The sequence below is a fragment of the Mesorhizobium sp. M1217 genome, assembly GCF_040318275.1.
Taxonomy (GTDB): domain Bacteria; phylum Pseudomonadota; class Alphaproteobacteria; order Rhizobiales; family Rhizobiaceae; genus Mesorhizobium.
Genome location: NZ_JAMYMA010000020.1, coordinates 56,052 through 113,722, shown reverse-complemented (window position 1 = coordinate 113,722; position 57,671 = coordinate 56,052). Strand labels below are relative to the sequence as shown.

The following is a 57,671-nucleotide window of genomic DNA, read 5'->3' as shown; positions in this document are numbered from 1 at the left end:
CCGTTGGAATCCATCATACCAGACGTCTGGGTCATGCCCTCGCCGGAAGGCGGATGGAAGATCGAACTTGATCCGGCCACACTGCCCAAGGTGCTGATCAACCGAGCCTACTATGCCGAAGTCTCGCGTCACACCGTCCAAAATTCGAAAGATCAAGCATTTCTCAACGAATGCTTGGAGACAGCGAACTGGCTGATACGCAGCCTCGATCAGCGCGCCAACACGATTCTTAAGGTTGCGACTGAAATCGTGCGCCAGCAGGATGCCTTTTTGGAACATGGCGTCGCCCACCTGCGGCCTCTCAATCTCAGAACCGTCGCTGACGCGATCGGCGTGCACGAGTCGACGGTAAGCCGGGTGACCTCGAACAAGTACATGCTTACCCCGCGCGGAGTCTTTGAACTGAAGTATTTTTTCACCGTCGCGATCGCGTCCTGCCAAGGCGGCGATGCGCACTCCGCCGAAGCTGTCCGCCATCGGATCAAAGCGATGATTGCCGCAGAATCTCTCGGCGACGTGCTTTCCGACGATGACATCGCTGTCCGGCTGAAGGAAACCGGCATCGATGTTGCGCGCCGCACCGTCACAAAATATCGCGAAGCAATGAACATCCCCTCCTCCGTGCAACGCCGCCGCGAAATGCGCTTGTGTCTTTAATGTGGGTCAACGCAGCCAACCTCATGTTGCAGTGCATCCAAAGTGGAGACTTCGTTCATGACCCGATCCGCGGCAGGCGTCATGACGCTGTTCTGCACGACCCAGAAAAGCCCGACCCACCGTCTGATCCCGCATGGGGTGCGGTCATTTCGCTTTCCTTGGGCACCTTCGGGCTGGTGACGGCAGAGTTTCTGCCTGTCAGCCTCCTCACGCCCCTCGCGCATGATCTCGGTGTCACCGAGGGTGCGGCTGGACAGGCGATGACGGCGACCGCTATCGTCGGGGCGATCTCGGCGCCGACGGTTGCCATCATCACAAAGCGCCTGGACCGCAGGATCGTCATGTGGGCGATGACGCTGCTGCTGATCCTGTCGGACGTTGTGGCGGCCGGCGCGTGGTCGCTGGCGGTACTCCTGACGGCACGCGTCGTGCTCGGCATAGCGCTCGGAGGCTTCTGGTCCATGTCGGCAGCACTGGCGATGCGGCTCGTTCCAAGCCACCTCCTGCCGCGCGCCATATCGATCATCCTCACCGGCGTTTCCGTCGCTTCCGTTTGCGCAGCTCCAATCGGCGCTTATGTCGGCGATATCTGGGGATGGCGAAGCGCCTTCATGATCGCCGCAGTCGTCGGCGCCGCTACACTGCTGGTGCAACTCATAACCATTCCGAGGCTGCCTCCGGTTGGAGTGGCTAGCTTCCGCAGCCTGCTGGATGTGGCCAAGATTCCGATGATCAAGGTCGCGCTTTTGGTCGTCCTGCTGGTCGCTTCCGGCCACTTCGCCGGCTTCACCTATATCCGCGCCTTCCTCGAGAAGGTTCCCGCGCTGGATGTCAAGACGATCTCGCTTGTGTTGCTTGCTTTTGGCATCGGCGGATTCTTCGGCAATTTGGCCGGCGGGCTGCTGGCCGAGTACAGTCTCAAGGCAGTCGCGGCCCTTGCACCGCTGCTCATAGCGATAGCCGCTGTTTCGCTGCTGACGGCGGGAGCATCGGCCTCGGCCTCGGCGGTTGCGGTTGCCGCGTGGGGCTTTGCCTTCGGCGCAGTGCCGGTGGGATTGCAGACGTGGATGGTATGGCGCGCCGCTCCCGAGCAGGCCGAAAGCGCCGGTGTGCTGATGGTCGTAGCGTTCCAAGTGGCAATCGCAGCCGGCGCGATTTTCGGCGGACTATTGGTGGACAATGCCGGGATTACCAGTGCCATTGCCTACAGTGCTGTTGCCACGTTCGCCGCCGCCCTCATAGTGTTCCTGCTCGGCCCGAAGCGCGAAACCTAGACCGCCTGGCAGAAGAGGCCTCAGCAGCGCAGCGGGACGAGAGATGCGATGCACGGCTTCGCCGCCAAACATGCGAACCTCGCCGGCACCGGCCGCGCGTACCTTTCGGCCGCAGACTATCGTTCGGCAGCTTGATGATGGTGACCACATAGCCCAGGAGCTATATATGGCTTGGGAAGTCGTTTTTGGCGATGAGTTCGATGGGGAGTTCGAGGCGTTGCACCAGACAGTCCAAGATGAGCTATTGGCCTCGGCTAAGCTGCTCGGTGTGTTCGGGCCCCAGCTGGGGCGACCGCATGCGGATACCTTGAATGACTCGTCGTTCGCGAACATGAAAGAACTTCGCTTCGACGCTGATGATGGTGTCTGGCGGGTTGCGTTCGCATTCGACCGGAAGCGGAAGGCGATCCTGCTCGTCGCCGGCGATAAGTCGGGCGTGAGGAGAAGCGCTTCTATAAAAGTCTGATCGCCAAGGCGGACAAGCGCTATCAAGGGGATCTCGACCGTTTGGCGGCGGCGAAGAAGGAGAAGAAGTGATGGCACGCAAGCTTGACGACCTAATCGCTGCGCTCCCCGAGGATCGTCGGGAGCGGGTCGACGCGCGTTTCGAAGAGTTAAGGGGAGAAGTCGAGAGTCTCGGCGATTTGCGGCGTGCCGCTGGAAAGGCCCAGGCCGAAATCGCTTCGGTCCTCAAGATCAAGCAGCCTTCGGTCTCGAAGATCGAGAAACAAGCCGACATGTACTTGTCTACTCTTAAAAGCTACGTCGAGGCGATCGGGGGGCAACTCGAACTCGTCGTTCGCCTTCCCTCGCGCGCGCCCCTCCGTATAGAGCGGCTCGGCGACGTCGTGGCTCCCAAAGCCGTCTCAGTGCGTAGCGTTAAAAGAGCGGCAGGTGGACGTAATCGCACAAAGGCCGCACGCGCCGGCTGACCTCACTCTGTTCGGCTAAAGACTACCGATGGGGCGAGATGGTCTCGTCGATGCAAGGAGTAGGTATGAGCAACGTCCTAGTTAAGCCAGCTCGCGGCAAGGTAACGGACGCCGACATAGGTGTGAGCTGCGGATGCCGGCGACTTTGGCTGCTTCCTGGACTGCGCGGTGCAATTGCCTCGATGAGATCGGCGCGGTGAAGCTGCGCCCCGGGGAACAGTCAGCCATGGGGGAGCATCACCCCGCGCCACCTGCCTTCGCGCCACCACAGCCGCGGCAGTTCCAGAAGTTGCGGCGAGAGCATGGCGTGCGGTCCCTGCGTCCCTCGCCCTGTTCGACGCGGATCAGCATGCGTGTCGAGTCGATGTCGTCGATCTTGAGGTGCGCAACTTGGACACGCGCAGGCCCGCGCCATAGGTGACGCCGAGCGCGGCCTTGTACTTGATGCCGGGTGCTGCTTCGAGCAGCCGCGCCGCTTCCTCCACGCTCAGCACCTCGGGCAGCTTGCGCTGATACCTCATGATCACCAGCGCACGCGCCAGATCCCGACGCTTCAGCGTCACGAGGAACAAGAACCGCAGTGCCGAGACCGCGCCATTGACCGTCGCAGGGCCGACGCCGCTCTCATGCTGATGCAGCTGGAATCGACGGATGTCCTCAGCCGTCGCCGTGTCGAGCGAGCGGCCAAGGAACTCAGCGAAGCGCCGGACGTGACGAACGTAGTCCTGCTGGGTATGGGAGCCCAGGCCACGCATGAGCATGTCGTGCTGCATGCGCTGGCGAAGCGGAGAGATTGGTGCATCGGTCGACAGGGTAGCCATGGCGAGTTCCTCTCGTTGAAGGGACCTCCATGGTCAGATCGACACCTCTACCCGCTCAAGTCAAATGGCAGTCGCGCCATCTCAGGCCGAGGCGCCCCTCCCGCGAAGCGGGTCGTCTAATCGCTCGGCCCGACGAGGCCGAACGTCTTCCTCAACCCGCGGATTTGATTGGATATCTGCAAACGCATCTTAAGAAGCTGGCGCCGTGCGGTGATCAGCGTGCGGATCAGCATGCTGTCCAAACCTTTGACCCGAACCTCTCGGTAGTGCGAGTCAACCCGCCTAGGTCGAACCGCAGTTTGACAGTGGGCGTGGTCGTTTCAATTTTTAGCGCAATGTGGAAAAGTGGGTGCGGAGGCAATGGGTTGGCCATATTTCGCACATTGCTTCACTGAATAGCAATGTGTAATGGAGGTGAAAAAGTTCATTTAAAACAACCGCCCAACCGCAGCACAATGTGCGCTCTTTTATCCTGCCATCTTAATCGGTCGTATGGTCGTATTTTGAGGGAGTTGATCGCCATCGTCGTTCCGCGTTGAGTTCCGATGCGCGGTGCAGTTTTCCGCGCTCTGCGACGGGGTAGTTGCGCTACTTATTTGCAGCGCTCGAGCCATCGCGGCGCAATATTCCATCGCACTGACGGAGCAGCGTCACCTGGTCTGCATCAGTCTTGACCGCAAAACCGAATTCTCTGCTCAAAGTGCTGCCGCCTTCGTTCAATTGGTGCATCTGCGTTGTCATCAAGCCGCTCATCGACGCGCTTCGAGTAGCGTGCGATCCTTCATATGAGCGCGTTGGGCGTGTCCTGGTTGGTTGACGGGTCCCCATATAGAAGGTCAAGGCGGTCAACATGGCGTGCATTATGACAACCAGCTTGCGCACTACCGTCACGAGTGCCTGGCGACGACAAGAGCGCTTGGCTCCGATGCCCAGCTCATGACTTGTATTTGCCCTCGACACGCTCTTCGCTTGGTCAATGAGCTCGCCACCGTTTAAGGCGGTAACGCAATGTCGGATAATAGCGCTCATTCTATTACATCAAAGCGCCCACTTTTTTTGAGCATGAGTTCTGCCGCTGCGCTTTAGATATCTTGGGTTGGGAAGGCCTGCGGGGCGCGTGCGTGAAACGCCGCTACAACAGGGCGCATGCAAGGTTTGCGTTGCATCGGGAGTAGAGTCGCGTGCACGATGCCGATCCGCGTGTTTCACGTTATCGGTCAGTCGAAGGGCGGATAGACTGGAGGTGGTTGTCCGATGGCAGAGTTTGGTTACGGTGAGCAATTGTCTTCAGATGGCTCCTTGTTGCCTATCAACGTTGTGGTGCTACCGCATGCTGTTGGGTTGCCCTTGCCCTCGTACGCTACTGAAGGCTCAGCCGGCCTTGACCTTCGGGCAGCTATTGGCGAGGACGCTATTGAGATCGCGCCCGGAGAGCGAAAGCTGATTCCAACCGGTTTAATCTTTGAATTGCCCGTCAGATATGAGGGCCAAATTCGTAGCCGTTCTGGTCTGGCGTATCGCAACGGAGTTGTCGTTCTGAACTCGCCTGGAACTGTCGATAGCGACTTCAGAGGAGAAGTCTTAGTATTGCTTTTCAATCACGGAAAGGATGCGTTTAACGTGCGACGAGGCGACCCGTATTGCGCAGTTTGTTGTTGCTTCCTGCGTCCCGGTTCGTCTACGCCAAGCTGTAGCGATTAGTGCCACCAGCCGAGGGTTAGGTGGTTTTGGCTCAACCGGCGACGCAACAGGCGACTGACTCGTGGGAAATTAATGACGACGACGATTGACCTGCTATCGGAAAAGGAACGGTTCTTTCGTCTGTTTCAGGTTTGGCCCATTTCGCAACGATTTGAAACGGAACGTTGGCGGGAAAACTTCACGTCCGATGAGCGTCCTTTTGCTGACAGATTGCTGGATCGGTTTGCATACTTTAATGAAACCATGGTTGACGCTCTGCTTAAAGCAGCTGTTCAACGCTTCCTCAACATTTCCTATTCAACCACAAAGACGGACATCTCTAGGTGCGTTTTTGTTAGCGTGGAAGGAGAAGCACCCCACCCGGCTGACAGCGGTTATGCGTTTCTCCGAAAGGTGAGGAACACGCTCGGTGTTAATGAGGACAAGATCCATACGGCGGATTCCGCTTTACGCCTTCACCCATTCGTCGAGAACTATGTGTTCGTCGACGATTTTGTGGGCAGTGGAAATCAAATGACACAAACATGGACCCGAAAAAGAGTTCAGCCTGATGGCTCAATTCTTTCGTTCGCGGACGTAGCTGTATCTGGAAAACATACTTTCGCGTACTGCCCATGTTTGTGCACCGAGTCAGGAAAGATAAATCTCGAACGAGATGCTGCGCCACTCTGCATCGTTCCCGCTCACATCATATCGGCGAGGCACAATGCCATCCATCCTGAGGCGTTTGTCTGGGAAGGAATGAACATCAACGACGCTCTCCAATTTATGAAGACCACCGGGAATCGGGCTGGTTTCGTCGCACAAGACGGAGGCCAAAACGACTGGCGGGGATACCACTGTCTAGGGCTTTCCCTGGCAGTACACGATTCCATTCCAGACGCTTCGCTCCCCATTTATTTCTCCCAACTGAATGGCTGGAAACCGTTGATGAGAAGAAGTTCATGACAGCTCTGCAGGATCGATCAAATTCCCTACAGAGCCTGTTCGGCAGCTTCAGGGCCGAGTGGCTACAGGAAAAGCTCTTTTCACTTTTCAGCGAGCCCGCATATTTTCCCTCACTCAAGGACCATAGGCCATGCGTTTTGATTGGCGGTCGGGGTACCGGTAAGACCACGGCACTCCGATGCATGTCGTATGAGGGGCAGTTTGCGCTGGCTGGCGACAGATTTGCAGATGTTGCAGCCTCGGATTTTGTGGGCCTCTATCACAAGGTCAATACCACGCGGGTATCCGCGTTTGAGGGCTCGATTCGAACCCCAGAGCAATGGCGCCGCATTTTTTCACATTATACCAATGTAGAAATTTGCGAGATGCTCTTAGCGGCATTCGACTGGTACAAATCTCAATCGGCATCGTCAGAAACCATTGATATCAAAACCTGTAGAAGAGTCGCTGCTTCATTTGGATATGACAATGTCAGCAGCGAAGATGGGCTTCGATCATGCGTCAGCGATGCACTGGCTGCAATTGAACGCTGTATTAACAATGTGTCACTACCAGAGCCAACGCTATCACTGCTACAAGTTCCAATTGATCTATTAGCTTCCGGATTAAGAACTACAAAACTCCTTGATGGTAAGATCTTTTATGTAATACTCGATGAGTACGAGAATTACCTGGACTATCAGCAGCAAATAATGAATACCTTGGTTAAACATTCTAGCGGTTCTTATGTATTCAAAATCGGCGTGCGCGAGCTAGGATGGCGAGTAAGGTCCACTCTTAATCCAAACGAATATCTTGTTAATCCTGCCGATTACGAATTAATTAATATCGAGAACCGCCTGAGTGAGACGTTCCCGAAGCTTGCACGTGAGGTTTGTGAGGCGCGGTTGGCTGCGTGGGATTCTTCATTCACAGAGCATCACGCGTCTCTCGATCGGCTGTTGCCGGCCCTATCTCAGGATAGGGAGGCAGATATGCTCGGAGTTGAAAAACACCTAGAAGGCTTCCGTGAGTACCTATTATCTCGAAAAAACGACGCAGTCTTAAGCCTAAAAAATCTTGAGATGTACGTGTTTCTTTCTTTAAATGAGGGGAATTTTGACGCTGCACTTAAGGAATTGATACTTTACGCCGCAGGTGAAGCACAGCAAAAAGATCGGTATCATAATTATAAATATGCATATCTTTTTTCAATAACAGGAAAAGGAGCAGAAATATCGAAATACTATTGTGGTACTGATGTATTTTCATTGATCTCAAGAAATAACCTAAGATTCTTTCTGCAATTGGTTACTGAGAGTCTGGCAAGGCACCTCGCTGGTGGCAACCCAGTGAATTCTTCCATTAGTTTTGAAGACCAGACGAAGGCGGCACGGCAGGTCGGACTTCAATATTTGACTGAGTTGGAGGGTGTAACCGTTCGAGGTGTACAGTTGGTGAAGTTATTGCTCGGACTTGGACGTCTTTTTCAGATCTTGTCCATGAACCCCGCCGGCTCAGCTCCTGAGTGCAACCAATTCCAGCTGCGAAGCAATCGAACACTCTCGCATGAGACCATCGAGTTTGCCTCAGCCCTTTTGCGGGACGGTGTAATGCATTTGGCGCTGGTCAGATCGCCAGGTACCAAACTGGCTACCGATTCGGATATCAGGGAGTGGGATTATTCACCTCATCCGATCTTTGCGCCGTTCTTCAATTTTAGTCATCGCCGAAAGCGCAAACTCGATCTGACAGAGCAAGACATCGCAGACATGGTTAGGCAACCTCAGGTAACTATCAAGCGTCTTCTGCGAGAGAGAAGCTACCTTGCTGAACAGCAAATGCCGACTCAACTAATGCTATTCGACGACTATTTTGGCGCTTCTAATGCTTAAGTCGTGGCCTTCGAGTATATATACGTCGAGTGCGGATGTGATTTTTCTAAGAGGCGCCGCTTTATTTCATGGAAAGTTTTTAGAAGAGAGAAGCGCTATCCCTACTAGCTGGATGAATAACTCCGAACTTAGTAGATTTGAAATTGTGGAGTGCGACGACATATCGCAATTCCGCCTAGGACAGGACGCCCAAGAGATTCGCGGCAATAGTCAGCCTGACGTCGAGCGAATACTCGCTCCAATAGTCGGTCGACCAATCTACATCGATATCACTGGGCTAAGCCACCATGTCTGGATGCCGCTTTTGCGAAACGCGATCGACAGCGGTGCAGACGTTTGGTGCATTTATGCCGAGCCTGAAAAATATCAGTTCACCAACAGCCCACGCCCGAGTGAGTTTTTCGATCTGAGCGAGCGTATTCGTGGAATCGCGCCTATCCCCACATTCGCTAAGCTCTCGACAAACCGAAATTTGAAAATATTGACAGTGCCCCTGCTGGGATTCGAGGGAACTCGATTCCGCTACATGGTTGAGACGCTTCAGCCAGAGGGTAAGAATGTCTTTCCCTTTATAGGCGTTCCTGGCTTTAAGCCGGAATATCCTTTTCATACCTATCAAGGAAATGCGAACACGCTAGACGACACTCGAGCATGGGAGAATGTTCGATTTTTGGACGCGGCATGTCCGTTTTCCGTGGCTGCCGAGCTTGCAAGTCTACAAACACTAGCGCCGAACATCTTCTTGCAAGTCGCATTAATCGGAACCAAACCGCACGCTCTTGGTGCAGCTTTGTATGCGCTTAGGAACCAGAACGTTGAACTCGTCTACGATCACCCAGTAAGAAAGCCGTCACGAACATCCGGTTCTTCAAGGTGTCACGTCTACCACGTTTCTGAATTTCTCGAACCAAACTAAAGCATTTTCGACAGACATCCGTGATACGGCCCCTAGCCGCAGAGTTGGTTTTCCAAGCCAGCTCAGGGAACCCACGTTTTCTTGACGATCTTACGGCTGGCGCCGGTGGCCTAGTAGTTACTGCGACAATAGGGCGGCCCAACTCACCATGGACAACTTGTACTAATCATCGCGTTCGGCCTCACGCCGAGCAGCACGGCCAGAAGCATCACGTCGACCAGTCATTGCGGCTACCTTCGCGGCGTTAGAATCCCTGAATTGCATGTAAGCGTCCTTTATCGCCACGCTCGACGGACGGCCGACAACAAGAGCAAATAGATCGTAATACGGCTTGAACCGCTTTTTATCGGTTTTGAATTTCCAGGTCCAATTCCAACCCCATTCGAATTCCTGTCTTGAATCAATCTGCGCAGCAACAGTACGATCAGTCACGAATTTAAAGATATGATTGTTGCATGTCTTCACAAATACTTGTAGCGCATCAGCAATGTTGTCAAGATCTTCTGTCGATGCGGAAAATAGACCGCCAATGAGATGGTGGTGTTTCGACATACCAAGGTCGTTGGCATTCTTATTGCCAAGGTATCCGAAGCGGTGCACGCAACAGTGGCGGACGTGGCAGATGCTTTCGTAGGTTCCAAGCGCGGCGTCGATCTCCGGCGGAAGCTTGGTCATCCCGATCTCGCCCAGGCGCGCTTTAAGTTCCTTCACCGAGGCGAATGAGTCTTCATAGAGTGCTTCCGCAAGGGACTCACGGGGACGTTTCATTGCCACCGAAAACAGGAGCTGTTTCTGTCCAAGTGCCTCCATAGTCAGTTCGTCAATGTGGGCAAGCCGACTAAGCAATGTTCTGAAATAGGTCTCGACTGCCGAAAGGTATCCCAGCAGGACGATGGAACACAGCTCCGGTGAGGGAACCCTGTTTGCAGTGGCGCCAGCCAAAATGACGTTGATGGCGTTGGTGTTCGCAATGAATTTGTCGATGGGGCTCCACACTTCATTGGTGTGTCTGAAGAGCTGTGTTGTATCGATGGAAGGAAGGGGCTGGACCTCGACAAGGGGACGGATCGCGATTGCCGTCATGACATCATCTCGTCAACGTAGTCCTCAACCTTGGTGAGAATTCGATCAGAACGTGCTTGGGCGATCGAATGGATCTTTCGGAGCTCGGTACCTGGGTCCTGTAGAGCTCGCAGCGCTCCAACCGTCTTGATGTTGGCACTTTCCATTTTTCCGATCAGGAATTCGGTGAGGCCAGGAACGCCGTTGATCTCCATCGCCATAATGCGATTGTAAATCAACTCGTCGACGAGCTTGCTCCCGCAGTTCTGGCAGAATTTCTGCTTCTCAGCATTCCTTGGGGTCTGGCAATTTTGACAGGGAGGGAGATCGAGTTTGAGCGTTTCGTTGATACCTTGAGCGCTGAACAGCGTCGTGAAGTTCCTCCGAACCGGATGCTTTTCGTTAGGCCGGGCGATGAACTCGACGATGTTTCCGAGTGATGTACCCCGTTCACCGGGCGAGAACGCTCGCTCAGCGATCAGAGCGGCTAGGTGCGGGGTGAAGCGCCGATACGTCCGATCGCGTCCATGCGACACTTCTTCTTCCCTGTGAAGCAGACCAGCTTCAGCTAGGAGATCCACCATTCGGCTCGATAGGGGGTCGAATTCCTTGGCCTCGATGCCTAGTACGGTGGCCTTCTCACGCTTGCCCTTGAGCTCTTCATTGCGAGCAGTCATCGCCGCAACGACGCCGTCGAAGAACTTCTCGCCAACGCGGATGAGTGTTTTGAGCTCTACGACCTTCTCTCCCAGAGACCGAAACTCGCGAATTCTATTGTCGCGATGCGCGCGGATCACCTTGGTCACCGTCGATCCCATGCTCGACTTCGTCGGCTTGGCCGCCTGCACCGACCTGAGAAGTGTGAGGTATGCTCGGGGAATACCAAATGCGGCATATTGCAGAAGGGTTCTCGCTTCGGGCGCAATCCCGCTGAGCCCTTCTGGGTAGCGACGCTCCGCAATCGTCTGCATCATGGCGCCATAGCCTGCATTGTCGACCGCAGCCCACGCCGAGACGGTTCTACCCTCATGGTCAGCGTGGAAGCGGGTTCCAAACACCGTGGTGCCGGGATAGATCGAGCATTTCGGGGCGATCTCAGGCGACTTGATCACCCGGAGAATGTCCAGAAATTCCGTCATGAATGCCGGCGACAGGGTGAGAGCCGCATCGTCCAACAGGAGCACGGTCCGCGTCCGCCCACTCCTCGTAGCTAAGTCCGCAAGGACTCGTTTGACAGCTTCGACGGACAGTTCGCGATGTACCATCTCGTCGACGGGATCGAGCTGGAAGTTACGCTCAAGAGCCTTCACAAGCTTTGCAAGCCGCCCGGCTTCGAGGCCGAACTCTGTGCCGATATCGTAGTCGGACGAGCCGCCGACACGCCTGAAGGTTTCCTGAGCGCCCTCTAGGATTCGCGCGAGCACCCAAGAATGGAATAGTCCGTTCGCATCGGTCCGCGCTCTAGAAAGAGGTTCGAGGCTCAGGTACCTGTTCAAGGATGTATAGACGCTGAAAGGTCGGTCCTTGTGTTCAACACATTCGAGCCAAGCGTATCGCATAAGGTGGGTTTTTCCGCACCCGCGAGGACCTACGAGAAGCACCAAACCGCGTGCGCAAAGGACCCTCACGATCTCGTCGAATTGATCGCCTGTTGCCGTTCCTGACTTGATGACGTTCTCCTCGACGTGGTCGGCTCGCTCTTCGAAAGAATCATCTAAGGTCTCATCAAATTCCTGATCGTCCACGTCTGGTGTTCCGGTCATTGAGCTTCGATCTCCAAATCCAAGAGATCCTCTCTATTCAACATGCGCGCGCCAACGCCTCGTGAAACTCCTAGAAGGGCCGCCTGACCGCCCTCGGACAAAAGGCTGCGAACGACAGTGTCGCGCCATGTAGCCGGTACGCGAATGCGATATATGCAGTCCGTGAGGAGCGCCCGACCTCGTGCCACGACACAAATCTTACGCTGCAGTTCGCGATCAACCCTAGCCAGCAAAATGTCGCCCGGCTCGGCAATGCGTTTGCCAGGGCGATCCGCGCCGAGGCTCTGGCCAGAAAGACGGTATGTGAAGGGCGAAGTTTGATCAAACCCGGTTGTGTGAAAAACCGGCTCGCCGCATGCGCGGGCCGCAGCTGACGAAAGCGAGCCTCTGACGATCTCTGCTTGGATTGCGCGGAGCGTAAAGCCTCGCCTGACAATCTTGGTCGATTTGTAGAAGCTAAAGTCCATCCTGAATGCGGCATCCTCCGCCCGTACAAGGATCGGAGAAGAGATTCCGTCGATGCCGATATTGCTGATTTCGACCGGGTCACCTCGCCCTCGCTCGTTCCGGAAGACGATGACGTGAGCCTGAGCCTCAGTACCTCGGAAGGAGCCACGCGGCAGTTGAACGATGCGCATGACACGGAGGCGTTCGAGCAACGCCTGTCGGACGGCGAGTGATCGCCTAGCGGAGACCAATCCGTCCGGGACAATTACTCCAATCTCGGCTCCGGGTTCTGCTAGGCGAAGGATCTGGGCGACAAACATGATATCGGAACCAAGGGCCGTCGGCGGGACCGCGTGCAGATGGTCCATTCCTGCATCCGCGAGGATGCGCGCAAACCCTTTGCGCCATCGAACCCGCGTATAGGGAGGGTTGCATACCGCCAGATCGAAGCGGGATTGTCCGACCTTTTCGGGAAGATCCTCATCGAGTACATCAGCGACAAGGTGCTCATGGGCTTGATGGCCGGCAGAAGCCATACCAAGTCGGATGTACTTCTCAGCATCGAGGTCGAGGTCGATGGTCTGAATCCGAGCACTCGCCCATCGTTGCGCTGCGGCGACGGTCAGCGAACCGCTCCCCGAACCGAGGTCTAGAATTGAAGTCGCGTGCCGGCGATCGAATAGGCTCACAAAAGCTTGTCCAATCAGGGGATCGGTATAAAACCGTCCCAACGGATCACCTCTCTTTCCCAACCCCTGAAGCATTCTATCGCCTAAACCAACCCGCGCACGAATCGCCTGCTCACTCCGTCGCAATCCCGACACTGCATCCGTGGCAGAGATGGACGCAAGCTGGCGCAAGTCGACGTTTCCCTGAAGCTTCCTAACACAGGCTTCGTCGTGCAAACACCTCGTTCCGAGAACTTCGTCGATGCCCCTGGAGGTTCTGGATAAGGTGTTTGCTCTAGAGGCGGGCATGACTCCTGTAGGAAGCCATTGTCCGGCTTGCACACACACCCGAATCAGACGGTGAGACCGCTCCGGCTCTGTTCCGCCGGCGTTGCCCTTCCTCCCGCCTTCCTAGATGGAGTCTACAATAAGTTGGCGGTGGCAACCGCTTCTTTGCGAACAGCAGTCGCAGGTTCTCGGAAACAGTCCGCTGCTCTGCCCCAGAGATATCGAGTGGACTTGCGACAAAGCCGGGAGTCTAATCGACAGATCAGACTAATATCTGCATCACTCGCGTCGCTACGGCGTCCCAATTCACCTCTGGATAATTGCATCGATCCCAAGGTAAGATTCGGGCATCTCCAGCACGGAAACAGCACTTAGGGAGTGGCGGTCTGGTCCGACCCAAGCCGAGCGGCTTGTCGCCGGCATTCTCCGGCTAGAGAAATACACCAACGTCCATCCGCAGGCGCCGCTCGGAGGCCCTGGCGATGGCGCCGACATCCTGTGCGAGCGCGGGCGCTATTTCTGGGTATGCGCAGCCTATTTTGAATCGATGGACAGATTCTGCGCTTCGGCCATAATACGAATTGTCTACGCTGCATTTGCCTGTCCCCGGCGGATTTGATTGATGTGACTGAGAACGGCCTGCAGATGCTGCGTCTGCTCCATCATGAGATCGGCGAGCTGATTTTCACGGGTTGCAAAGAAGGCCACCTGCTCATCAGCATTCATGGCGATCCTGCACCGCCATCATGACGGCGCCCGCCGAAGCGAGCATGGCGAGTAATCGGACAGCAGGCACAGCATTCAATCCCCGAAGGTGTCCGTCGACATTCGACAAGAGACACATGGCGCGGCGCGAGCGCTGGCGCAGTACAATCTACGAAGCGGTCTCAATCCGAGGCGATGCCGTCCTTGATCCGTGTGAGGCGGCTTTCGCCTTCCTCCGGGCCGAAGCAGCTTTCGAAATCATTGCATTCCCGGCAACTGGGCGCGCTGCACAGCGAAAAACCTTCGGCCTCGCAGAGCTTGCGGTAAAAGTATTTCTTCCATTTCATGTTTTGGGTGTTGCCGGCCGCCAGCGTCGGAAAATGCGAGGCGAGCAGGCGGCCGAGGTCGGTTCGATTAAAAAGGCCAAGGTCCTGCCAGAGATGGTCATTGCGCATGGCACGCCGGGCGATGATCTTGGCGAAGCGAGCGCTCGCCGGGTCGCCCGGCCGGGCATGCGCCAGCAGCAGTCCGCGCAGAAGTTCTTCCTCCAGATCCGGCTCGGGCTCGCTCACCTCTTCCAAGGCAAACGCGTTGATAGGAATAGCAGGGAAACAGCGGGCCAGGACATCGTGCAGCTCGGCGCGCGAAAGGCCGGTTGCCTCCGTCACCGTCGCCTCGCCGGCCTCGCCCTCCTCGAGCGCACGTGAAAGCACACAGGCAAGCACATGCTGGTCGAACCTCCTCTCCAGCTCGATCTGCGGCCATCGGCCGGTGCTGAGCCGGGCATAATGTTGGGCAAATATGGTGCCGTTCTCCTGGTTTGTCATATCAAGTCATGCAGCGACCCGGCCGGCCGCAACATGGGTCGGGCAGTTCTTCGGGTAGAGGCAGTCGCGGATCGCCTCGCGGTCGAGTAGTTCGGTCATTTTCGTCTGGTCCATCGGCTCTGTCGCAAATTCTGTGATTGGAAGAGGTGTTTCGCGAACCCCGCCCTGCCGTTTGCGCCTCATGGGGAACACCTCGGCGCCGGAAATGCCCCCGCGGAGTTGGACGTGGACCGTGCTGGGACAGAGGTCGCGTGCCGTCCTTTCCAGTGCGGCCACATGGTCGACCCCATTCAAGCCCGCTAGACTCTCGGTTGAATGACGTCCGATTCAAAGCGTCCGCGGGTGAGTTCCAGCGCACGTTCAGGACAGGATCGCGCGCCTCGCGATGCAGGCAGCTCCTCCCCTTCCGCAACTTCAATGTCACCAGGCAGGATGTAACCCTCGCCATCAAGCTTGAAGATGTCCGGCGCTTGCGCCGCGCATCGGGCGTGACCCTGGCATTTGGCATTTTGGACGATGATGCGCATGACGCTGCCTCCATTGTCTGTGCCCCGTCTCGGGGCGGGCCTAGGACCAGTCCAGGATCAAATTTTCGATCCCGAATACATGGCCGCCAGAGGTTATGGGTGCCGTACCCTGCTTGATCCTGAAAGCCGGGATGCGCGCCAGCCACTCCTCCAGGCCAACGACAATCTCCCGCCGGGCAAGGTGTGAGCCAAGGCAACGGTGGGGACCATAGCCAAAGGCGGCGTGGCGGTTGTCCTCCCGCTCCAAATCGATCGTGTTGGGGCATTCGAATTCCGCCGGGTCACGATTGGCAATCATCGTGGCGCAGGAAACATAGTCCCCCTTCCGGATCGGCGCGCCTTCGAAGTCGATATCTTTCGTTGCCACGCGGATCAACTGAACGGTCGGATAGACGCGCAGCAATTCTTCGGCCGCGAGCACGATCCGGTCCGGTTCGCTCCGAAGCAATTGCTGATCTTTGAGGTTGCGCGCGAGATAGGCCAAGTCAAAGCCTATAGCTGCTGCGACCGTGTCGAGCCCAGCGACGAAGACAAGCACGCCGATGCCGCGGACTTGGGTGTCCGTCAGCCGGCGGCCCTCGACCTGTGCCTGCACGATAAAGGTCATGAAATCGTCAACCGCCTCCTCGCGCCGCATGGCTGCAAGTTCGTCGATGAATGCCACGATCGTCCGGGCCGCCGCCGGGCGTTTCACATCGTTACCGTGAAGCAGATCTTTCCCCCAGCCGACAAATGTGTCGAGTCGGTCATCCGGCAGCCCCAGAAAGCGAAGGAAGATGCTCACCGCGAAAGGAAATGCAAAATCCTTCATGACGTCGCAGCTTGTGCCCGACGCGGCGATCCTCTCGATCAGCTCGACCGCCCGTTCGCGGACAGCCGGTTCCAAAGCCATCACCCGCTTTGGCGAAAGCAGCGGATTGAGTAGTGTGCGAAAAACGCCATGGGCAGGCGGATCCAGTTCAAGCGGGATCATCGGCCAGTTTTCGCCAAGCGCGGACGCGAAGATGCTGCGATGGCTCGAAAACGTTTCGGCGTCCTGCAGCACCCGGCGCTGGTCACTGGCGCGAGTGATGACCCAGGTACCCCGCCCATCGCGCGTGTTGCAGGGCGAATAGAAGATCGGCGGCCCGGCATGTACGCAAGCGACGGCTGCTTGCGGATCCCCGTTGGGCGTCGGTGACATCCCTGGTGACGTAAACAGGCTGAAGTCCCTCACCATTTCGGGCGGGACATGATCTGGAACGGGGTTGGTCGCCATTTTGCTTTCTCTACATTGGCGTTCATGGCTCGATTGAGATTGCACCGCTGTTCATAAAGTCGATTCCGGCATGGGTACGTCTCTTGTCGGGCGCCTTCTAGATTCTGTCGCCCGATACAGCCCACCTGCACCAGCGCGGATGAGATCGAAGTCAATCAGAAGGGGCATCTCCGCAGCGCTGCGGTCATGAAGCAAAGCCGCCGCTTATCCAGTTAGGGTTGAGAGGCTGGTCAATCACCGCTGAGCTCCGTGACGCACTGCTGACGCCCTGCTGATCAAATTGTCAAAGCAAGTCGCGTGCCGGATAGGCGTTACCCATGGCGCTGCACCAAGCGATGCCAGCCTGCACTGGGCCCGCCGCCGCTAAGTTGATGATCACCTGTCCATCATTCTTGGGACAACGTCCGACAACCGACATCCACGGTCGGTTTTGTCGAGTCCGCGACACCGGGCTGTTCGGCCTGGCTGCTGCTGCACTGCCTTCCGGTCGACTAGCGAGGAGATCGTTCGCACGGCCCGGATTGAGCAACGACGCGATCCCGCGCAAGGATCGGGTGCGGTCCGACAGGACCCGGCGGCGCTTGCGTGCGATGATCGAAATTATCAACAAGATCGAGCCGAGCTTCGGTTCGGCGCTGATGGCGTATGCGTTGTATCGCTCGCAGCCGCTGCAAGGATTTCCGGCTAGACGGCGATGCACTCGTCCGCAGCGGTCCGGCCGACGACGAGCTTGACTGTATCGATGCGGACAATTCCGGCGTGCACACCTGACCGTCCGTATGCGCTACGACGGCAAGCTCTATCGCACATGGACCTATATCTCCTCGCGAGCCGCTGTCGGAACGTGGTGCCGAGTCCTATGGCGGCCGGTTCAATCCGAGGGCCTGTCGGGCTCTACACATCCCTGTCGGTCGGACCGGGAACGCGTGGCAGACTCTCGGCCAGAAACCGCCAGTCGCTGCGCTCGCGTTCGCCTTCTTTGCGCGTGCCGAAGAACTGGATGATCATGTTGCCGTCGGCGCCATAGGCTTCAATGGACGTGACGTGACCGTCCCTCGTCGGCTTGCGCACGGCCCAGACCTCGCGGATGTGATGGGTCCTAAGATGCAGATGGAAGGTCTCGTCGAGCACATTGATCCGCGGCCCGATCTGCTTGACCGACTTGATCGGGCCGGAATGGATCTGGATGCAACCACGATTGCCGACAAAGCACATGATCGGCATCTCGTCTTCGGCCGCCTGTTGGAACAGGGCGCCAACGGCATCATTGTCGAGCAGCCAGACGTAATCCTCGTCGGCCATACGCATCGCCTGGCAGCGGCTGAGCTTCAGTGTCTTCAACATATGGTAGAACTGATGCACGTCGCTCAGCCGGCTCCAGTGCTCGCGTAGGTCGTCGACCGTGGCGGCTTGGTCTGGACTCACTGCGTTATCGCGCGCCCCGCTCGCCTCGACCGATATGATCGGCTCCTGGTCGGAGGATACGAGCTCTGCCACCAGATTCTGATAGGCGTGCAGGTTCGAGGCGGGCCTGAGATGTACTTTGTGCATCGCCTCGCCGGTGGCATCAAAGAATTGCAGGCTGCGGCGGATCTCGGCTCCTTCGCGCTTCTCGACGGCGAAGCCATACGCCCACGCTTTCGGGAAGATGCGCAGGTCGATGTCGTCGCCGAGCACCATGGCATGCTGGTTGCCGGTGACCACTTTGTCGTAAACACCGATCTTTTCGTGCACGGCACTTTCATTACGGGTGAGCGCCATCACCTCGCCGACCGCCTCGAGGCCGGTCAGCAGATCATCGACGCGCGGCTCGATGCGCACCGCGCCGTGACCACAATGCGCCGCGACCAATTCGGCTTCCGAAATGCCCAATCGAGCGGCGAGATCATGCTCCCGGATTTTCGGATTGTCTTCGCACGCCCGCCGGATTTCGTCCGGCGACGGTTTCTCGCGCTGGTCCATGTCTTACCCCTGCTTCCACCTACGTGTGAGGATCAGCTGCCCTGCCGGTGAATCTTCAGCCGATCGGGCGCGCCGTAATGCTCGACCCTGATCTGCTGCTGGCCCGGGAACAAAGTGTCGCTGGACAGCGTGCGCACGTCGTCGCACCCGCGCGAAAACCGGGGGTGCTATCGGACCGGCGAGACCCGAGTGACACGAGCAGGCACATGCCGATGGAATCTCATCGAGCCGGTCGGTGGCCACCGGGCGGTGGTGAGCGATTGTGGGTGTTGTCGCAATCGGCCAATCGGTCATTCGGATGCCACGGGCGGCGCTGCTTCGCCAAACAAAGCGTGTCTGACCCAGTCCTGACATGTTGCTCCCTTGCTTCGCCGCATCGATCGCGAGGGCACCCACGACACGATTGTGGATCGGCAGTCTCTTGCCGCCTCGCCAGTGGAGCTTCAAAAACCGTGCCAATTGCGTCGAAGCAAGCTCAGAAGGAGTGTTCTGTAATGGTCATTGGTTTAATGTGAGTTCAGCCAACCACTCAGGCCCAACATCCCGCGTGGCGGACCCGACAAACCCGACAGTACGTGTCGGTTGGCCGACACCTTCGCAGCAATGGACTCACAAGAAACACCGCAGGGTCAGAGATGCCGCGCTGTGTTGAAACATTTTTTCGCTTTGGCACGGTGCATGCAACGTGATGCGCAAGCAGGTCCCGGACTGAGGAGAATGGAGCCATGATTACGCTCACCGACAACGCTGTTGCCGCCATCAAGACTGCTCTTTCCCGCGCCAGCGAGCCGGCCGAAGGCTTTCGCATCATGGTCCAGGCCGGCGGCTGCGCCGGCTTCAAATACTTAATGGGCCTGGAGAGCGTGTCGCGCGAGGGCGACGCGATCACCGAGACAGATGGGATCAAGCTGTTCGTGGACGCGGGCTCCCAACCGCATGTCGCCGGCATGACCGTCGACTTCCTCACAGGGCTCGAATCTTCCGGCTTTGTCTTCGATAACCCCAACGCGCGCGAGAAGTGCGGCTGCGGCAAGTCCTTCAGTTGATCGCCCGAAGCGCCTGTGCGGGTCCATGAAGCGATTGCCGCCGACGGACTCATTTGCGGCAGAGGAGGCTTATATGGCCGGCACAACAGATGTCCCTGTCCTCAAGAACAAGGCAAGGTCGAAGCCGATCTTGGGACCGGCAATCGCTTCAGGTAGGATGCAAAGAACGTCGCCTCCCGAAACAGTTCGGTTCCTGGTGGCACCCAAGCTGCTGGCGGCCAAATCGCGCCGCTGCGCCAAATTCGGCTTATCGATAACGTTGTCGTGTTCGGGCGTCCTTACCTGCGGGCTGACGGCGGCGACTGCGGACTGGCCATGTCGACGCCGATCCGGTCTACGTCAAACTCTCGGGCGTCCGCGCCGGCTGCCAGTTCGGGCCCATCATCATCAACGGCATACGCCAGAGGCTCAATGAGGCGGTCGCGCGCTCGCGTCATTCCGGTCAACTGAGGATCGCACATGAAACCTGTCTACCTCGACAACAACGCAACCACACGGGTCGATCCTGAGGTCGTGCAAGCGATGTTGCCGTTCTTTAGGGATCAATTCGGCAACCCTTCGTCGGCGCACGCTCTTGGCGCCTCAGTCAGTGCGGCGGTGAGAAAGGCGCGGAGGCAGTTGCAAGCTCTGATCGGCGCGGAGTTCGACGATGAGATCACCTTCACCTCGGGTGGGACAGAAAGCGACAATGCAGCGCTTCTTTCGGCGCTCGAGGCGGCGCCCAACCGAACCGAGATCGTTACGTCCGCGGTCGAGCATCCCGCCGTGCTGACGCTCTGCGCGCATCTTGAGAAGACCCGCCGCGTCAAGGTGCACAGGATCCCGGTGGATTGCCGTGGCCGGCTCGACCTCGACGCCTATATGGCCGCCCTCACCCCACAGGTGGCAATCGTCTCGATAATGTGGGCGAACAATGAGACTGGTGTGATCTTCCCCGTGGCCAGGCTTGCCGAGTTGGCCAAGGAAGTGGGCGCCCTTTTCCATACCGATGCTGTGCAGGCGGTCGGCAAGCTTCCGATGGACCTGAAGTCGACCGCAATCGACATGCTGTCGCTCTCCGGCCACAAGCTGCACGGGCCGAAAGGGATCGGCGCGCTTTTCGTAAAACGTGGCGTCAATTTCCACTCGCTGATCAAGGGGGGCCACCAAGAACACAACCGGCGTGCCGGCACCGAGAATACGCCCGGCATAGTCGGGCTCGGCATGGCGGCCGAACTCGCCTTGAAATTCATGGACGACGAGACCACACGGGTAAAGTCGCTCCGCGACCGTTTAGAGGACGGGATTCTCCAGCGCATCCCAAGCACCTGTGTCACTGGTGATCCCCTGGAACGGTTGCCCAACACCGCAAACATCTCCTTCGAACATGTCGAAAGTGATGGAATTCCACTTCTCCTCAGCCGCGTGGGCATCGCGTGTTCCTCCGGCTCCGCCTGCACCTCCGGTTCGCTGGAACCGAGCCATGTCCTGAGCGCGATGAAAACGCCACACGCGGCAGTCCGCTTCTCCTTGGCGCGGGACAACGGCGAAGAGGACGTCGACCGGGTGCTCGAGGTCATGCCGGGGATCGTGGGGAAGCTGCGTAGCTTTCCCAGTTCTGGGCCGGGTAAGCGAAGCTTCGAAGACGTTCAATCCGGTACATGCCTGAGCGGCAGCAGAACAGGGTGCCGTTCATGACCCGTCATGTCTTTCTTAACGATACGACCTTGCGCGATGGCGAGCAGGCGCCCGGCGTCGCCTTTACCACGAAGGACTCGCGTACTTATCAAGGGCTCGATCCGGCTCTCGTGGGCCGCTGCCGGCGTATCGTCATCGGCAAGCATTCCGGCGCCACTGCGATTGCCCATGTGCTGAGCGAAAGCGGTCGCGATCTCGACCCGGATCTGGCAGCCGCGATGGTGGCCCGCGTCCGGCGCGAGGCGGCCGAGACCAAATCGACCGTCACTGCAACTCAACTGGTCGAGCTCTACGATGGAATGTGCCGCGAGGCATCCCTCGCGGAGCTGTGCGGGTCCAGGTCAGCCGTGCGCGAGCGCACCGACACCACAGTTTTCCGACCAGGGAGAATGCAATGAATTGTTCCGCTGACAGCCGCCCCATCGATATCACCGACATCCTCGCACGACTGAAGCGCCTGTCGGCTGCGGAGGAGTTCTTCGCAGTCCTTGGCGTCTCCTATGACCCGAAGGTGCTGAATGTCTCGCGGCTCCATATCATGAAGCGCGTGGGCCAATACCTTGCCGAAGAAGATTTCTCCGGTCTGCCCGACCAGGTGATTGCCGCGCGGGTGCGCGCGACGCTCGAACGCGCTTACGAGGACTTCGCGATTTCCTCGCCGCTCACCCACCGGGTCTTCAAGGTGCTCAAAGACCACGATCCGAACAAACCTGCCACGCCGGGCCGCACCTTTGTCCCGTTCGACTCCGTACTGAAGCGGTTCGGACAGGAATGACCGCGACACGGGTTGCGACGCGACAATGTCGAGAAGCCGACAAATCTGGTCATCACCACGGCGCCCTCAGAAGCAACCAAGCGAAGTTCTAGGAATAGGGGGCAGCGCAAAACAGTTGGCACGAATGATGCGCACCAAAGAGATAACCGCCAAGCCCGCATCCGGACAGGAGCCTAGAGAAACCGCCAATGCACATCGTAATCTGCATCAAGCAGGTGCCGGACTCGGCACAGATAAGGGTCCATCCGGTGACGAACACTATCATGCGCCAGGGTGTTCCGACCATCATCAACCCTTACGACCTGTTCGCCCTCGAAGAAGCCCTCAGACTGCGCGACGCCCATGGTGGCGAAGTTACCGTGCTCACTATGGGTCCGCCTATGGCAGAGGACGCGCTGCGCAAGGCGCTCGGTTACGGCGCCGACCGAGCGGTGCTCTTGACCGACCGCTATTTTGCCGGCTCCGACACGCTGGCGACCTCGTTCGCCCTTTCCCAGGCAATCGCGAAGGTTGGCGAGACGTTCGGCACGCCAGACCTCGTCTTCACCGGCAAGCAGACGATCGATGGCGACACCGCCCAGGTCGGGCCCGGCATCGCCAAGCGCCTCGGACTCCTGCAGCTGACCTATGTCGCGAAGATCGCCTCTATTGACCTTGCTGCGCGCGAGATCAAGGTTGAGCGCCGCTCCGAAGGCGGCACACAGATGCTGAAGAGCAGGCTCCCTTGCCTGATCACGATGCTGGAAGGCACAAACGAGATCCGCCGGGGCTCGATCCAGGACGCCCTGTGCGCCGCGCGCAGCCAGGTCTTGAAATGGAGTGCCGCCGACGCCGGCATTGAGGATCTCACCAAATGCGGCCTGCGCGGTTCACCGACGGTCGTCAAGCGCGTTTTCGCCCCTCCTGCGCGGGCGGAAAAGGCGGCAAAAATCGACACCGCCGAGATGGCCTTGCGCGATGTCGCTGACGAACTCATCACGGCAATCTTCACCCGCCAGCCGGCATTGGAACATGAGCTCGCCTTCAACGGCGGCGCGTGAGAGGGCAAGGATCAGACGATGTCGAACGCGAACCGAGAAACGCCTCGCCCTGCCGCCGGCCGTGCCGGCATAAAGAAGGAGCTGCCCGCGCATTTCAAGGACTACCGGCACGTTTGGGTTTTCATCGAGCTCGAACGCGGCCAGGTCCATCCCGTATCATTCGAACTGCTCGGCGAAGGCCGCAAGTTAGCACACAAGCTTCAGGTCCAGCTTGCGGGGGTCGTGCTTGGACCGCCGGGAGAGGCCATCGGGAACGCCGTTGCCGAAGCGTTCGCTTATGGCGCGGACCTTGTCTACATCGTCGAGGCGCCGCTGCTCGCCGACTATCGGAACGAGCCATTCACCAAGGCGATGACGGATCTGGTCGATACCCACAAACCCGAGATCCTTCTTCTCGGTGCCACCACACTCGGCAGGGATCTTGCCGGCTCCGTGGCGACGACCTTGCAGACAGGGCTCACGGCCGACTGCACCGAACTCGATGTGGATACCGACGGTTCGCTCGCCGCCACCCGTCCGACTTTCGGCGGTTCCTTGTTGTGCACGATCTATACGCTCAATTTCCGACCCCAGATGGCGACAGTGCGACCGAGGGTCATGCCCATGCCGCAGCGAGCGGATAAACCGGTCGGGCGTGTCATCCGGCACAAGCTCTCGGTAGCCGAGGACGAGATCGTTACCAAAATCCTCGGCTTCCTGCCGGATAGTCAGTCGGCAAAGGCAAATCTTGCCTATGCCGACGTCGTGGTTGCGGGAGGGCTCGGTCTAGGCGCGGCGGAAAACCTGCAGCTTGTGAAGAATCTCGCGCGAGCAATCGGCGGCGAGCACGGCTGTTCGCGCCCGTTGGTCCAGAAGAGCTGGATGCCAGCTGATCGGCAGATCGGCCAAACTGGCAAGACCATCCGGCCGAAGCTTTACATAGCGGCCGGGATTTCCGGCGCCGTCCAGCATCGGGTTGGCGTCGAGGGGGCGGATCTCATCGTGGCCATCAACACCGACCCGAACGCGCCGATTTTCGATTTCGCTCACCTCGGGATCGTCACCGACGCGATCCGCTTCCTGCCCGCACTGACGGAAGCCTTCACCCGGCGGCTGTCGCCCCACAGTCGCGATAAGCTTGCGAGCTAAGGGATGGACATGATTGAGGAAAAATTCGACGCCATTGTTATTGGGGCCGGCATGTCCGGAAACGCAGCTGCCTACACCATGGCCAGCCACGGCCTGAAGGTGCTGCAGTTGGAGCGGGGTGAATATCCAGGCTCCAAGAATGTCCAGGGTGCCATCATGTACGCGAACATGCTGGAGAAGATCATCCCGGATTTCCGGGACGATGCGCCTCTCGAGCGGCATTTGGTTGAACAGCGGCTTTGGGTGATGGACGACACATCCCATACCGGGATTCACTATCGGTCGGACGACTTCAATGAGGCGAAGCCCAACCGCTACACGATCATCCGTGCCCAGTTCGACAAGTGGTTTTCGCGTAAGGTGCGCGAGGCCGGCGCGACGGTTCTGTGCGAGACGACAGTGACGGAACTCATCCGTGACGCCAAGGACAGGGTGATCGGCGTCCGCACAGACCGGGCCGGCGGAGCCATCTACGCGGACGTGGTCGTCCTCGCAGAAGGTGTCTGCGGACTGCTTGGCACGCGGGCCGGCCTGCGCGAGATGCCGAAGCCGCAAACCGTGGCGCTCGCCGTCAAGGAAATGCATTTCCTCCCCGAAGAGGTCATTGAGCAGCGGTTCGGCCTCAAAGGCGATGAAGGCTGCGTGATCGAGGCGGTGGGCACGACCTCCCGCAGCATGGCCGGGCTCGGCTTCCTCTACACCAACAAGGAGTCGATCTCACTGGGCATTGGCTGCCTCGTCTCCGACTTCGCCGCGATGGTCGAGAGCCCTTACGTCCTCCTCGACGCATTAAAAACCCATCCTTCGATCCGGCCGCTGATTGCCGGCTCGGAAGTGAAAGAATATTCCGCGCATCTCATTCCCGAAGGCGGCTACAAGGCTATTCCGCAGCTCTTTGGCGACGGTTGGGTCGTGGTCGGCGATGCCGCGCAACTGAACAACGCCATTCACCGCGAGGGTTCGAACCTCGCCATGACCTCCGGCCGCATCGCGGCTGAGGCAATCATCGAGGTCAAGAGCCGCAACGGTCCTATGACCAAACGGAATCTCGCCCTTTACAAAGCCATGCTGGACAAGTCCTTCGTGGTCAAGGACCTAAGGAAATACAAAGACATGCCGGCCTTGCTCCACACCAATTCCTGCAATTACTTCACGACTTATCCGCGGTTGGTGTCGCAAGCCGCGCAGAACTTCATGCGTGTCGACGGCACGCCGAAGACCGAGAAGGAAAAGGCGACCACGGCGGCCTTCATCAAGGCGCGCTCGCGCTGGGGGCTGGTCAGCGACGCGGTCCGCCTTGCATTGGCGTGGCGCTGAGGGGAGACGAAATGACGATCGCAGTGACGAAGTCACGTGTCGAGGACAAGCTTTACCAGAACCGCTACTTGGTGGATTCCGGCCGTCCGCATATCAAAGTGCTACCGCACGAGAGGCCAAGCGCGAACTTGCTCGCGCTGACCCACGTCTGCCCGGCGAAATGTTATGAGTTGAACGACAAAGGTCAAGTGGAGATCACCGCCGACGGCTGCATGGAGTGCGGCACCTGCCGGATTTTGTGCGAGACCAGTGGCGAGATCGAGTGGAACTATCCACGCGGCGGCTTCGGAGTGCTCTTCAAATTCGGATGACCACCGTATCAACAGGGTCAATCTTGGTACACCTGAGGAACAGGGTCAATCTTGGTACACCTGAGGTCGGGGCCAAGGCCAAGTCTATCTTTGCTAGAATGGCCTCGCAACGAAGAGAAGCTCGTGAATACTGTGCTTTCAGAATTGAGATACAAAAGGAGGAGCACTCTGGACGACAACCCCTGAGGTGTTTCCATGGCTCACGTACCGCAAGATCGGGTCGACGAGGTAGCACCTCGGGATACCCGCCCTGAACCGCCCATCAAAAGCATGCCCCAAGCAGATATCGCGCTCAGGGGACTCTACGAGATATCGAAGGTGCTGACCGCCCCCAGCGAGCTGGAGATTACGCTCGCCAATGTCGTGAACATCCTGCCTTCGTTTCTGCAGATGCGTCACGGAGCAATCGTCGTCCTGGACGCTGAAGGAGAGCCGGAGATTGCCGCAACTGCCGGCAATGCCCACGCACCTCAATCAGGCACTCGCCGCGTCATACCACAGGCCATAACAGATCAAATCGTCGCTACGGGGACGCCGCTGTTCATACCGGACGTCCGCAAGTCCCAACTATTTCAGGCGGACCTTCAAACATCTTCGAGCAGCGGCACCATCCCAATTGCCTTTATCGGTATCCCGCTAAAGGCTGATCATAAAATCCTTGGGACATTGTCGATCGACCGCGCCGGAGACGGCGCCACCGACTTTCGCGACGACGAGGACACATACTTCCTGACGATGGTCGCCAACCTTGTCGGCCGGACGATCCGTCTCCATCGCATCCTGAGTACAGATCGTCAGCGGTCTGTCCATGAGCAATGGAGACCGGAGAAATCGCCCAACGAGAGGAGGACCTACGACCCTGCCCGGCATGCGGATGTCAAAATCGACGGGATCATCGGGGAAAGCCCCGCACTCAAGCAGGTGCTCGAAACCGTCTCGGTCGTAGCAGGGACCAATTCCACCGTGCTACTGCGGGGTGAAAGCGGCACCGGCAAGGAATTCTTTGCGCAAGCCATCCATAAGCTCTCACGTCGGAGGAAGAAGTCTTTCGTCAAATTGAACTGCGCCGCACTGTCTGAAAGCGTTCTGGAGTCAGAACTGTTTGGGCATGAAAAGGGCGCTTTCACGGGTGCTATCTCCCAGCGCGCCGGTCGTTTTGAATTGGCAAATGAGGGAACGCTGCTACTTGATGAAATCGGCGAGATTTCGCCGGCCTTTCAAGCCAAACTGTTGCGTGTCTTGCAGGAAGGCGAGTTGGAGCGAGTCGGCGGCACCAAAACGCTACAGGTCGACGTGCGCCTCATATGCGCCACCAACAAGGACCTCGAGACGGCCGTCATAAAAGGGGAGTTCAGGGCCGACCTTTATTACCGCATCAATGTGGTGCCAATTATCCTGCCTCCGCTCAGAGAGCGACCCGGCGATATTCCACGCCTTGCGAACGCCTTCCTCAACCGATTCAACAAGGAGAACGATCGCGCACTCGCCTTCGCACCGTCGGCGCTTGACCTGATCTCGCAATGCTACTTCCCTGGTAACGTCCGCGAGCTGGAGAACTGCGTCCATAGGACGGCCACACTTGCGCGTTCAAGGACGATCACTCAATCCGATTTCGCCTGTAAGAAGAGCCAGTGCCTTTCCTGGCTCCTCTGGAAGCGAGCCGACCGCTCGAATGGCGGCAATGCCATCGACGATCTCGCACGGGTCAACGCAGTGCCGGTCGGATTGCGGCTGCCGGCCAGTCGCATCGGTGCCTCCGCAGGCAACGCATCTCCCCTAGCGGCCGGCGATCCGAACGATCCCGCTTGTCCCCCGCGTCTGACGGAACGCGACCGGCTGATCGACGCGATGGACAAGGCCGGTTGGGTTCAGGCCAGGGCGGCTCGTATCCTCGGCCTCACGCCGCGGCAAATCGGCTACGCGCTGCGCCGGCATGGCATCGAGGTGAAGAAATTCTAGACGTCGTGATGACGCCAAACGTAAGCCCGGAGTAGTCTCCCTCACACTCTTCGCGCCCAAGGCTGGTAGCCTTCGCGACCCGATTTGCTTGTCCACTGTCGGAAGCCCGACAAAGGTGTGTCGGAGCAATCCGACGGAATCCGACACGAAAGCCAATTCGTGAACCAAACCCGCTCTTTGAGCTGGCATAGCTCTTGCGGTTTGAACTGCGACATTCACCCAGCAACGGAGCCGTTCGATGTCCGCACCGGCAATTTCGCTTGAGAGCCTCAGCACGACATTCGATGACCAGTTGCTTGCCACCGTGAAAGCCGGTGGCTGCGCGTCTTCGTCCTGCGGCTCGTCGATAAAGCCGGACGACATGGATCCGGCTATCTGGGAAAAGATCAAGGATCACCCCTGCTTTTCAGAAGAGGCGCATCACTATTTCGCGCGCATGCACGTCGCGGTCGCGCCCGGCTGCAATATCCAGTGCAACTACTGCAATCGCAAATATGACTGCGCCAACGAAAGCCGGCCTGGGGTGGTCTCCGAAAAGCTGACGCCCGACCAGGCGCTACGCAAGGTGGTCGCGGTCGCCAACGAGGTGCCGCAGCTCTCCGTGCTCGGCATCGCCGGACCTGGCGATGCCTGTTACGACTGGAAGAAGACGAAGGCAACGTTCGAACGAGTTGCCAGGGAAATCCCAGACATCAAGTTTTGCATCTCCACGAATGGGCTCGCGCTGCCGGACCATGTCGATGAGCTTGCCGACATGAATGTCGATCACGTGACGATCACCATCAACATGGTCGACCCTGAGGTCGGTGCAAAGATCTATCCTTGGATCTTTTACGACCATCGCCGCTACGTCGGCATCGAAGCCGCCCGGATCCTGCACGAGCGGCAGATGTTGGGTCTGGAGATGCTGACCGCGCGCGGCATTCTCACCAAAATCAATTCGGTGATGATCCCCGGCGTGAACGATGAGCATCTGATCGAGGTGAATAGATGGGTCAAGGAGCGAGGCGCGTTCCTGCACAACCTCATGCCGCTGATTTCGGACCCGGCGCACGGCACGCACTACGGACTGAGCGGGCAACGCGGCCCAAACGCAATGGAGATGAAGGCTCTTCAGGATCGTGTCGAAGGCGGCGCCCAGTTGATGCGCCACTGCCGGCAGTGCCGGGCAGATGCCGTCGGCCTGCTCGGAGAGGATCGTGGCCAGGAATTCACAGTCGACCGGATCCCCGCCGAGGTCACCTACGATGCCGGCAATCGCAAGGCCTATCGGGAGCTGGTCGCGGAGGAGCGCCGTGATCACGTGGCGGCTAGGAGAGAAGCGATCGGATTGGTCAAGGCAGCGAGCCCCGGCAAGTCCCTTCTCTTCGCGGTGGCGACCAAGGGCGGCGGCCGCGTCAATGAACATTTCGGCCATGCGAAGGAATTCCAGGTTTATCAAGCCTCGCCGAGAGGGATCAGCTTTGTCGGGCATCGGAAGGTGGAGCAGTATTGCCTCGGCGGTTGGGGCGGAGAAGCCGCCCTCGATGGCGTCATCGCAGCGCTTGAAGGCATAGATTTCGTGCTGTGCGCCAAGATCGGAAATTGCCCGCAGGGTCAGCTCGCGGACGCTGGAATCCAAGCCACCGACGCATATGCCCACGACTATATCGAGACCGCAATCAGCGCGATTTACGCGGCCGCGTCTGGGACCCCCGCACTCGCGGCGACGGCCTGAGCTGTCTCATCCATTCGGACCAGGAGTTAAAATGGCTTTCAAGATCATCGCATCCCAATGCACCCAATGCGGCGCCTGCGAATTCGAGTGTCCCTCCGGCGCGATCAAGTTCAAAGGCGAGAGCTATGTGATCGAGCCGCAAAAGTGCACCGAATGCGAGGGGGTCTTCGATGCGCAGCAATGTGCCTCGGTATGCCCGGTGCCGAAGACCTGCGTTCCTGCGTGACGGACATTGGGCTGCCGACATGGTCGGGGCTGCCTGCGCAGGACGCCTGGAACGCCTTTGTTCACAATCTGCAGCCTCAAGAGAAATCAGGGAACGGACATGTCGCTCGGACGCGAAGAGGAGGTCGAAATCCGCAGGCCTCCACGATTCATGCCGGGAGAGCGGGTACGTGCCACTCGCCACATAAAGAATGACGGCACCTATCCTGGCAGGGAGATCGGCGAAAATCTCGTGCGGAAGGGCGACGAGGGATATGTGCGCGACATTGGCACCTTTCTCCAGCAGTTCTTCATCTATGCGGTCGAATGGATCGACCGTGGCACAGTCGTCGGCATGCGAGCGCGTGAACTGATGAGCCTCGACAAAGCCGAGGTGCCCTGCAGTGCTGATAGCAATACCAATGAAGGGACGGCCAGATGAAAGTCATGATCCGCAGGACCGATGCTGGCTTGTCGGCGTATGTCCCGAAGAAGGACCTCGAAGAGCCGATCATCAAGCTCGAGAAGGAAGAGTTGTGGGGCGGAACTGTGACGCTCAGGAACGGGTGGCGGCTCCTCCTACCCGATCTTCCACGGGATACGCGTCTGCCGATCACCGTCGAGGCAAGGAAGGTTTCCGAAGAGGACTGATGCTGCCCGTTCATAAGGTGCGTCGCGAGGAAACGAGCATGAACACGATCCTGACATCGGGCCACCTGGTCATCGTGCGGGACAGTTTTGCCGAAAAGCTGCTTGACCTGGCGAAGGAAGCGCTCGCCGCCGATCAGGTGATCCCCTATCTCGGTCCGGGTCTTCTTGGGTTCAACTGTACGGAACCGCCTGTGCCGCATACGCCCGAGGTCGTTGCCGCGGCACTCAATGCACGGGCGCCAGCCCCTTCCAGGATCCGCACCAATATGTGGTCGGTTGCGCAGTTCATCGAACAGCGCCGGCATCGCCGGACGCTTCAAGCTTGGATGACCGACATATTCGCAGCGCCGGTGGCGCCTACCCTCCTCCACGCCTGGCTCGCAAGGCTGCCGCTCTCCCTCATCGTCGACAGCTGGTACGACGGCGCGATGCGCACGGCTCTCGTAGAGACCGGCCGAACGGACGTCGTTGAGATACAAGGCGTCACGCGGGCGAACGAAATCGGTAACATTTGGACGAAAACCTACGATTTGTCCGGGAGGGAACTCGACCCCCGATCGGGGGCAAAGACGGTTCTCTATACACCTCACGGGAGTATTAGGCCGGCGCAAAACTTTCTCGTCGCAGATTCCGACTATGTCGAAGTCCTGACCGAAATCGATATCCAGACACCGATCCCAGACGTGGTGAAGGAACGGCGCATCACCCGCGGATTTTTCTTCGTTGGCTGCCGCTTCAACGATCAGATGCTGCGCACCTACGCCAGGCAGATCATGAAGCGCTCCCGAGGTCCACATTGCGCAGTAATGGACGCGGAAACGCTGACCAGAAACGAATCGCGTTTCCTTGCGGCAAGCGGCATCACGGTGATCGACATGCCAGTAAGTGAAGCCGCGGCTCGGCTTATAGGAACGGGCACTGCTGCAGGTGGTGGACAGGATTAACAATGGCGGGCCCCTTTGATGATTGGTCCTTCGGCTTGCCTCGAAGGCGAAAAATGCAGTCGGGAATACAACCGTGAGCAGTGATGCTATCGACAGCGCAACGAACGCTCTGAATTCGTTGACCGATGTGGAAGCGGCGCGCTGGGGCCGGGATTTGAGTACGCTGTTGCGCATCACGCGTATGAATTTGCGGCATCCCTGGCAGGTCGCCTTCGCTATGGGCTCGACGATCATGGCGGCAATCCTCCAGTTGCTCATTCCCCAGCTTCTCGGCCGGGCTGTCGACCAGACCCAGACAGCCATTGGGGGCGGTGTCGCGGGGACCGCGGCAGGACAAGCGCTCTGGACCCCGGCTCTCCTGCTGCTCGCCGTCAGCGCGCTACGCGGCCTTTTCACGATGGCGCAGAACTATTTTGCCGAAGCCGTCGGGCATCATGTCGCGTACGAACTGCGGCTCGCCTACTACGACAAGATCCAGCGTCTCAGCTTTTCCTTTCACGACCGGGTCCATTCAGGCGATCTGATCACCATCGGAATGCTCGATCTCCAAGGCGTGCGGATGTATTTTTCCACCGCGCTCGTTCGCGTGGTCCTGCTCACCATGCTGATCGGGATCGGCGCCTACATGATGATCTCGACCGATCCCATGCTCGGCCTGGTCGCGCTGAGCTTCGTGCCTTTTGTCGCCTGGCGCTCATCGGCCACACAGCTTAGGCTGCGCGCCACCTGGCTCGACCTGCATGAGCGGCTTTCGGTACTAAGCCGCGTGATGGAGGAAAATCTCGCAGGCATCCGCGTGGTCCGCGCTTTTGCGGCTCAAGCCTATGAGATGCTGAAGTTCGACGGCGCTTCGAAGAACGCGCTCGACCTCGCCAACGACCGCGTCGACATTTACGTGCCCAGCACGTCGGCGATGACCTTGTCCTTCTTTTTCGCAATGGGATTGGTGCTCTGGATCGGTGGCAGCAAGCTCGTCGCTGGCGAGATCAGCGTCGGAACGGTGGCGACCTTCCTGACCTTCATGACAATCCTGCAAATGCCAGTCCGCCAGATCGGCCTCATGGTCAATGCCTTTGCCCGCGCTTCTAGCTGCGGTTCGCGGCTTTTCGGTCTCCTCGACCAGGAGATCGCAATCAGGGATGCTCTCGAGGCCAGACCGCTCGAGATAAGCGACGGCACTCTGCGCTTCCACAATGTCTCGTTTGCGTACCCCAGCGCCGAAAACCGCGCCATTCTGAAGAACCTCAGCTTTGAGGCCTGTAGAGGCGAGACGATCGCGATCGTCGGTCCGCCCGGTTCGGGCAAATCGACGATGGCTCATCTGGTCCCCCGCTTTTACGACGTGACCGGTGGCGCCATCACGCTGGACGGCCAGGACATACGCAATGTCACCCTCGCGACGCTTCGCAAGGCGGTCGCCGTCGTACAGCAGGATGCATTCCTATTCACCACCACGATCGAGAACAACATCGCTTATGGCGATCCCTGGGCGAAGAGAGAGCGAATAGAACGCGCTGGCGAATTCGCCCAGCTCCACAACTACGTACTCGGGCTCCCAGCAGGCTACGAGACGGTCGTGGGCGAACGCGGCGTCTCTCTCTCTGGCGGCCAGCGCCAGCGTCTCACGATTGCTCGCACCATGATGCTGCGCCCCTCCGTCGTCGTTTTCGACGACTCAACGGCCGCGATCGATGCCGGCACCGAGCAGCGCATCCGCGCGGCGATGCGGCGCTTCGCCAAGGATCGGGTGACGATCATCATCGCGCACCGGCTGAGTGCGCTTATGCACGCCGACCAGATCCTTTTTGTCGATAAGGGCGAAATAGTAGAACGCGGGACGCATCAAGAGCTTTTGGCGAAGCGGGGATGCTACAGGGCCCTTTACGATCTCCAGACGCGCCCGGGTGATGACATCATGACCCAGTATGGGGGTGCCCGCTGATGGCCCAGGGCCGCGCCGGCGAACTCGAAGCCGAACGTGACGACGGCAGACGCCCTCCGCGCGCGGTTGTCGGCTCGCACCGTATCGAGGAGGAGATGTTCGGCCGGGCTTTCGACAAGAGCATCCTCCGGCGCATCTGGGCCTTCGTCCGTCCCTATCGTGCCAGGGTAGTCATCACGATTGCCGCAATGCTGATCTTCACCGGGACGCAGCTTCTCGTCCCGTTGATCATCCGCTCCGCGATCGACCAGGGCATGAACCCGGCAAGGACCGATCGCTCAGCCCAGCTTGCGGCCGTCGGCGCGTTCGTTTTGGCGATTTTGGTCAATTTCACCGCCGGCTACATACAGGAGACGGTGGTTGGGAAAGTGGCCGAAACTGTCCTGTTCGACATCCGCCGCGCCATGTTCGGCCATCTGCAGAAGGTTTCGCTCTCCTTCATGGACAAGACCGAGGTCGGACGCCTGATGTCGCGCCTGCAAGGCGACGTCAACTCCATACAGGAATTCCTCGAAACCTCGGTATATTCCGTAGGCGATGTTGCGCTTCTCTTCGGCATCGTTTTCGTAATGCTGTGGCTCGACTTCCGCCTCGGCCTCCTGACGCTCTCGGGCCTGCCGGTCCTGGTGATCGTCCGCATTGTCTGGCTGCCGCGTGCCCGCGACGCCTTCATGGCTGCACACGAGACTAATTCCGTGGTCAACGGCGCGCTGGCCGAAGCCATTCACGGCGTGCGCACCGTCCAGTCCATGGACCGCCAGCAGGTGAATTCCATTCTTTTTGACGACAAGGCCCATGCCAACCTCAGGACCCACCTGATCGCTGCCAAATATGCACTGGTCATGGTGCCTATCGTCGATGGCCTCACCGGCCTCGCCATGGCCGCCGTTATTGTGGTCGGCGGCTCGATGGTCATGAATGGCCGCATAGATGTGGGCATATTGGTTGCCTTCCTATTTTACATCCAGCGCTTCTTTGACCCGATCCGCTCACTCTCCCTGCAATATTCGGTCATGCAGCGCGCCATGGCCTCAGGCAAGCGCCTGACCGATGTGCTCGACGTCAAGATCGATGTTCAGGACAAACCCAATGCCGAGGTGCTTTCGCCCGAAATGGACGGCTCGGTCGAGTTCAGGGACGTCACCTTCGGCTACAATCCGAACCGTTCGGTGCTGAAAAATGTTTCCTTCCGGGTCAATCCCGGCGAGACGGTCGCACTGGTCGGGCCGAGCGGTTCTGGCAAATCGAGTGCGATGGCCCTGGTCCACCGCTTCTATGATGTTCAGCAGGGCCAAGTGCTGGTCGGCGGACATGATGTGCGCGATCTCACCCAGGAATCGCTCGGCCGTCAGGTCGCCATGGTGCTGCAGGAGCCGTTCCTGTTCACCGGGACGGTCTTCGAGAACATTCGATACCACAAGACAGAGGCCACGCGCGACAAGGTGATCGAGGCGGCCAAGGCGGTCGGCGCCCACGACTTCATCATGAGCCTCGCCGACGGGTATGAGACCCAACTTGGCGAACGCGGCGACAACTTATCTCTCGGACAGCGCCAGCTTATCAGTTTCGCCCGCGCCCTCGTCGCCGACGCCAAGATCCTCGTGCTCGACGAAGCTACCGCCAACATCGACAGCTACACGGAAATGCAGATTCAGAAGGCTCTGATAAAGCTGCTTGAAGGGCGCACTGGCCTCGTCATCGCCCACCGTCTTGCCACGATCCGGGGTGCCGACCGCATCATCGTGCTTCAGAATGGCCAAGTTGTTGCGACTGGCAACCACGATCAGCTAATAGCCGTGGGGGGCCTGTATTCCAAACTCTACAATCTCAACTACGCCTCCTTCGACGATATTCCCGAACACGATACGACCGTACAAGCCGGCTCCGAGACCTGACGTCTTGGCGGCCTTGTGGTACTGGCATTGACTTCGGGCGTGCCGGCGGACACTCAGGCCGCCGAAGACGAGGAAGCAGGCAGCATTCATGCAAAGCACTCGCGCAGATCGTGAAGACCGGCTGCGAACGATTTCCTTCAGCATCGTTATCCCGACCGCGGTGCACCCCGCGGCATCGGGCGAACTCGCTCCAGGTGGTGTCCCTCGGCGTAGCAAACCCGCTCGCGAGCGCGCCCTCAACAGCGCCGTAGCGAGTGACGGCTTTGCTACCGCCGAGCCGCTGATGAAGCTGGATCTGGGCGCCGCACCGGCGCCGCCCCGGGCGAGAAGAACCTCTGCGGCGGGCTATGTGCAACGACTAGCGCGAGCGCGACGAGCAGACGCGTGCCGGCACCGTGACGCGCTCGGCCATCATCTCCTTAGGATCGTGCAGGCTCTCACGGAGCCTAGACGCCAGCCAACGCACAAACACGGCAATCTGTGCTGCCGCTCGTGCGTCAGTTTGGCCTCCGTCCCGATCTTGCCGTCTCCACCACGTGCACGCTCGAGCACGTGGATGCCAGGGAGCGCTGCTATTTTTACCTTCCGAAAATTGCCTGGTCAGCCAACTCGAGCCATGATTTCGGATTGAATGGTCGTCGCAGTGTATAGGGAAGCGTCTAGCGGCAGATTCCCAAATGCCAGTTGACAAAGAAGGTAGTTGGCACCTGCCTCTTCCAACTGACCAAGCAGAGCTTCTCGCACAGACGCTGCTGATCCTACCACGCACAATTCACTCTCGACTGCCGCATCGAAGGTCAGCGGCAGGTTTGGTGGAGTGGGGATAGCGTTAAGCTCGTAAAGGAATTGGAAGCTCTTGAGCCATCGTTCGTAAGCAGGTGCCGCGAGCGAATAGGCATGTGTGTCACAACGCCCAACCACGACCATGCGGAGCAATCCAATAAATGGCGCTCGATCGCCGGTGTCAGTGTTGTCCTCTCGATAGGCGCGGAAGGCATCTGTAGTTTTGCGAACAGAAGAGGAAGGCCCTACACACGCGATGTTTGCTCCATTCGCAGCGGCCCAGGCTGCGGTCTCGGGTCGATTCGCGGCGACCCATGTCGGCGGATGTGGACGCTGATGAGGTCTTAGCGTCAAAGGAACGTCATTGAGCTCAAAATGGCGGCCTTGATAGCACAGCGTGCCAACCTTCATGGCATTAACAAGTATTTCAACAAGAATTTCGCTGGCTTCCGCATAGCGGCCCGGCACCGCGTCCGCACCAATCCCGAAGTAACCCAATTCGATCGGGAGAGCACCGCGCCCTATGCCCAGTTCGAGCCTGCCACCGCTCAACTGGTCCAGCATACAGATCTCTTCGAACGCACGCAGCGGATGATAAAGCGCAAGCAGCATCACCAAGGGTCCGAGACGCAGGCGCCGGGTGCGCTGGGCGACGCTCGATAAGAACAGATTCGGCGATGGACCTCTCCCATGGGGGGTACAGTGGTGCTCTGCGAGATGATAGGCATAGAACCCTAGCTGATCGCACGCCTCTGCTAATATCAGGCGATCTTCGTACTGCCGGGCGATATCGCGGCCGTCCTCGTCCAGATGATCGAAGATGCCGAAGGCTAGGTTTGAAGGAAAGACGTTTGTCACTCGATTGTCCCCGATTTTAAAGCAGGCTGTTCTCTTGCTGGGATGACCAAGCAAGTCGAAAGATAGCAGTGTGTGATCTCGGATTAGCGTCAGCGTACCGAACAAGCAGAGTCTGACGCTCCCCTGCCCGTGGTGCTTGGTATGTTTAAGCTTCCAACTATATCGCGAGCGGCAGCAAGAAATGCATCCAATTGCTCTTTTGTGCCGATGCTGACGCGGATGCAATGTTCCAAACCATTGTCCGGAAAGTAGGCAACGAGTATCTTTTGTCTTTCCAAGGCTGCTTGCCACCATGAGCCGTCCTGTCCCGCTGGCACACGGGCTAGCAAGAAATTAGCGTGGGAGGGCGTTACGGAAAATCCAAGTTGCGACAGTGCGGCTGTCACTCGCTGTCGTTCATGTCTGATGTGCTTGTGGTTCTCTGCGTAGGCGCCGCGATGCGCAAGCACGCTGATACCAACCGCATGCCCGATCACGTTCATGTTGAAGACGTTCTGGATGTTGCGCAGCCTGCCAATAATCTCAGGGTGACCAAAACCGAAACCGACGCGAATGCCGGCGGCGGCATAGCTCTTCGAAAATGTTCTCAAGATCAGAAGGTTCGAATAACGGTTGATGAGGCGCAGCCCGTGATCGGGTGCAAAGTCGACGTAGGCCTCATCAAGGACGACCAGGCGATCCGATTGTGCCACGAGGCGTTCGATATTGCTTATCGAGAGGAATGTTCCGGTCGGATTGTTTGGATTGGCCACCAGAATGAACTTGGCGTCTTTTGCCGGACCGGAAAGCAATTGCTCCATTGGCAGCGAATGAGTTTGACATCCGATCTCGAGAAACTCAGCACCATGCAACATGGCAAGTTTGCGGTTGAACGAAAACCCTGGCGATATCATCGCCACCTTGTCGCCAGGGGCGAGGAAAGCTCTGTAGATGAGTCCGAGCAGTTCAGACGACCCGTTGCCTGCGATGACCTGATCCGTGGATACGCCATAGGTATTGGACGCTGCTTCCCTCAAGCTGATGTTATCGTCGTCCGGATACAGATACTGGCGCTGGAGGGCCGCCACTGCACTTTGCATTATGATTGGCGGCAACGGAAACGGGTTCTCATTCGTATTCAGCTTGACAAAACTTCTGTCCGGCGCTGGTCCGTTGGACGGCAGAGCATCTAACTGTCGCGTCCCTTGCGGAAGAGACGAAAGCACAGCTTGCAGTTTTGGATCGGACATATTTTATCTCCGTTTCAGTCGCACAGGGCATCCGTATGAGCTCGCAACGAGAGCAACATGGCGGACGGATTGACGATGGCAGCGTCGCCTTTCACAAGATGGTCGCAACGCCGGCTGCCACGGGAATTCGGCCAGGCTGTCCTCGGTCGGATCGACTTGACGCGGACGCGGATCTGCATCCCTGCGCGGGCCAAGCCGCTAAGCGGTCTCAGCTAATCCGCCTGAGTCATGCTTTCACAGACGCTTGACCTCGATGCCGTATTTTCTCAGCACGTAGCCAATCTGGCGCGGGGTCAGTCCAAGCAGGCGCGCCGCCTTTGCCTGCACCCAGCCACATCTTTCCATGGCAGCAATGACGCGCTCGGCGTCGGTGGTCCTCGCGCCCAATGAGTGGGTTGCTCCGGCAGGCGGGACTGTGGTGGCGGCCGAACGAGCGGCCGCATCCGGCGGCGTGGCCGGATTCACTGCCTCTGGGAGGATTGGCGCTGGTTGCAGCGCGGCCTTGCCCGATCTGCTCTTCCGCAGCGCCTCGGCAAAGCATTGGTCGTGGGAGCACGCAAAGTCGTTTCTCCCGATTGATAGTCCCTCCGCCAGGATCGCTGTCCGGTGCACGCAATTTTCAAGCTCGCGAATGTTGCCGGGAAATTCACATTTCATCAGTACTTCAATCGCACGCGCATCGAAGGTCAGCGTACGGCCGTTCTCATCGTTGAAATTCTTGAGAAACTCAGCTGCGAGGAGCGGAATATCGCTGCGCCTTTGGCGTAATGCCGGCACCAGCAAGGGAACCACGTTGATGCGATAATATAGGTCGGCGCGGAACTCATTCCTTGCAACCGCCTCTTCAAGGTTCCTGTTCGTGGCGGCAATCACGCGAACGTCGACCTTGATGGTCTGGTTGCTGCCGACGCGCTCAAACTCCTGCTCCTGCAGCACGCGCAGTAGCTTTGCCTGGAAGGAGGCCGAGATCTCGCCGATCTCATCCAGAAACAACGTCCCCTTGTCGGCGAGCTCAAAGCGACCCTTGCGGGAATTGAACGCGCTTGTGAAGGCACCCTTCTCATGACCGAACAATTCGGATTCCAGGACTGTCTCTGGCAGCGCTGCACAATTGAGTTTGATGAAGGGCCGCTTGGCGCGCGGCGACAACTCGTGAATTGCCTTGGCGACCAGCTCCTTCCCGGTACCGGATTCGCCTCGCAACAGAACCGTGGTCTTTGCCTTGGCTACCACTGCGATCTTCTCGAGCAGCGCGCTTAGCGCCGGACTGTCGCCAATCATTCCCTTGACGTGAACCTTCTTGCGCTGCGGTGCAGGGTGCTTGACATCAGAGAATTGCGTTTGCAGCCGATCTTCCACCTCTGTCGGTCGTTCGCGGTCGCCCGCGGAGAAGCGGTGCAACTTGACTGTCTGTGCCACCATGTTGGCGATCATGGTGAGCAGCCGGACATCATAATCGAGCCGATACGTTGACCTGCTGTCCAAGGCGCGGTCGATAGTCAGCGTGCCTACGGCGTTCCCATCAACACGAATAGGAACGCCGATGAACGACACGGGGTCGGAGGCCCCAAGCACCTCTATGTCAGCGGCAGTGAAGGCCGAATGCACCGCTATGTTCTCGGCGACGAGCGGCGTGTCCGTCGTCACAATCCGATCGATTGCCTTGCGCGGCAGACGCATCCGGGAGCGCTCATCGCTGTTCTCGTCGCAGCCGGTGACTACGGTGATGTCCAGTATGCCCTCAGCGTCGAAGAGAGCGATGATGCCGTGCCGCATCTGCACAAACGAGGGCAGGAGATCGACGACCTTGGCCAACGTGACTTCGAGCCGGGCGGGGTCGGTGAGTACTTTCGATATTTCGAAGATGCCGGTAAGCGCGTGCTCGTGCGATGGCACAAAAGGGACCGCGGTGTTCGTCTCGGACTTTGGGTAAGCCCTTTTCGCATCCGGAAGCGAAATGCGGCACTCGCTGGCATTTTGTTCTGATTTGGGAATGTTGTGGTGCATGTGATCCTCGATCTCGCGCCATGAAATGCATGCCGGCGGCATGTGCGCCCGCGACGTCGCGGGCAAGCCCGAAAATGCTCTGACGTGAACTCGTGCCACCGCCGTGTGGTCGAGTGCAAAGCGGGTCGACCCCTGACGCATCGCTTGGCTCTCCCTCCACGAAGCTTGGCCACGTTCTCGGCTTGCACGGGGGCAACCACACGTTGATTTTCAAAAGACTGGAGCGAGGCGGGATAGTCAATCGAGCTTTCTTTCATTCGTGAAACGAAACCTCGCTGCCTATGATAGAATTCATCAGTTCTAATTTTTGTCGGGATGTTGAACGACAGAAATACGGCGCCGGCGATGCGGTGCCCGAGCGGCTGACCGCGCCGAGTATAAATTGCCGGGCCGTGCCATTCACCAGCGCCTGCGAACCAGGGGCGGGAGCAATAATCACTGCCGACGACACTGGTCGGTCGCGGCAACCGCCATTTCCTCGATATTGATGACGCAGATAAGGCGGCGGCGTCGCGTGTGAAGGCGCGAAGCTGGCGGTCGAGCGCGGCTTTCTCGGCGGTGCTCGGAACTTCTGAACCGCATCGTCGCGGTCAGCACCAGCGGCGTCAATCCCTACGTCTCGACGTCGCTTTCAAGCTGTCGCTGCAGCGGGAGCGCGGCAAAGAACACGGCAATTCTCCGCTCTGGTGCCAGCGATGCGGCCCTTCCCAAAGTCGGCAAACCGAGGAGCCCACCACGATGTGCAGCAAAACCGCAAGCCAGAGAGATCGACCGGCAATCTGCCGGAGAACATCAAGCGCGTGCTGGACGGCGGCCTTGTCATTCCCGTCTTGTGCCACCGCATCCGATCATTGGCGAGCCCAACGTCAGTTCAGGTCATGCGGATCCATTTGGCATGGGTATTGCGGCGGCGTTGGTGCAGCGTTCGACCGGAGCGCCGCGATAGGGAGAAGCCCGGGAGAAGTCACGCCACCTCGATCCGGTCAGGGAGAGAGAACAGTGTCAGCTGCACAAGTCCGCGGCGCGAGTCCCGCGCCCCGCAAACCCTTCTATGCCAAGCTTTACGCGCAGGTGCTTGCCGCCATCGCCCTCGGCGTCGCAATTGGCTATTTCTATCCGGGGACCGGCGAGAGCCTGAAGCCGCTGGGTGATGCCTTCATCAAGCTGGTCAAGATGATCATCGCGCCTGTCGTCTTCCTGACAATTGCGACCGGCATTGCCGGCATGAACGATCTTCACAAGGTCGGCCGGGTCGCCGGCAAGGCAATGGTCTATTTCCTCACCTTCTCGACGCTCGCGCTGATCGTCGGCCTCATCGTCGCCAATCTCGTCCAGCCTGGCGCCGGCCTCAACATCGATCCGGCCTCGCTCGATGTCCAGGCCGTGAATACCTATGCCGCAAAGGCCCACGAGCAGTCGGTCACCGGCTTCCTGATGAACATCATCCCGCCAACGATTGTCGGTGCCTTCGCGGAAGGCGACATCCTGCAGGTCCTGTTCTTCTCGGTTCTGTTCGGCATGGCGCTGGCAACGGCCGGAGAGACGGGCAAGCCTGTCGTCTCCTTCCTTCAGGCGCTCATCGCGCCTGTCTTCAAGCTCGTTGGCATTCTGATGAAGGCCGCGCCGATCGGCGCTTTCGGCGCAATGGCCTTCACGATCGGCAAATATGGCATCGGTTCGGTCGTGAACCTCGCGATGCTGGTCGCGACGTTCTATTTCACCGCCTTTCTTTTCGTGTTCGGGATTCTCGGCGCGGTCTGCCGCTACAACGGCTTTTCGATCTTTTCTCTCATTCGCTACATCAAGGAAGAGCTGCTGCTTGTGCTCGCAACGTCCTCCTCGGAGGCCGCGCTCCCCTCGCTCATGCAGAAGATGGAGAAGGCGGGCGCCAGGCGTTCGGTTGTGGGTCTCGTCATCCCGGCCGGATATTCGTTCAATCTGGACGGCACGAATATCTACATGACCCTGGCGGCCCTCTTCATCGCGCAGGCGACGAACACGGACCTGTCAATCGGCGATCAGGTGCTGCTGCTGCTCGTTGCGATGCTTTCCTCCAAGGGCGCTGCAGGTGTCACAGGTGCGGGCTTCATCACCCTGGCTGCTACGCTCGCCGTAGTTCCGAGTGTTCCCGTTGCTGGGATGGCACTGATACTCGGCATCGACCGCTTCATGTCCGAATGCCGGGCGTTGACTAATTGCGTTGGTAACGCAGTGGCATCCCTCGTCGTCGCCCGCTGGGAAGGAGAATTGGACCAAGCGCAGATGAAAGCCGCCTTCTGCGGTAATCAGCTTGCCGAGGCATCAAACCGGCTATCCTCCGCCGAGTAAGGTCGACGCACCGCGACCGGTTTCGGCAAGCTGGTCACATGACCTGAACGATCGACTCGCAGGCTCTAAACGGCGCCTCACGAACCATGTATCAGAAGCGCTAAATGTGTGAGTGCAAATCATCGCCGCCCTAAGCGAATGAACCTTCCGTTATACCCGGCCGGTCTACGTCTGGAGTAGTCCAATACGCTGTCGATCATTCAGTATGCGGGCGTCTTCACTTTGCCCACCCGAAACCATTGTCGAATCGCGCTAGGTGACAGAGAGCCAGCCTGCGTCAAAAACCAATCAGAATAGGACCCATGACCAAGCGCCCCACAATTGCCGATCTCGCCCGCGAATCCCGAGTCAGCGTAGCAACGGTCGATCGGGTTCTGAACGCCCGCCATCCGGTGCGCGAGGAGACCGCGCGGCGGGTCCACGACGCCGCCCACGCGATCGGCTATCATGCTGCCGGGCTCATCAAGCAGCGCTTGCGGCGAGACCTACCGTGCTACCGTCTGGGCTTCATCTTGAGAAAACCGGCCCAGCATTTCTACCAAGACTTTGCGCGCGAGGTCGAAGCGTCGGTCAATTTGGCCCAGTCCTTCCACGGCATTCCGCTCATCCAATTCGCCCCGTCACATTTGCCGAGCGACCTAATCGCACCGCTCAAGGATTTGGGCGCACGCTGCCATGCGATCGCGATGGTGGCACCGGACCACCCAAAAATTACGACAGCGGTTGAGGACCTCAAGGCCAAAGGCATTCCGGTTTTCTCGCTGCTTTCCGACTTCGCCGCCGGCGTGCGACAGGGCTATATCGGCCTCAACAACCGCAAGGTGGGGCGCACGGCCGCTTGGATGGTGTCCAAGGTCGCAAAACGGCCCGGCAAGGTGGCGGTGTTTGTCGGTAGCCATCGTTTCCAGGGGCACGAGCTCCGTGACGTCGGCTTTCGCTCCTATTGCCGTGAGAACGCGCCGACGTTCGAGGTGCTCGATCCGCTTGTGAACCTGGAGAAACGGCAGGTCACCTACGAGGCAACGCTTGATCTCATGCAGCGGGAACCCGAGCTCGTCGGCTTCTATGTCGCCGGGGGCGGCATGGAGGGCGCCATCTCCGCGGTCCGGGAAGAGGGTAAAAGTCGCGATCTCGTCGCGATCGTGAATGAAATCACGCCGGAATCTCGGGCGGCACTCGCTGATAACATCATCACGATGGCGGTCGCCACGCCAATGCGCCGGCTTTCCCAGGAGCTGATAACGCTGATGACGCGGGCTATCGAGACCGGCACTGCTGAAACACCAGGACAGACATTTCTGCCGTTCGACATTCATCTGCCGGAAAATATATGAAACTGATGGCTTCTATCGTAAGCGGGGAAGTTTCCTTTCATAAATGAGAGAAAGTTGATTGATGATCCCATCCACGCGGGGTAGCCGCACCCCACAGGCCTCAGCCGCGGCCCAGGATGAAGCGCCAATTGGGTGAACGGATCGGCCACGCGTTCAGGCGGAAGCGCGAGGTAAATTGCCTACATCCGCAGCGTCAATCGCGACCGGCTTCATTGCCAACATCTCGACGTTGTCGGTGCAGGGCGGTGTCGTCAAGGATGCCTCACGCCAGTAGCCGAGCGAGGCCGGCACAGTCCATTGGGATTGACCTCGTCGACCGGCATCTCCTCGCCTGGCCGCGCGTGAAAAGCCCCGGCAAGGCCGGCAAAGTTGGCATTTGAGTGGGGCTAGACATCTTCTGGGACTTCGCACGCGAAATCGGAGGCGGCAGTCAACTCAGCACCAACCCGGGCATGTGTTCTGCTCGTTCCTGGCCCTCGTACTCAGCAAGGAACTGCGCCGCTCTGCCGAGCCAAAGGCCTGACGCCCGAATGGCAACCGCTCCTACGCGATCGCGACCGCCTCCAGGAAGCCCGAGACGCTCAATAGCTTTCAAGCAAAGGCGCCAGGCGAGATGCCTCCTGCAACATCATTTCCCGCATCCACAGGCTTGCCGGATCAGTATTGTGAAGCGCGGGCCATTGGACGGCCTCCGTGAATGCGGGATGAGGAAGTGGCGGCGGAAGTCCGACAATCCGCAGGGGTGTTGTTTTTGCGAAATGCTGCGCCAGCCGTAAGGGCATGGTCCCGATGCGGTTGGTGCCTGATAGGACGGGCGCGATCAGGCTAAAGCCCTGTACGACGACCTCGATACGTCTCTCGAAACCGTGCTCGAGCAAATACCACTCCTCCATGGTGGGCTGCCGGGTGTGCCTGAATTTGAGCACGACATGCCCCATCGACAAGTATCGCTCGAATGTAAGTGGCTCTGACAGCTGCTTGTTCGTGCCGCAGCCTACGCATACGAGCATATCTTCGAACAGGGCTGCGCGAGGATGTTTCGACATGAACACTTCCGGCATAATCAGAAAATCAACGTCGCCGCGCCGGAGAAGCTCCTCGGGGTCGTCGCAAATAGGCAGACATTCGAAGCGGACGGCGGGAGCTTCCCGCGCAGTACGCTCTACGATCCTCTTAAAAAGCACGAGCGTGAGGTAATCGGAAAGCATGATTCGGAAGAGACGATCCGATTGGGCTGGGTTAAAGGCGTCGGAGGAAATAATCGATAGCTGGATGTGCAGCAATGCGTCCCGGACTGCTGGGGCAAGCCCCTCCGCGCGCGGTGTCAAAATGAGCTCGCGGCCGTTCATCGTAAATAGCTCATTGCTGAAGTAGGCGCGTAACCGAGCGACGGCGGCGCTCATGGCCGGCTGGCTCAGGTTAATACTGTTGGCCGCGGCAGTGACTTTACGCTCCCTGATCAGAGCGTCCAGCACAACGAGGAGATTCAGATCCAGCCCCTTAAACCGCATATCCTGATCTATCCAGCGTGTGGATGGGCATCATCTAAACAATCAATTTTACGAATTTACGAACCATGCATTAGAGGAACGTAAATGACCGACGTCAAGCTCAAATCGACGGCGCCGCGACACGGGCGGGAACATCGAGAGAGCTAATTGGCGAGCCCCACCGGCTGGCTCACCTTCGCCAACGACAACGGTTGAGTGCAGCCAACAACGCCGCCGCTTTGGCCGGGTAATGCGGCCCGCAAGAAACTATTTTGAAGAGAGGTCCTGAATGCGCCCTCAGGTGCAGTGGAAATTGTGCTGGGAAAACGAGTTGCAACTCTCGGACCACGTCGAGCTCGCCCAGTTCTTTCGTAATACCTACGGGCCGACTGGGGCGTCCAACGCAGAACCGTTCGAAGGTAGTCGAAGCTGGGCCGGAGCCAGGCCTGAACTCCGCGCAATCGCCTATGATTCGAGCGGTGTAGCGGCTCACATGGGCATACTGCGCCGTTTCATCAAGGTTGACGCGGTCGATCTGTTGGTGGCTGAGCTGGGCCTGTACGGGGTACGTCCGGATCTTGAGGGTCTCGGAATCGCCCATTCAATCCATGTCATGCTTCCAATACTGCAGGAGCTTGGCGTTCCATTCGCTTTCGGAACCGTCCGGGACGCGCTGCGGAATCATGTTGAGAGGTTCGGGCGGCGATACAGCCCTTTGGCCGTTTTGTCGGGAATTCGCGTGCGCTCCACCCGACCAGAGGCGCGCCTCGACCTGCCGCCCACACGCATCGATGACGCACTCACCATTGTTCTGCCAGTTGGACGGCCGATCAGCGAATGGCCCACGGGCACGATGATCGATCGGAACGGACCAGAGCTATGAGCCGTCCCGATTGCTTGTACGAAGTGCGCCGTGAGTGCTCTGACGGCACCGGCCGTCGCAGCGTTTATCTGACGTTTGACGACGGTCCCAATCCACTTTTCACACCGGAGATTCTGGATGTGTTGGCAGAGCAGCGGGTGCCGGCGACTTTCTTCGTCATCGGCGCCTACGCCTTAGAGCACCCGGATCTAATCCAACGAATGTTTGCAGAAGGGCACGAGCTAGGCAACCACACGATGACTCATCCGGATCTGTACAAATGCGGCTTCGGCGAAGTGCAACGTGAGATCTTTGAAGCGAACGGCGCCATCATGAGGGCGTGCCCTCAGGCCTCGGTGCGCTATATTCGCGCGCCCTACGGCGCCTGGAGCGAAGAAGTCTTCACAGCGTCACAGATCGCCGGGCTGACGGCCCTCCATTGGTCCGTCGACCCTCGAGATTGGTCTCGCCCTGGGGTCGACGCGATTATCGATACCGTGCTCGCCTCTGTCCGGCCGGGCGCAATCGTACTCTTGCACGACGGATGCCCTCCCGGCGAGTTGAGCCAGGGCGCTCACGCCGGTCTGCGCGACCAGACGGTCACGGCGCTGTCCCGTCTGATTCCAGCACTTCATGAGCGCGGATTTGTAATCCGCTCATTTCCTCAACATCACTGAACAAACGAGATCCCATGACTCTTCTTGGTACAACCAGCACTGTGGCCATTTCGCTTTATGCACTGCTCTCGACTGCTTATAAGAGCATGCAGGGGATTTATGCTCTGCCGACAAACGACTCATCGGCGTTGGAGGATCTCGTCGGCTCCGATCAACTGCCCAGCGTGGATGTCATCGTCCCCTGCTTCAACGAGGATCCGCGCACACTTTCAGAGTGCCTGGCTTCCATTGCAGACCAAGAATACGCCGGAAGACTTCGGGTCTATGTGGTTGATGACGGTTCTGGAAATCGCGAAGCCGTAGGAACTGTCCACGAAACCTACGCGCGCGACCCTAGGTTCGACATCATTTTGCTTCCCGAGAATGTTGGAAAGCGCAAGGCGCAGATCGCCGCGATACGCCGCTCATCCGGGGATTTGGTGCTTAACGTTGATTCAGACACGATACTCGCGTCCGACGTCATCACCAAGCTTGTACCGAAGATGCGAGATCCAGCGGTCGGCGCAGTCATGGGTCAGTTGATTGCCAGTAACCGGAGCGAGAGCTGGCTGACAAGGCTGATAGACATGGAGTACTGGCTGGCTTGCAACGAGGAGCGCGCGGCACAGGCTCGCTTCGGTGCCGTTATGTGCTGTTGCGGCCCATGTGCCATGTACCGCCGGTCTGCGCTCCTTTTGTTACTGGACCAGTACGAGTCGCAATTTTTTCGGGGCAAGCCAAGCGACTTCGGGGAGGATCGCCATCTCACTATCCTCATGCTGAAAGCAGGCTTTCGAACCGAGTACGTTCCGGGCGCCATCGCGGCCACAGTCGTTCCGAACAGACTCGGACCGTATCTGCGCCAACAACTCCGTTGGGCACGAAGCACATTCCGGGACACGCTGCTTGGGCTGCGCTTGCTGCCCGGCCTCAATAGCTATCTCACGTTGGACGTGGTCGGACAGAATCTCGGGCCGCTACTCCTCGCCCTATCGGTACTAACGGGCCTCGCACATTTCGCACTGACAGGCACTGTGCCTTGGTGGACAGGACTGATGATTGTGTCCATGACCATGCTCCGATGCAGCGTGGTAGCATTTCGTGCTCGACAGTTTCGATTTCTGGGCTTTTCCCTGCACACGTTCATCAACATCTTTCTCTTACTTCCCTTGAAGGCCTACGCGCTGTGTACATTGAGCAATAGCGATTGGCTGTCGCGAAGCTCTGCTGTCGCTACATCGAACACTGGGGGAAAACAGGCCCCCACCCAAACTCCGATCACTGGATCAAGCAGGGCAGAATTCTCACCGCATGCGGCTCCGCTTCGCAGGCTCAATCTTGCGCGGATTCTTCGGGATTAGCGCTGTCGAGCAACATCTGCGGCGACGAGTGATCGCTAATTACCTAGGTGGACGAGAGGTGGACGAGTTTGACCCAGAACATGAATCATCAGTTGCTCGATCGGGAATTGGCCGCAGACGATCCGTGGCGCCTCGACGGCAATCCGTTCGAGCGGGAGCGCCACACGCAAATGCTCCAGCTGGCGCTTGCCCAAGGCTCCATTACAAATGCCCTCGAAGTCGGGTGCGCTGCCGGCGCATTCACGGAAAAACTAGCTCCCTACTGCCAAGGGCTCACCGTCATCGATGTCGTGGCGCAAGCGATTGCTCGAGCACGTCAACGGATAAAGGAGCCGTCGCGCATCAACTGGATAGTCTCCGATGTTCAACAGTTTTCGACCGACGAGTTGTTTGACCTGATCGTTGTGGCGGAGGTCCTATACTACCTCGAAGACATAGCCGAGATGCGCGCGGCCGTCAAAAACCTGGTGCGGGTGCTTGCGCCAGGCGGGCATCTGATCTTCGGATCGGCAAGGGATGCTAATTGCCGTCGCTGGGGTCACGCCGCTGGTGCTGAGCCGGTCATCGCCATGCTGAACGAAACGTTGATCGAGGTAGAGCGTCTTGAGTGTCGGGGCGAGTCGGTCAACGAAGACTGCTTGCTCGTCCGTTTCCGGAACCCGCTTTCCGCTTCCTGATGAATCGAATCTATCGCCGTTAACGTGGAGACAGTATGCGCATCTGTGGTACCAAGCTGACCCATGATGGGGCGATCGCCCTTGTCGAGGATGGACGGCTCGTCTTCTGCGTTGAGCAGGAAAAGCGGCACAACAATCCGCGTTATCAAACCATCGATAATCTCGACGCAATTGTCGCCGCTTTGGCGGAACAGGGGCTAAATCCTTGTGATGTCGATCAGTTCGTTATCGACGCCTGGGATGGCGAAGACGAGTCACAGTTTCAGGTCCGGCAGGCAACCAAACAAACGCCAGTCTTGGCGTCCCCCTCGGTAAAATGAACCCATGTCCATGGTAGCGATCGATCTTACTGACGTAAGCAAAACTTATGACAAGCTCGTTGTCGACAGACTGTCGTTCCGCGTTGCGGCGGGGGAATGCTTCGGGCTCTTGGGACCGAACGGTGCGGGCAAAAGCACGATTGCGCGTATGGTCCTCGGCATGACATCGCCTGATGCGGGGAAGATTACTGTGCTCGGCGCTCCAGTGCCGGCGCGCGCGCGTTTGGCACGTATGCGCATCGGCGTGGTCCCGCAGTTCGACAATCTTGATACCGCGTTCACTGTACGCGAGAACCTGTTGGTGTTCGGGCGCTACTTCCGGATGAGCAGACGCCAGATCGAAGCGGTCATACCGTCGCTGCTTGAGTTCGCCCGCCTCGAGAACAAAGCGGATGCGCGCGTCGCCGAACTGTCCGGCGGCATGAAGCGGCGCCTGACGCTCGCGCGTGCGCTGATCAATGACCCGCACTTGCTGGTGATGGACGAGCCGACCACCGGCCTCGATCCGCAGGCCCGCCACCTGATCTGGGAACGGCTGCGATCGCTGCTGGCGCGGGGCAAGACTATTCTTTTGACTACCCATTTCATGGAAGAGGCCGAGCGGCTGTGCGATCGGCTGTGCGTTATGGAGGAGGGGCGCAAGATCGCCGAAGGCCGCCCGTCCGCACTCATTGACGAGCAGATCGGCTGTGACGTGGTCGAGGTCTACGGCGGCAATCCGCATGAACTGGGTGCGCTGATCCGGCCGTACGCACAGCGCATCGAGGTGAGCGGTGAGACGCTTTTTTGCTATGCACCCGATCCGGAGCAGGTGCTGGTGCAGCTACGCGGGCGCGCGGGTCTGCGCCTTCTGCAGCGTCCCCCCAATCTCGAGGATGTGTTCTTGCGGCTAACCGGGCGCGAGATGGAGGACTGAACAATGGGCGAACGTTATGCGGCGGCCATGCCCGCCAATGCATGGAATTGGGTCGCGGTTTGGCGCCGCAACTATCTTGGATGGAAGAAAATCGGGCTTGCATCGGTTCTCGGCAACCTCGCCGATCCGATGATCTATCTGTTCGGTCTCGGCTTTGGCGTCGGAACAATGATAGGTCCTGTTGAGGGCACTTCGTACATTGCGTTTCTCGCGGCTGGCATGGTTGCCACAAGCGCGATGGCATCGGCGACTGCTGAAACGGTTTACGGGAGTTTCGGCCGCATGGACAACCAGCGCACCTGGGAAGGAATGCTATGCACTCAGCTGACGCTCGGCGATATCTTACTCGGCGAATTGGCGTGGGCAGCCACCAAGGCCCTGATGGCGGGCACAGCAATCACTATTGTTGCCACCACGCTCGGCTACACATCGTGGCCATCCATCCTCTGCTTGCTGCCAGTCATCGCTCTCAGTGGCCTCGCCTTCGCGAGTCTAGCGATGGTCGTCACGGCGCTTGCGCCCAGTTATGAATATTTCATATTTTATAATACGCTTGTTATAACACCCATGCTGTTCCTTTGCGGCGCGATGTTTCCGGTCAACCAATTGCCCGGCGCTTTTCAGGACGTCGCCTCCTTGTTGCCGCTCGCACATGCAATTGACCTCATTCGTCCGGCGATGCTTGGCCGTCCGGCCGGCAGCATGGGCCTGCATATCGGCGCGCTTTGCATATACACGGTTTTACCGTTCTTCCTATCGGTGGCTCTATTTCGTCGTCGGCTGATGCGTTGACGCTACTCACCATTCGTAAAATTGATTCTTTGGGCGATACCCATCCACGCGTCGGATAGGTCAATACATGCGTTTTAAGGGACTCGATCTAAATCTCCTCGTTGTGCTGGACGCTTTGATCAGGGAGCGTAAAGTCACCGCCGCGGCCCGCAGTATTAACCTGAGTCAGCCGGCCATGAGCGCCGCCGTCGGTCGGTTACGCGCCTATTTCAGCGATGAGCTATTTACGATGAACGGCCGCGAACTCATTTTGACACCGCGCGCGGAGGGGCTCGCCACAGCAGTCCGGGAGGCATTGCTGCACATCCAGCTGTCGATTATTTCCTGGGACGCCTTTAACCCGGCCCGATCGGATCGTCGCTTCCGCATCATCCTTTCCGATTACCTCACGCTCGTATTTTTTAAGAAGATCGTAAAGCGTGCTGCGCGGGAAGCTCCCGCCGTCCGCTTCGAATGTCTGCTTATTTCCGACGACCCCGAGGAGCTTCTCCGGCGCGGCGACGTTGATTTTCTGATTATGCCGGAAGTGTTCATGTCGAAACATCCTCGCGCAGCCCTGTTCGAAGATATGCTCGTGTGCGTAGGCTGCGGCACGAACAAGCAGCTGTCAGAGCCACTTACATTCGACCGATACTTGTCGATGGGGCAGGTTGTGCTTAAATTCGGGGACACCCGGCAGCCCTCCATCGAGGAATGGTATTTGCTCGAGAACGGTTTCGAGAGACGTATCGAGGTCGTCGTACAGGGCTTTAGCATGATCCCGCCCCTTCTATCAGGCACCAACCGCATCGGGACAATGCCCTTACGGCTGGCGCAGCATTTCGCAAAATTAACACCCCTGCGGATTGTCGAACTTCCGCCGCCACTTCCTGCCGCATTCACGGAGGCCGTCCAATGGCCTGCGCTTCACAATAATGATCCGGCAAGCCTATGGATGCGGGAAATGATGTTGCAGGAGGCATCTCGTATGATTACCCCGCCTAAGAGCACCGGACGTCTCAGTTGTCGGCCGACGACCCCTCGGTTATGAGAGGAGGCATGGATGACGGTTGAGATTTCGGCGATTCCTGCATTGTCGAGAACGATGCAGGGAGAGCAGATCCTTCAGCCTGAAGAGGTGGCAACGATGCTGCGGCTGCATGAGCTTGGCTGGGGAATGAACCGACGGGCGAAGGAATTCGGGTGCGCGCGCAACACGGTGCCTCGGTATCTAAGCGAGGGCGGGACTGTTCCGTTTCGCAAGCCTGTGCGGCCGACCGCGTTTGACGGACCGGACAATTGGCTGCGGGAGCGCTTCTTCCCCCATGGCTCGGGCTGGATGACGATCTCGACCCGCTCCAGATGCGCCGGGAACGCCTTGCGCGGTCGCGCAGCACGTCGCGGCTCGCCTGTCGGTCTTGCGGCCTCGAGCTCGGACTCAATCGCGCCGAGCCCGGTCTGGATTTCGAAGGCGAAGGCCTGCTGGGCACGTTCGAGCTTCTCGGAGCTGCGACCGAAGCGGCGCGCTCCAGCTGCTTGATGATCCCATGAAGGTCGGCGATCTTCTCCTGGGCACGCTCGTTGAGTGTCGCCATCCGGACGATCTCGGCCTTGAGTGTTTCGCTCCGGAGTTGTTGCAGTTCGGCCTTCTCCGCCGCCATGGCGACGAACATCGCCTTGAGCGGATCGATTTCGTGGGGACGGGCCGAAGCGCTTCTCGTCATGACGCCGACAGGAGCTTATTTTGCACGGCCTGAGGCCCGCCTTTTGCGCCTGAGTCACTTCGCCACGGCCTATCCGGCCGACGTCGGACGCCGTCTCCGTTCGGCTCAAACGCGCCAGTCCATGCCTTCGACGAGCGCCATCAGTTCCGCGCGGCAAGCCGGATCACGCCGTTCTCCACCCGCGGCCAGCGGAACTTGTCCTCGTCCAGCGCTTACGGTGCGGGTATGCCGGCGTCGAGCAAACAGAGAGAAGTTTGGGGCCGAACCAGGTCGGCCCCGTTACGAAGTGTTGTCCTGGTGGTTTGAGTGTCGAATCTTCAGATCGATTGCTTGGGCGACCAGCGTCCCCGCCGCCAGCGAGCCCGCAACTGCTCAGCAGAAGGAAGTGAACGTGAGTGCATCCATTTCGTAAATGTGTGCCTATCCAAGCAATCGATTTCTCTAATTATCCGATGAGCAATATGAACGCGTCAGGCAGGGTGCATCATTAGGAGTATTTTCGATGGCAAAGATTATCGAGGGTGGCCCGGGTGCCGAAACACTCATCGGCACCGAGCTTGACGATTGGATGGAGGGTTTCCAGGGCGGTGACTGGATTGACGGTCGTGGCGGCAACGACGAGATCTCGGGTGGCCCGGACAGTGACCGACTCATCGGCGGCAAGGGTAACGACCGCATCTTCGGCGGAGATGGCTGGGACGATCTCTCCGGCGACAACGGCCGCTTCAACCCGCGCGTCTCCGGTGAGGACAATGACAGGCTCAGCGGCGGTCCCGGCCAGGATGTCCTCTACGTGGGTGACGGCCAGGACACGTTGACCGGGGGCACCGACAGTGACACGTTCGTGTTCCAGTTCCACAATCCGGTGCCTGGGGTTGTCGGGTCGAAGTCGGACATTACCACTATCACCGATTTCAACCCGGCGGAGGACAAGTTCGCCTTCGATGCGGTGGGCCTCTACAATGACGGTTTTGGCGCGAACTTCGTCAACAACGCCAGCATACAGTCCGGCTACCCGGTGAGCAGCTTCTACAGTGGTGCGGCCTCAGGTGCGAACGGCGAACACGTCGTGGTAATCACTGGCGAATCTTTCAACTCTGCTTCTGAAGCCGCGAGTGCGATCTCCGGCGAGCACGCCGGCGACATCATTGTCTACCAAAGCAGCTACACCGACAGAGTCGCAACTCTGGCCTATGTCACCGCCGACAACAACGCGCATGAATTCGTCCACCTGGGCGGTGTGGTCACCGTGGCCGACCTAGGCCTGACCGCGTCGGACTTCACCTTCGTTTGATCCAGAAAACCCATACGGAACAGCGCCCCGCCCCCCGGGGGCGGGCGCTTTCCGTTTCCGCTACTTGCGATGGGCCGGGGCGCCCGGGAGCAGTCGCAGCGTGTACAGCTTGACGAAGCCCTGCACGTCGCGCTGGTCGTACACCGAAATCTCCCTGAAGGCGTGGAGGCGGAAGCCTGTTCGGGCCCTTGCGGCCGGCCACGATGACGTTGCCCTTCCAAACCTTCAGCCGGACGGTGTTGTTGTTGACCCGCTCCATTAGATGCCAAACCAAACACATTCGGCGGGAGCACTGATCCTGAATCAGCGCGCGGATGCAGTCGGTTGCCGCTCGGGGAGCAATATAGGGAGCTGGGTCGCCAGATCCTCACGGAGACCTACGTGAGTAACCATTCCTTGAAGGATTCAGCTTTGAGACCTTTCCCTCTGAGTTCCGCTATTTGGGGAATTCTGTTGATCAGCGGCGTGGTCAACGTGCTTGCGCTGATCTCGCCGCTGTTCATGCTTCAGGTCTACGACCGCGTTCTGGCAAGTGGCAGCGTATCGACGCTAGTGGGGCTCGTCGTGCTTGCTGCAGGGCTTTATGCGTTCCAATGCCTGCTCGACGTTTTGCGCGCCCGCGTGCTGCTGCGGATTGGCGAGCGTTTCGATGAACAGTTTTCCGGACGCGTTCACGATGCGATCGTTCGCCTTCCGCTTTTAACGCGCATGCCGGGCGACGGCTTGCAGCCGCTTCGCGATCTCGACAATATTCGCGGATTCTTAGGTGGAAACGGTCCGACAGCGTTCTTCGATCTGCCATGGATGCTGCTTTATCTTGCCATTTGCTTCCTCTTTCATTTCTGGATCGGCATGACGGCCCTTATCGGGGCGATCGGTCTCACATCTCTGACACTTCTTGCCAACACTCTCTCGCAACAACCGATACGCGATACCATTGCCCACAACATGGCACGAAATGGTCTACTGCAAGCAGCGCGTTGCAATGCCGAGGTCGTGCAAGCTCTCGGTCTCGGAAGGCGGATCGCTGCCCGATGGCACACGGCCAATGCCAAGTATCTGGCCGCCAGCCGGAAAGCCGGGGACGTGGCAGGTGGGCTGGGTGCCATTTCAAAGTCGCTGCGCGTGCTGCTGCAATCGGCCATTCTTGCCGTCGGCGCGTACCTTGTGATCAGTCAGGAGGCTACGGCCGGGGTCATGATTGCAAGTTCGATCATGATGGGGCGTGCGCTGGCTCCGGTCGATCTGGCCATTTCAAGCTGGAAACCCTTCCTCATGGCGCGCCAGGGTTGGGCGCGGCTGGAGGACCTCCTGGGAAAGGTTCCTGAAACCGCTCCTGTTATGCCAATGCCTGCACCTGAACGCGAACTCCGCCTCGAAGGCGTGACAATCGTTCCGCCCGGCGAAAGGAAGCCGACCGTGACCGGCCTTGCGTTTGCCGTTCAGGCGGGAAGCGCACTCGGGATCATCGGTGCATCGGGTTCGGGCAAGTCGACACTCTCGCGCGCCATCGTCGGCGCATGGACGCCGGTCGCCGGAAAGGTTCGCATCGACAGCGCAAGCCTCGATCAATGGGACCGGGAAGCGCTAGGCCGTCATATCGGCTATCTGCCGCAAGGTGTTGAACTATTCGACGGCACCATTGCCGAAAACATCGCTCGTTTTGAAGACGATCCTGACCCTGAGGCTATTGTCGCCGCGGCGAAGGCAGCGGGCACGCACGAACTGATCCTCCGATTTGAGCACGGCTACGAAACCCCGATTGGTGAGGCCGGATCGGCACTTTCCGCCGGGCAGCGCCAGCGTGTCGGTCTTGCCCGTGCCCTTTATCGAGACCCTTTCCTTGTTGTGCTCGATGAACCCAATGCCAATCTCGATGCGGAAGGCGAGGCTGCGGTCGTTAAGGCGATCGCCTCCGTGCGCGAGCGCAAGGGCATTGCGGTTGTCGTTGCCCATCGGCCGAGCGCCATCCGCGCCGTGGATTTGGTGTTGGTGATGGAAGGTGGACGGCAGCGAGCATTCGGTGCGCGTGATGAAGCGCTTTCCAAAGTCCTTAAGGGGGCAGCGATGGCATCAGGCGCTGGGGTCAAGGCCATCGAGTCTACACAGGATAACGAGCGCGCTGACATGGAGGATCCCGGTGTCCGGCATTCATCAGAACAATGACGTTTCCAGGTCCATTCGCCGGCATCTGGTGGCGGGCCTGCTGGCGAGCGTGATCTTTGTGGGAGGAGCCGGAGCCTGGGCGGCCTTCACGAATCTGTCCGGCGCGGTTGTCGCGTCCGGACACTTTGTCGTCGATTCCTATGTGAAGAAGGTGCAGCACCCGACCGGCGGGGTGGTGGGAGAAATCCTGGTGAGCGAAGGTGATAAAGTAAAAGCCGGCGACATCCTCATGCGGCTCGACGCCACCCAGACGCGCGCCACTCTCGCTGTAGTCACCAAGCGGCTCGATGAGCTGGCCGCCAACCTGGCACGACTCGAAGCTGAGCGTGACGATCTGGCGGAGATCGCCTTCCCGGACTGGCTGCTCGCCCGCAGAGATGTTCCGGACGTAGCTTCGGCAGTACATGGCGAGACGCGGCTGTTCGAATTCCGCAGACAATCCCGCGACGGAAGGCAGGCGCAGCTAGCGGAACGCATCACTCAATATGAGCACGAGATCGAGGGGCTCAAGGCGCAGGAAATCGCTTGTGAGAAAAGCACCGAGATCCTCCAAAAGGAAATTGCTGCCCTGAGTGGGCTGCGCGTCCAAGGCATTGTCTCGGACCAACGCTTGAACAGTCTGAAGACGCAGGTTGCCACTTTCGGCGGCGAACGCGGTGAGAAGATTGCACAACAGGCACAGAGGGCAGCCCGCATAGCCGAAACGCGCCTGCAGATCCTGCAGATCGATCCGGATTTCAAGACGGAAGTCGGCCAAGAGCTCAGAGAGGTTCAGGCGCAGGTTGGGGAGTATGTTGAGCGCAAGGTGGCGGCTGAACAGGAACTGCGACGGATCGATATTGTCGCGCCGCAGTCAGGCGCCATTCAACAACTCGCAGTTCATACTGTCGGAGGAGTGATCACGCCCGCCGATCCGATTATGCTAATCGTGCCGGAAGGCGACGATCTTGCGCTTGAAGCACGAATCACCCCGAAGGACATCGACCAAATCCAGCTTGGTCACAAGGCCGTGCTGCGGATGTCAGCCTTCAATCTGAGGACCACGCCGGTATTGAACGGATATGTCAGCCGGATCGCAGCCGATCTGGCGACGGACGAAAAAAACGGCGTTTCGTATTACCTGGTGCGTCTGTCGGTTCCGCATGCGGAACTGACGAAGCTCAAGGACCTGACGCTCGTGCCCGGCATGCCGGCCGAAGCGATGATCCAGACGGGCGAGCGTACGGCGCTTTCTTATTTTGTGAAGCCGCTGTCGGACCAAATCAGTCGCGCATTCCATGAGGAATGAAAGTGATCCACAGAAATATTTTGTTGGTATTCTTGTTGGTTGTTACGCATGCATGAGAGTCATAACCGTCTGAAAACACAACCATGCGTTCCTCAGTTGGATTGCGCCTCTGACTCAGATACGTGGTTCCGCGGTCATTTTGCCCTTGCAAGTCGCTGCCCATTCAGTTCTTGGCCTCGAGCGCATTAAGATACCCATCATCGTACACAAAGGCTGGAAAAGAGTCCGGTGTCTTGAGCGATCCTAGGTCTGGAGACCTAGGTGAGCCTGCAAGCACAGGGCCAGGACATGATTGAGCGTCTGCAATATTCGGACAGGTGCATAGAAAGACAGGCAGGCGCCAAAGACGCGCTTTCAACGCACTAAACCGA

The 57,671-nt window shown here is 58.7% G+C and carries 50 protein-coding genes and 5 pseudogenes (1 of these 55 only partly in view); 39 read left to right on the top strand and 16 right to left on the bottom strand.

Annotated features, from left to right (window positions below; translation table 11 throughout):
- The 4 genes from rpoN to NKH37_RS27685 form a co-directional block, all read left to right on the top strand.
- A protein-coding gene (gene rpoN / locus NKH37_RS27700; RefSeq protein ID WP_353041873.1) for an RNA polymerase factor sigma-54 crosses the window boundary here: on the top strand, nucleotides 1–657 show its 3' portion. It extends 753 nt beyond the left edge of the window; the window shows 657 of its 1,410 coding nt (coding positions 754–1,410); its start codon lies beyond the left edge, outside the window; it ends in the stop codon at nucleotides 655–657.
- Nucleotides 658–680: 23 nt separating this feature from the next.
- Nucleotides 681–1,931, top strand: a complete 1,251-nt coding sequence (locus NKH37_RS27695) for an MFS transporter (RefSeq protein WP_352483750.1) — start codon at nucleotides 681–683, stop codon at nucleotides 1,929–1,931.
- A gap of 166 nt (nucleotides 1,932–2,097) precedes the next feature.
- Nucleotides 2,098–2,397 carry a type II toxin-antitoxin system RelE/ParE family toxin gene (locus NKH37_RS27690; RefSeq protein WP_352483751.1) on the top strand — a complete coding sequence of 100 codons (300 nt, stop codon included), beginning with the start codon at nucleotides 2,098–2,100 and terminating at the stop codon, nucleotides 2,395–2,397.
- 70 nt (nucleotides 2,398–2,467) lie between these two features.
- Nucleotides 2,468–2,863 (top strand): XRE family transcriptional regulator, encoded by a 396-nt coding sequence (locus tag NKH37_RS27685; protein ID WP_352818381.1) that lies wholly within the window; start codon nucleotides 2,468–2,470, stop codon nucleotides 2,861–2,863.
- 344 nt (nucleotides 2,864–3,207) lie between these two features.
- Here NKH37_RS27685 and NKH37_RS27680 read toward each other — a convergent pair whose 3' ends face one another.
- The 3 genes and pseudogenes from NKH37_RS27680 to NKH37_RS27670 form a co-directional block, all read right to left on the bottom strand.
- A complete protein-coding gene (locus NKH37_RS27680) occupies nucleotides 3,208–3,684 on the bottom strand; it encodes a tyrosine-type recombinase/integrase (protein WP_352818384.1) in 477 nt (158 codons plus the stop codon).
- Nucleotides 3,685–3,809: 125 nt separating this feature from the next.
- Nucleotides 3,810–3,950: pseudogene (locus NKH37_RS27675) on the bottom strand (IS110 family transposase); the annotation flags it as partial.
- Between the two features lie 322 nt (nucleotides 3,951–4,272).
- Nucleotides 4,273–4,437 carry a hypothetical protein gene (locus tag NKH37_RS27670; RefSeq protein ID WP_352483754.1) on the bottom strand — a complete coding sequence of 55 codons (165 nt, stop codon included), beginning with the start codon at nucleotides 4,435–4,437 and terminating at the stop codon, nucleotides 4,273–4,275.
- A 501-nt stretch (nucleotides 4,438–4,938) separates the two neighbouring features.
- Here NKH37_RS27670 and dut point away from each other — a divergent pair.
- From dut to NKH37_RS27650, 4 genes and pseudogenes are all read left to right on the top strand, one after another.
- Nucleotides 4,939–5,443, top strand: a pseudogene (gene dut / locus NKH37_RS27665) (dUTP diphosphatase).
- Between the two features lie 14 nt (nucleotides 5,444–5,457).
- Nucleotides 5,458–6,333, top strand: coding sequence for a phosphoribosyltransferase-like protein (locus NKH37_RS27660; protein WP_352483756.1), 876 nt, complete (start codon nucleotides 5,458–5,460; stop codon nucleotides 6,331–6,333).
- Nucleotides 6,330–8,207 (top strand): ORC-CDC6 family AAA ATPase, encoded by a 1,878-nt coding sequence (locus NKH37_RS27655; RefSeq protein WP_352483757.1) that lies wholly within the window; start codon nucleotides 6,330–6,332, stop codon nucleotides 8,205–8,207. The genes NKH37_RS27660 and NKH37_RS27655 overlap by 4 nt, the downstream gene beginning before the upstream one ends.
- Before the next feature lie 37 nt (nucleotides 8,208–8,244).
- Nucleotides 8,245–9,123: a hypothetical protein gene (locus NKH37_RS27650; protein ID WP_352483758.1), complete on the top strand. Its 879-nt coding sequence runs from the start codon at nucleotides 8,245–8,247 to the stop codon at nucleotides 9,121–9,123.
- Between the two features lie 162 nt (nucleotides 9,124–9,285).
- On the opposite strand, the gene NKH37_RS27645 is transcribed toward NKH37_RS27650, so the two are convergent.
- The 8 genes from NKH37_RS27645 to NKH37_RS27610 all read right to left on the bottom strand — a co-directional run bounded on the left by NKH37_RS27645 (nucleotide 9,286) and on the right by NKH37_RS27610 (nucleotide 18,630).
- On the bottom strand, nucleotides 9,286–10,206 hold the full coding sequence (locus NKH37_RS27645) for a hypothetical protein (protein ID WP_352483759.1): 921 nt from the start codon (nucleotides 10,204–10,206) through the stop codon (nucleotides 9,286–9,288).
- Complete coding sequence (locus NKH37_RS27640) at nucleotides 10,203–11,948, bottom strand: zinc ribbon domain-containing protein (RefSeq protein ID WP_352483760.1); 1,746 nt, start codon at nucleotides 11,946–11,948, stop codon at nucleotides 10,203–10,205. Before NKH37_RS27640 ends, NKH37_RS27645 begins: the two co-directional genes overlap by 4 nt.
- On the bottom strand, nucleotides 11,945–13,159 hold the full coding sequence (locus tag NKH37_RS27635) for an N-6 DNA methylase (protein ID WP_352483761.1): 1,215 nt from the start codon (nucleotides 13,157–13,159) through the stop codon (nucleotides 11,945–11,947). The genes NKH37_RS27640 and NKH37_RS27635 overlap by 4 nt, the downstream gene beginning before the upstream one ends.
- 777 nt (nucleotides 13,160–13,936) lie before the next feature.
- The gene (locus NKH37_RS27630) at nucleotides 13,937–14,077 is read right to left on the bottom strand and encodes a hypothetical protein (protein WP_352483762.1); all 141 of its coding nucleotides are present in this window, start codon (nucleotides 14,075–14,077) and stop codon (nucleotides 13,937–13,939) included.
- 161 nt (nucleotides 14,078–14,238) lie between these two features.
- Nucleotides 14,239–14,883 carry a nitrogen fixation protein NifQ gene (locus tag NKH37_RS27625; RefSeq protein ID WP_352483763.1) on the bottom strand — a complete coding sequence of 215 codons (645 nt, stop codon included), beginning with the start codon at nucleotides 14,881–14,883 and terminating at the stop codon, nucleotides 14,239–14,241.
- Between the two features lie 299 nt (nucleotides 14,884–15,182).
- Nucleotides 15,183–15,410 carry a ferredoxin gene (locus tag NKH37_RS27620; RefSeq protein WP_352483764.1) on the bottom strand — a complete coding sequence of 76 codons (228 nt, stop codon included), beginning with the start codon at nucleotides 15,408–15,410 and terminating at the stop codon, nucleotides 15,183–15,185.
- Between the two features lie 40 nt (nucleotides 15,411–15,450).
- A complete protein-coding gene (locus NKH37_RS27615) occupies nucleotides 15,451–16,668 on the bottom strand; it encodes a cytochrome P450 (protein WP_352483765.1) in 1,218 nt (405 codons plus the stop codon).
- Nucleotides 16,669–17,562: 894 nt separating this feature from the next.
- Nucleotides 17,563–18,630 (bottom strand): hemin-degrading factor, encoded by a 1,068-nt coding sequence (locus tag NKH37_RS27610; protein WP_353041866.1) that lies wholly within the window; start codon nucleotides 18,628–18,630, stop codon nucleotides 17,563–17,565.
- A 725-nt stretch (nucleotides 18,631–19,355) separates the two neighbouring features.
- Here NKH37_RS27610 and NKH37_RS27605 point away from each other — a divergent pair.
- The 16 genes from NKH37_RS27605 to NKH37_RS27530 all read left to right on the top strand — a co-directional run bounded on the left by NKH37_RS27605 (nucleotide 19,356) and on the right by NKH37_RS27530 (nucleotide 35,236).
- A complete protein-coding gene (locus NKH37_RS27605; RefSeq protein WP_023678237.1) occupies nucleotides 19,356–19,676 on the top strand; it encodes a HesB/IscA family protein in 321 nt (106 codons plus the stop codon).
- 459 nt (nucleotides 19,677–20,135) lie between these two features.
- Entirely contained in the window at nucleotides 20,136–21,353 is a 1,218-nt protein-coding gene (gene nifS, locus NKH37_RS27600; protein WP_352483767.1) for a cysteine desulfurase NifS, read from the top strand.
- A complete protein-coding gene (locus tag NKH37_RS27595; RefSeq protein WP_352815530.1) occupies nucleotides 21,350–21,751 on the top strand; it encodes a homocitrate synthase/isopropylmalate synthase family protein in 402 nt (133 codons plus the stop codon). Before nifS ends, NKH37_RS27595 begins: the two co-directional genes overlap by 4 nt.
- Complete coding sequence (nifW, locus tag NKH37_RS27590; RefSeq protein ID WP_352483769.1) at nucleotides 21,748–22,128, top strand: nitrogenase stabilizing/protective protein NifW; 381 nt, start codon at nucleotides 21,748–21,750, stop codon at nucleotides 22,126–22,128. Before NKH37_RS27595 ends, nifW begins: the two co-directional genes overlap by 4 nt.
- A gap of 188 nt (nucleotides 22,129–22,316) precedes the next feature.
- Nucleotides 22,317–23,168 (top strand): electron transfer flavoprotein subunit beta/FixA family protein, encoded by an 852-nt coding sequence (locus tag NKH37_RS27585; RefSeq protein WP_352752958.1) that lies wholly within the window; start codon nucleotides 22,317–22,319, stop codon nucleotides 23,166–23,168.
- An 18-nt stretch (nucleotides 23,169–23,186) separates the two neighbouring features.
- Nucleotides 23,187–24,296 (top strand): electron transfer flavoprotein subunit alpha/FixB family protein, encoded by a 1,110-nt coding sequence (locus tag NKH37_RS27580; protein WP_353041862.1) that lies wholly within the window; start codon nucleotides 23,187–23,189, stop codon nucleotides 24,294–24,296.
- A 9-nt stretch (nucleotides 24,297–24,305) separates the two neighbouring features.
- Nucleotides 24,306–25,613, top strand: coding sequence for an FAD-binding protein (locus NKH37_RS27575; protein ID WP_353041886.1), 1,308 nt, complete (start codon nucleotides 24,306–24,308; stop codon nucleotides 25,611–25,613).
- A gap of 11 nt (nucleotides 25,614–25,624) precedes the next feature.
- Entirely contained in the window at nucleotides 25,625–25,924 is a 300-nt protein-coding gene (locus NKH37_RS27570) for a ferredoxin family protein (protein WP_352480510.1), read from the top strand.
- Between the two features lie 195 nt (nucleotides 25,925–26,119).
- On the top strand, nucleotides 26,120–27,883 hold the full coding sequence (gene nifA / locus NKH37_RS27565; protein WP_353041860.1) for a nif-specific transcriptional activator NifA: 1,764 nt from the start codon (nucleotides 26,120–26,122) through the stop codon (nucleotides 27,881–27,883).
- 238 nt (nucleotides 27,884–28,121) lie between these two features.
- Nucleotides 28,122–29,600: a nitrogenase cofactor biosynthesis protein NifB gene (gene nifB / locus NKH37_RS27560; RefSeq protein ID WP_353041858.1), complete on the top strand. Its 1,479-nt coding sequence runs from the start codon at nucleotides 28,122–28,124 to the stop codon at nucleotides 29,598–29,600.
- A gap of 31 nt (nucleotides 29,601–29,631) precedes the next feature.
- Complete coding sequence (locus NKH37_RS27555; RefSeq protein ID WP_023678248.1) at nucleotides 29,632–29,826, top strand: 4Fe-4S dicluster domain-containing protein; 195 nt, start codon at nucleotides 29,632–29,634, stop codon at nucleotides 29,824–29,826.
- Between the two features lie 99 nt (nucleotides 29,827–29,925).
- Complete coding sequence (locus NKH37_RS27550; RefSeq protein ID WP_352450751.1) at nucleotides 29,926–30,246, top strand: nitrogen fixation protein NifZ; 321 nt, start codon at nucleotides 29,926–29,928, stop codon at nucleotides 30,244–30,246.
- The gene (gene nifT / locus NKH37_RS27545; protein ID WP_023678250.1) at nucleotides 30,243–30,455 is read left to right on the top strand and encodes a putative nitrogen fixation protein NifT; all 213 of its coding nucleotides are present in this window, start codon (nucleotides 30,243–30,245) and stop codon (nucleotides 30,453–30,455) included. The genes NKH37_RS27550 and nifT overlap by 4 nt, the downstream gene beginning before the upstream one ends.
- A gap of 38 nt (nucleotides 30,456–30,493) precedes the next feature.
- The gene (locus tag NKH37_RS27540) at nucleotides 30,494–31,399 is read left to right on the top strand and encodes an SIR2 family NAD-dependent protein deacylase (RefSeq protein WP_353041855.1); all 906 of its coding nucleotides are present in this window, start codon (nucleotides 30,494–30,496) and stop codon (nucleotides 31,397–31,399) included.
- Nucleotides 31,400–31,472: 73 nt separating this feature from the next.
- Nucleotides 31,473–33,341: an ABC transporter ATP-binding protein gene (locus NKH37_RS27535; protein ID WP_353041853.1), complete on the top strand. Its 1,869-nt coding sequence runs from the start codon at nucleotides 31,473–31,475 to the stop codon at nucleotides 33,339–33,341.
- Nucleotides 33,341–35,236 (top strand): ABC transporter ATP-binding protein, encoded by a 1,896-nt coding sequence (locus NKH37_RS27530; RefSeq protein ID WP_352937923.1) that lies wholly within the window; start codon nucleotides 33,341–33,343, stop codon nucleotides 35,234–35,236. Before NKH37_RS27535 ends, NKH37_RS27530 begins: the two co-directional genes overlap by 1 nt.
- Nucleotides 35,237–35,836: 600 nt before the next feature.
- Here the strand turns inward: NKH37_RS27530 and NKH37_RS27525 are convergent.
- The 3 genes from NKH37_RS27525 to nifA (NKH37_RS27515) form a co-directional block, all read right to left on the bottom strand.
- Complete coding sequence (locus tag NKH37_RS27525; protein ID WP_353041850.1) at nucleotides 35,837–36,877, bottom strand: LLM class flavin-dependent oxidoreductase; 1,041 nt, start codon at nucleotides 36,875–36,877, stop codon at nucleotides 35,837–35,839.
- An 89-nt stretch (nucleotides 36,878–36,966) separates the two neighbouring features.
- Nucleotides 36,967–38,106: a histidinol-phosphate transaminase gene (gene hisC, locus NKH37_RS27520; RefSeq protein ID WP_353041848.1), complete on the bottom strand. Its 1,140-nt coding sequence runs from the start codon at nucleotides 38,104–38,106 to the stop codon at nucleotides 36,967–36,969.
- Nucleotides 38,107–38,340: 234 nt separating this feature from the next.
- Entirely contained in the window at nucleotides 38,341–40,113 is a 1,773-nt protein-coding gene (nifA, locus tag NKH37_RS27515; protein ID WP_353038409.1) for a nif-specific transcriptional activator NifA, read from the bottom strand.
- Nucleotides 40,114–41,112: 999 nt separating this feature from the next.
- Between nifA (NKH37_RS27515) and NKH37_RS27510 the strand changes: the two genes are divergently transcribed.
- Together NKH37_RS27510 and NKH37_RS27505 are read left to right on the top strand one after the other, a co-directional pair.
- Nucleotides 41,113–42,441, top strand: a complete 1,329-nt coding sequence (locus NKH37_RS27510) for a dicarboxylate/amino acid:cation symporter (protein WP_353041846.1) — start codon at nucleotides 41,113–41,115, stop codon at nucleotides 42,439–42,441.
- A 302-nt stretch (nucleotides 42,442–42,743) separates the two neighbouring features.
- The gene (locus NKH37_RS27505; RefSeq protein ID WP_353041845.1) at nucleotides 42,744–43,775 is read left to right on the top strand and encodes a LacI family DNA-binding transcriptional regulator; all 1,032 of its coding nucleotides are present in this window, start codon (nucleotides 42,744–42,746) and stop codon (nucleotides 43,773–43,775) included.
- Between the two features lie 581 nt (nucleotides 43,776–44,356).
- On the opposite strand, the gene NKH37_RS27500 is transcribed toward NKH37_RS27505, so the two are convergent.
- The gene (locus NKH37_RS27500) at nucleotides 44,357–45,286 is read right to left on the bottom strand and encodes a LysR family transcriptional regulator (protein ID WP_352457033.1); all 930 of its coding nucleotides are present in this window, start codon (nucleotides 45,284–45,286) and stop codon (nucleotides 44,357–44,359) included.
- A 268-nt stretch (nucleotides 45,287–45,554) separates the two neighbouring features.
- Here NKH37_RS27500 and NKH37_RS27495 point away from each other — a divergent pair, with 268 nt between their 5' ends.
- From NKH37_RS27495 to NKH37_RS27455, 9 genes and pseudogenes are all read left to right on the top strand, one after another.
- Nucleotides 45,555–46,148, top strand: coding sequence for a NodA family N-acyltransferase (locus NKH37_RS27495; RefSeq protein ID WP_353041843.1), 594 nt, complete (start codon nucleotides 45,555–45,557; stop codon nucleotides 46,146–46,148).
- Complete coding sequence (nodB, locus tag NKH37_RS27490) at nucleotides 46,145–46,804, top strand: chitooligosaccharide deacetylase NodB (RefSeq protein ID WP_353038351.1); 660 nt, start codon at nucleotides 46,145–46,147, stop codon at nucleotides 46,802–46,804. The genes NKH37_RS27495 and nodB overlap by 4 nt, the downstream gene beginning before the upstream one ends.
- Before the next feature lie 14 nt (nucleotides 46,805–46,818).
- On the top strand, nucleotides 46,819–48,144 hold the full coding sequence (nodC, locus tag NKH37_RS27485) for a chitooligosaccharide synthase NodC (RefSeq protein WP_352466667.1): 1,326 nt from the start codon (nucleotides 46,819–46,821) through the stop codon (nucleotides 48,142–48,144).
- Between the two features lie 80 nt (nucleotides 48,145–48,224).
- Entirely contained in the window at nucleotides 48,225–48,821 is a 597-nt protein-coding gene (nodS, locus tag NKH37_RS27480) for a nodulation methyltransferase NodS (RefSeq protein ID WP_352450799.1), read from the top strand.
- Between the two features lie 35 nt (nucleotides 48,822–48,856).
- A pseudogene (locus NKH37_RS27475) lies at nucleotides 48,857–49,138 on the top strand (carbamoyltransferase N-terminal domain-containing protein); the annotation flags it as partial.
- A 7-nt stretch (nucleotides 49,139–49,145) separates the two neighbouring features.
- Entirely contained in the window at nucleotides 49,146–50,057 is a 912-nt protein-coding gene (gene nodI / locus NKH37_RS27470; RefSeq protein ID WP_023719311.1) for a nodulation factor ABC transporter ATP-binding protein NodI, read from the top strand.
- A gap of 3 nt (nucleotides 50,058–50,060) precedes the next feature.
- Nucleotides 50,061–50,849, top strand: a complete 789-nt coding sequence (locus NKH37_RS27465) for an ABC transporter permease (protein ID WP_353041841.1) — start codon at nucleotides 50,061–50,063, stop codon at nucleotides 50,847–50,849.
- A gap of 67 nt (nucleotides 50,850–50,916) precedes the next feature.
- Nucleotides 50,917–51,879 (top strand): LysR family transcriptional regulator, encoded by a 963-nt coding sequence (locus NKH37_RS27460; protein ID WP_352516375.1) that lies wholly within the window; start codon nucleotides 50,917–50,919, stop codon nucleotides 51,877–51,879.
- 12 nt (nucleotides 51,880–51,891) lie between these two features.
- Nucleotides 51,892–52,155 (top strand): annotated as a pseudogene (locus NKH37_RS27455) (IS21 family transposase); the annotation flags it as partial.
- A 77-nt stretch (nucleotides 52,156–52,232) separates the two neighbouring features.
- On the opposite strand, the pseudogene NKH37_RS27450 reads toward NKH37_RS27455, so the two are convergent.
- Nucleotides 52,233–52,295: pseudogene (locus NKH37_RS27450) on the bottom strand (hypothetical protein); the annotation flags it as partial.
- 80 nt (nucleotides 52,296–52,375) lie between these two features.
- Between NKH37_RS27450 and NKH37_RS27445 the strand changes: the two are divergent.
- The 4 genes from NKH37_RS27445 (at nucleotide 52,376) to NKH37_RS27430 (ending at nucleotide 57,300) form a co-directional block, all read left to right on the top strand.
- The gene (locus NKH37_RS27445) at nucleotides 52,376–52,585 is read left to right on the top strand and encodes a hypothetical protein (protein ID WP_352811373.1); all 210 of its coding nucleotides are present in this window, start codon (nucleotides 52,376–52,378) and stop codon (nucleotides 52,583–52,585) included.
- A 469-nt stretch (nucleotides 52,586–53,054) separates the two neighbouring features.
- Nucleotides 53,055–53,846, top strand: coding sequence for a calcium-binding protein (locus NKH37_RS27440; RefSeq protein ID WP_352483785.1), 792 nt, complete (start codon nucleotides 53,055–53,057; stop codon nucleotides 53,844–53,846).
- A 396-nt stretch (nucleotides 53,847–54,242) separates the two neighbouring features.
- On the top strand, nucleotides 54,243–56,012 hold the full coding sequence (locus NKH37_RS27435) for a type I secretion system permease/ATPase (protein ID WP_352715648.1): 1,770 nt from the start codon (nucleotides 54,243–54,245) through the stop codon (nucleotides 56,010–56,012).
- A complete protein-coding gene (locus NKH37_RS27430; RefSeq protein ID WP_352811371.1) occupies nucleotides 55,987–57,300 on the top strand; it encodes an HlyD family type I secretion periplasmic adaptor subunit in 1,314 nt (437 codons plus the stop codon). Before NKH37_RS27435 ends, NKH37_RS27430 begins: the two co-directional genes overlap by 26 nt.
- Nucleotides 57,301–57,671: the final 371 nt, after the last annotated feature.

Coding starts and splice junctions, on each gene's coding strand:
- NKH37_RS27540 (WP_353041855.1), top strand. CDS start 30,494: ATGAACACGATCCTGACATCGGGCCACCTGGTCATCGTGCGGGACAGT.
- NKH37_RS27495 (WP_353041843.1), top strand. CDS start 45,555: ATGCGCCCTCAGGTGCAGTGGAAATTGTGCTGGGAAAACGAGTTGCAA.
- NKH37_RS27695 (WP_352483750.1), top strand. CDS start 681: ATGTTGCAGTGCATCCAAAGTGGAGACTTCGTTCATGACCCGATCCGC.
- NKH37_RS27575 (WP_353041886.1), top strand. CDS start 24,306: ATGATTGAGGAAAAATTCGACGCCATTGTTATTGGGGCCGGCATGTCC.
- NKH37_RS27610 (WP_353041866.1), bottom strand. CDS start 18,630: ATGGACCAGCGCGAGAAACCGTCGCCGGACGAAATCCGGCGGGCGTGC.
- nifA (WP_353038409.1), bottom strand. CDS start 40,113: ATGCACCACAACATTCCCAAATCAGAACAAAATGCCAGCGAGTGCCGC.
- NKH37_RS27570 (WP_352480510.1), top strand. CDS start 25,625: ATGACGATCGCAGTGACGAAGTCACGTGTCGAGGACAAGCTTTACCAG.
- hisC (WP_353041848.1), bottom strand. CDS start 38,106: ATGTCCGATCCAAAACTGCAAGCTGTGCTTTCGTCTCTTCCGCAAGGG.
- NKH37_RS27550 (WP_352450751.1), top strand. CDS start 29,926: ATGTCGCTCGGACGCGAAGAGGAGGTCGAAATCCGCAGGCCTCCACGA.
- NKH37_RS27630 (WP_352483762.1), bottom strand. CDS start 14,077: ATGAATGCTGATGAGCAGGTGGCCTTCTTTGCAACCCGTGAAAATCAG.
- NKH37_RS27645 (WP_352483759.1), bottom strand. CDS start 10,206: ATGACGGCAATCGCGATCCGTCCCCTTGTCGAGGTCCAGCCCCTTCCT.
- NKH37_RS27500 (WP_352457033.1), bottom strand. CDS start 45,286: ATGCGGTTTAAGGGGCTGGATCTGAATCTCCTCGTTGTGCTGGACGCT.
- NKH37_RS27585 (WP_352752958.1), top strand. CDS start 22,317: ATGCACATCGTAATCTGCATCAAGCAGGTGCCGGACTCGGCACAGATA.
- NKH37_RS27680 (WP_352818384.1), bottom strand. CDS start 3,684: ATGGCTACCCTGTCGACCGATGCACCAATCTCTCCGCTTCGCCAGCGC.
- NKH37_RS27595 (WP_352815530.1), top strand. CDS start 21,350: ATGACCCGTCATGTCTTTCTTAACGATACGACCTTGCGCGATGGCGAG.
- NKH37_RS27640 (WP_352483760.1), bottom strand. CDS start 11,948: ATGACCGGAACACCAGACGTGGACGATCAGGAATTTGATGAGACCTTA.
- nodC (WP_352466667.1), top strand. CDS start 46,819: ATGACTCTTCTTGGTACAACCAGCACTGTGGCCATTTCGCTTTATGCA.
- NKH37_RS27660 (WP_352483756.1), top strand. CDS start 5,458: ATGACGACGACGATTGACCTGCTATCGGAAAAGGAACGGTTCTTTCGT.
- NKH37_RS27685 (WP_352818381.1), top strand. CDS start 2,468: ATGGCACGCAAGCTTGACGACCTAATCGCTGCGCTCCCCGAGGATCGT.
- NKH37_RS27615 (WP_352483765.1), bottom strand. CDS start 16,668: ATGGCGACCAACCCCGTTCCAGATCATGTCCCGCCCGAAATGGTGAGG.
- nodI (WP_023719311.1), top strand. CDS start 49,146: ATGTCCATGGTAGCGATCGATCTTACTGACGTAAGCAAAACTTATGAC.
- NKH37_RS27620 (WP_352483764.1), bottom strand. CDS start 15,410: ATGCGCATCATCGTCCAAAATGCCAAATGCCAGGGTCACGCCCGATGC.
- NKH37_RS27670 (WP_352483754.1), bottom strand. CDS start 4,437: ATGAGCGGCTTGATGACAACGCAGATGCACCAATTGAACGAAGGCGGC.
- NKH37_RS27555 (WP_023678248.1), top strand. CDS start 29,632: ATGGCTTTCAAGATCATCGCATCCCAATGCACCCAATGCGGCGCCTGC.
- NKH37_RS27440 (WP_352483785.1), top strand. CDS start 53,055: ATGGCAAAGATTATCGAGGGTGGCCCGGGTGCCGAAACACTCATCGGC.
- nifW (WP_352483769.1), top strand. CDS start 21,748: ATGAATTGTTCCGCTGACAGCCGCCCCATCGATATCACCGACATCCTC.
- NKH37_RS27635 (WP_352483761.1), bottom strand. CDS start 13,159: ATGCTTCAGGGGTTGGGAAAGAGAGGTGATCCGTTGGGACGGTTTTAT.
- NKH37_RS27580 (WP_353041862.1), top strand. CDS start 23,187: ATGTCGAACGCGAACCGAGAAACGCCTCGCCCTGCCGCCGGCCGTGCC.
- NKH37_RS27460 (WP_352516375.1), top strand. CDS start 50,917: ATGCGTTTTAAGGGACTCGATCTAAATCTCCTCGTTGTGCTGGACGCT.
- NKH37_RS27655 (WP_352483757.1), top strand. CDS start 6,330: ATGACAGCTCTGCAGGATCGATCAAATTCCCTACAGAGCCTGTTCGGC.
- NKH37_RS27625 (WP_352483763.1), bottom strand. CDS start 14,883: ATGACAAACCAGGAGAACGGCACCATATTTGCCCAACATTATGCCCGG.
- NKH37_RS27505 (WP_353041845.1), top strand. CDS start 42,744: ATGACCAAGCGCCCCACAATTGCCGATCTCGCCCGCGAATCCCGAGTC.
- nifS (WP_352483767.1), top strand. CDS start 20,136: ATGAAACCTGTCTACCTCGACAACAACGCAACCACACGGGTCGATCCT.
- nodS (WP_352450799.1), top strand. CDS start 48,225: ATGAATCATCAGTTGCTCGATCGGGAATTGGCCGCAGACGATCCGTGG.
- nifA (WP_353041860.1), top strand. CDS start 26,120: ATGGCTCACGTACCGCAAGATCGGGTCGACGAGGTAGCACCTCGGGAT.
- nifT (WP_023678250.1), top strand. CDS start 30,243: ATGAAAGTCATGATCCGCAGGACCGATGCTGGCTTGTCGGCGTATGTC.
- nodB (WP_353038351.1), top strand. CDS start 46,145: ATGAGCCGTCCCGATTGCTTGTACGAAGTGCGCCGTGAGTGCTCTGAC.
- NKH37_RS27605 (WP_023678237.1), top strand. CDS start 19,356: ATGATTACGCTCACCGACAACGCTGTTGCCGCCATCAAGACTGCTCTT.
- NKH37_RS27690 (WP_352483751.1), top strand. CDS start 2,098: ATGGCTTGGGAAGTCGTTTTTGGCGATGAGTTCGATGGGGAGTTCGAG.
- NKH37_RS27465 (WP_353041841.1), top strand. CDS start 50,061: ATGGGCGAACGTTATGCGGCGGCCATGCCCGCCAATGCATGGAATTGG.
- nifB (WP_353041858.1), top strand. CDS start 28,122: ATGTCCGCACCGGCAATTTCGCTTGAGAGCCTCAGCACGACATTCGAT.
- NKH37_RS27530 (WP_352937923.1), top strand. CDS start 33,341: ATGGCCCAGGGCCGCGCCGGCGAACTCGAAGCCGAACGTGACGACGGC.
- NKH37_RS27445 (WP_352811373.1), top strand. CDS start 52,376: ATGAAGGTCGGCGATCTTCTCCTGGGCACGCTCGTTGAGTGTCGCCAT.